We start from the raw sequence: 57,431 nt of genomic DNA, 5'->3' as shown, positions 1-57,431 counted from the left end.
GGTCCTCGGCACGATCGGCCTGTCGATCGCCAAGATCCTCGAGAACATGGAGATCGGGCACAACATCCTGCACGGCCAGTGGGACTGGATGCGCGACCCGAAGATCCACTCCACGACGTGGGAGTGGGACATGGCCAGCCCCGCCGAGCAGTGGAAGCACTCGCACAACCAGCTGCACCACACGTACACGAACGTGATCGGCAAGGACAACGACCTCGGCTACGGCATCATGCGCGTGGACGAGGACCAGAAGTGGGTGCCGGCCTACCTCCTGCAGACGGTGTGGAGCTTCGTCAACGCCTGCTTCTTCGAGTACGGCATCGCCGCCTACGACCTCGAGCTGGGCGCCGTCATCGCCAAGAAGCAGACCGGCGACCCGGACTTCCGCCGGCGCGGCAAGGCCGTGCTGCGCAAGATCGGCCGCCAGGTGCGCAAGGACTACGTCGTCCACCCGCTGCTGTCGGGCCCGAACTTCGTGCCGACCCTGGCGGCCAACTTCGTGGCCAACGTCGTGCGCAACCTGTGGTCGAACTCGGTGATCCTGTGCGGGCACTTCCCCGAGGGCGTCGAGACCTTCGAGAAGCGCTCGATCGACGGCGAGACCAAGGGCGAGTGGTACGTGCGCCAGATGCTCGGCTCGGCCAACATCTCCGGGTCGAAGGCGATGCACCTCATGACCGGGAACCTGTCGCACCAGATCGAGCACCACCTGTTCCCCGACCTGCCGAGCAACCGGTACGCCGAGATCGCGCCGAAGGTGAAGGCCCTGTTCGAGGAGTACGGGCTGAACTACCACTCGGCACCGCTGCCCCAGCAGGTCTACTCGGCCTGGCACAAGATCTTCCGGTTGTCCCTGCCGAACGGGTGGCTGGACAACACCACCGTGACGAACCTGCCCTCGCAGCTGGTCAAGCTGTGGAAGATGTCGACCGGGCCCAAGGCCCGCCGTCGCCGCCTGCTGCAGGCCGAGGCCGCCTGACCCACGTCCCTCGGGGCTGCGGCGCGGCCGGGAGCCCGTCCGCGGGCAGCGCGCCGCCGGATCGCCCACGCGGCGGCCCGTGACGGCACACTGCGCGGGTGCTGAGGGGGTCGCCGCTGCTGCGGAAGCTGGCCGTCGTCCTGGGTGTGGCCGCGGTCGCCGCGCTGGCGCTGTGGTTGCTGCCCATCTCGCCGGCCGCCCTGGTGCCGCGGACGGTGACGTCGTGGCTCATCGTGGCGGCCATCGTCGTCGCGATCCTGCTGTGGAGCCGGCTGCTGGTGCCGCGGGTGACGCGGCGGCCCTGGGTGCGGGGCGTGCTGCGGGCGGTGCCCGTGCTGGCCCTGGTCGCGGTCGTCCTCGTGCCGGCCACCGTGGACCGCGAGGTGAACGAGTCCCTGCTGGAGGGGATCCCCGTCCCGACCGAGACCGCCGGCGGCGCCCCCGGCGAGGGTGCCGCCGGAGGTCAGGTCGGCGGCGGGACGGCTCCGGGGGCGCCGCCCGCCGGGGAGCCTGCTCCGGGGGCGCCGCCCGCCGGGGAGCCGGCCCCGTCGAGCACGCCACCGCCGGCGCCGGCCGAGCCGGAGCGGATCAGCTCGGGGGAGATCGAGGGCGTCGGGCACACCGCCACCGGTGAGGCGGTGGTCTACCGCAGCGGGGACACCTACTTCGTCCGCCTCGAGGACATCGACATCCAGGGGGCGGTCGACGTGTTCGTCTGGCTGGTCCCGGGGGCCGGCCAGGAGGAGCCCGACGACGGCGTCAACCTGGGCGGCCTCAAGGGCACGAGCGGGAGCGCCAACTACGTCGTCCCCGCCGACGTCGACGTCGGTCAGTACCGCACGGTGCTGCTGTGGTGCCGGGCCTTCAGCACGCCGATCGCCGTCGCCGTCCAGGCCTGACGCGCGGCCGCCGGGCCCGACGCGCGGCCGGCCGCGCGGTCAGACCAGCTGCAGGCTGCGCCGGGAGCGGCGCACCGTGACCCGCTGACCCCAGCCCAGGGTGAGGCGGTCGGCCTCCAGGCCGTCACCGAAGACGACCAGCCCGTCGGACTCCGCGTCGAGCTGCAGGGTGTCGCCGTCGGCCAGCAGGCCCTGCGTCCGGGTGGTGCCGGTCGCCGGCGAGGGCCAGGCCTCGCGGACGAACCAGGCGAGCTGCGGATCGGTCGGGGCCGGCAGCTGCGGTGGGCCGGAGCGCTCCCGGGACACCGAGCGGCACCAGCCCGTGGCCCCCGTGCCGGTCGACACGAGGACGCCGGAGGACGCCTGCCGCTCTGGTTGCGCCCCGGGTGCGGTGAGCCGGTAGCGGGCCGTCTGGTGGGTCGGCTGGCCGACGTAGACCTCGTTGAGGGCCCGCAGCAGCTGCCCGTCGTCGGTCTCGGCCTCCACCATCGTCAGCGGCGTGGGCCGCGGCCGGTCCCGCAGGATCCCGGCGACGTCGCCCGGCCGGTGCCGCACCAGCACGCCGGGGTTGCGGCCGGGCTCGGGGTCGACCCCGACCACGGGCTGGCCGTCGAGGTACTTGGCGACGTTGGCGACCAGCCCGTCCTGCCCGACGACGAGGACGACGTCCTCGGGGGCGAAGAGGAAGCGGGGGAGGTCGGCGCGCTCGACGGCGCCGCGCCGCCAGTCCACCGGGACGCCGGCCGTCGCGGCGGCCAGTGCCCGGGTCTGCGCGGCGTCCCGCTCGGTCACCTCGGCGATGTCGCGGCCCCGCGTGCGGAGGAAGAAGGCCGCCTGCGCCGCCGTGCCGTGCCGGGCGACGAGCTCCCGCAGCTCGGTGGTGCGGGAGACGACGACCACCCGGGGAGCCGGCGTCACCGGGCACCGCCCAGCCTGGCCAGCACCGGGGCCAGCAGGTCGGGGGTGAGCACCAGGCTGTCGACCTGGGGCAGGCTCTTCGCCAGCTCGCGGGCGGCGACGGCCAGCAGCACGTCGGCCGGGACGTCGGCGTGCGCGGCGAGGTAGGCCGCCGTCGCCTCGCCGCGGGCGGCGCCGGCCAGGCGCTCACCGTCGGCGCGGACCTGCGCCGCGCGCTGGTCACGGCGGGCCTGCGCCTCGCTGGCGACCTCGGCGGCGGCCGCGGCCTGCTCGGCCTCGCGCCGGGCGTTGACGCCGCGCTGGCCGACGAGCTCCTCCTCGCGGCGGGCCAGCTCGATCTGGTTGGCCAGCTCGTTCTCGCTGATGGCCCGCTCGCGCTCGACCGCGAGCGCGCGCCGCTCGTAGGTGGCGCGGTCGGCCTCCTGCTGCACGCGCTCCCGGGTCGGCGTCTGCAGCGCGCGCTCGACGTCGGCCTCCGGGCGGACGGCCACCACGCGCACCCCGATGACGGCGATGCCGGTCTCGGCCAGGCGCGGGTCGGCGGCCAGGCCGCGCTCGACGGCGTCGCGCACGGGTGCCACGCCGCGGGTGAGCGCGGCCGCCAGGTCGATGGTGGCCAGCAGGTCGAGGGCGTGCTGCTGCGCCGACTCGGTGAGCAGGCCGGCCACCTGCTCGAGCGGGGTGCCCCGCCAGCGGCCGCTCGCCGGGTCGATGGAGAAGTCCACTCGCGCCGCGGCCAGCGCCGGGTCGACGACGCGGAAGGTGAGCGTCATCTGCACGGTGACGTCCTGGAAGTCCGCGGTCCGGGCGTGGAAGAGCAGGGGCAGCTCGCGGTCGTCGACGGGGATCTCCGACAGGACCGACGACAGCGGGCGGAACCAGAAGCTCGCGCCCGTGGCGGCCCGGACCACCCGGCCGTTGCGGACGCGGAGCACGTGCGCGGTCGCCGAGCTGCGCAGGTGGCGGACGAGGGGATAGCGGGTGATGTCGGCCATGAGAAGTCCCTTCTCGGTGTTGTCGTCGTCCTGACGATAAGCAGGTTCTCGCATTGTCGTCAATCTGACGATTACTCCGCTAGGCTGGAGTCGTGGACGGTGGTTACGACCCGCAGGCGTTCCCCGCCGTGGCGGTGACGGTGGACCTGGTGGTGCTGACCGTGCGGGCCGACCGGCTGGAGGTCCTGGTCGTGCGCCGCGGGGAGGAGCCGTTCGCCGGCCGGGAGGCGCTGCCGGGCGGCTTCGTGCGGCCGGACGAGGACCTCCTGGCTGCGGCCGCGCGCGAGCTGGCCGAGGAGACCGGGCTGACCCCGGGGGCGGCCCATCTGGAGCAGCTGGCGTCGTACGGGGCGCCGGACCGGGATCCGCGGATGCGGGTGGTCACCGTGGCGCACCTGGCGCTCGTCGCCGCCCCGCCGGACCCGCGGGCCGGCAGCGATGCGGCCGCGGCCCGCTGGGCGCCGGTCGAGGAGGTCTCCCCCGGGCTGGCGTTCGACCACGACACCGTGCTGGCCGACGGGGTGGCGCGGGCCCGGGGCAAGCTGGAGTACACGTCGCTGGCCGCGTCGTTCTGCGGGCCGTCGTTCACGGTCGCCGAGCTGCGGCGGGTCTACGAGGCGGTGTGGGGCCGGCCGCTGGACCCGCGGAACTTCCACCGCAAGGTCACCAGCTCAGCCGGCTTCCTGGAGCCGACAGGGGAGACGACGACCCGGGACGGCGGCCGGCCGGCCCAGCTCTACCGGCGTGGCCCGGCCACCGCCCTGCACCCGCCCCTGCTCCGCGCGGACACCTGACGCCACCGCTCCACGTGGAACACCGACGCGGCGCAACGGCCCCACGGTGGCACGCCGGGGTGCTGCCCGGCGCACTGGTCCCGATCACCCGTGTCCCGGTGCCACCGGCTCCCCGGGACGGACGACGGCCTTGCCGACCGCACCGCCCTCGACGGCGAGGTGGGCGTCGACGATCCGGTCCAGCGGGAACGGTGTGATCGGCAGCGGGGAGAGCGCACCTGCCCCGGTGGCCGCGGAGGTCCACGAGACGGCGCGGTCCAGGTCCCGGCGCGAGAGCCCGTAGAGCAGGACGAACCGGAGGGAGACGTTGGCCGACAGGAGGCGGTAGGTCGGCAGCTGCGGGTCCTCGTCCTCCTGCGCATAGACGACGACGAGGCCACCACCCGCCAGCACGGCGAGGTCGATCTCCAGGTTGGACCCCAGGGCCACCTCGACGACACGGTGGACCTCGCCGACGGCCTCGCGCGTGCGGGCCACCACGTCGTCCCGCCGGTAGTCGAGGACTAGGTCTGCCCCGGCGGCCCGCGCGAGCTCGGCCTTGGCAGGGCTGCTCACCGTGGTGACGACCCGGGCGCCCGCCTGCTTGGCGAGTTCGATCGCGAAGTGGCCGACCGCCCCGGCGCCGCCGGCGACGAGCACGGTCCGCCCCTCGACCGCGGCCGGGTCGCCGCCGAGGCAGTGCGCCGCCGTCAGCGCCGGGACCCCGAGGCAGGCGCCGAGCTCGTCGGAGGCACCGTCCGGCAGGGGGACCACCCGTTCGGCGGGCAGCACGGCGAACTCGGCCGCGGTCCCGTACCGGTTGCCGAACGCGGCGAGGAAGACCCACACCCGCTGGCCCACGGCCAGCCCGGTCACCCCTGGACCGACGGCGTCGACCCGACCGGCGCCATCGTGGTGAGGGACCTGGAAGGTCTCGGGGCCGGGTCGCCCGTTGAACCCGGCTCGCCCCTTCCAGTCGGTCGGGTTGACGCCCGAGAGCGTGACGGCCACCCGGACCTCACCGGGGCCGGGCTCGGGCACCGGCAGGTCCTCGACGTGCAGGACCTCGCGGGCGGGACCGGTGGCGCGGTAGACCGCAGCCTTCATGGGGACTCCTGACGAGTCGGTGGGGACGGCCGGGGCCGGCCGGGGAGGGAGACGGCGGCGCTGCTGGGAGGCAGCGCTGCGCCCGGCCGGTCAGCGAGGAGGGGTCTCGCCGAACGCCGCCGGGTCGGGGTCGTCGTCCAGGTAGATGGCTCGCATCCAGACCGTCGTCGCGCTGTCGACCAGCTCGTCGACGCTCATGTTGCCGGGAGCGCCGGTCAGCATCAGGAAGAGCATGCGCTCGCCGTGCCAGATGAGGTTGAGGGCCAGGTGCTCGGCGTCGGGACCCGGGGGCGCCAGGCCGCGCCGGCGTTCGCGGTCGATCGCCGCCACCATGTGCCCGACGGGCATGGCGATGACGTCGTGCCAGAGGGTGCGAGTCTCGGCCACCGAGTTCCACAGGTCGGCCCCCTCCCGCATGACCGCACCGTGTGCCAGCCAGAACTCCACGACGGCGCGCACGGTGGCCAGCATCGACTCCCGTGGCCGCACACCCGCGCCGCGCTGGAACCACGAATCCTGGGTCGCGTAGAACTCGGTGAGCCGGTGGCGCACCCGCGCCAGCAGCGCGGCGTACGCCTCGTGCTTGGACTTGTAGTAGAAGTAGAACCGCGTGCGCGTGATGCCTGCGCGCTCGGCCACCTGCTCCACGCCGAGGTCGCGGAGCGGTGTGTCGACCAGGAGCTCCTCGAGGGCGTCGAGGATGAGCTCCCTCCGCGGCGGTCGGCCGGCGCGCGACCCGCGCGTGCTGGGCGTGGCCGCCGGCTTGCCTGACATCGTCGCGACTCTAGCGACCCGGCCCGCGCAGGGCCGACCTCAGCCCGGCAGGCGGAACTGCACCCGCTCGATCCGGGAGCACAGCCGGCCGAACACCTCCCGCCGGATCCGGTTGTGCTCGGGGTCCTCGTCGTAGCGGCGGTACGCGGCCTCGTCCTCGATGTCGGCCGTGACGACGAAGTCGGCGTTGCCGTCGCGGAGCCCGAGGTCCAGCCCGGCCAGGACCACTCCCACGCCCTCGACGCGCAGCTCGCGCAGGGCCTGGAGCCCCCGCTCCACCTCGCCGGGATCGACGTCGTCGAGCAGTCGGCCCACCACGACGTTGCGGATCACGGCGACCCACCCCCCCTCGCCCGCCCGGGCCCCGGCCGCCTCCCACTGGCGGGGGCGGACCGGCACGCTGAGCAGCGAGGTCCGACGTCGCTCCGCCAGCCGCTGCCGGCCGCCGTCGCTCATGAGCTCCGGTGACCAGATCGTGTGGGTGTCCAGCTCGACGTGGACGCTGTCGACCCCCTCGACGGCGCCGACCCGTTCCTCGATCGCCTGGGCGATGGAGCCCATGAGGACGCACGAGGGCGCCGTCGGGCTGACGGTGACGGTGACCACGCCGCCGTCCACCCGCCAGTCCCGCACCAGGCCGAGGTCGCCGATGCTCATCGGCGCCTGAGCGGCGATGCTGCACGGGTCGTCGACGGAGGCGAGCGCCGCGGCGATCGCCGCCTCGCGGTCCTCGGGGGCGGCACCCGGACGGGCGCTGCCAGGTGCCCGGGTCATCGCCGCAGCCCCACCTGGTCCGCGGCGAACTCGCGCTTCCAGGCGGCGTAGGGCGCCGGCCGGTCGGCGGAGGCGCGCGCGACCGCGAACTCGTCGCCCTCGATGCGGGCCCTCGCCGCGTCGATGTCCAGGCCGACCAGCCGCGCGTAGTTGCCGCCGAGGATCTTCGCCTTGTCCTCGCGGGTGAGCGGCTCGACGCCCATCCCGTTGCAGGTGCGCTCGGAGAACTGGAAGTCGACGAACGCCTCGAGGAACGGCTGGGTGTGGGCGAACATCGTCCCGTCAGAGAAGATGATCTTGTCGGGCCCGCCCCAGAGCATGAACTCGGCCATGACCTCCTCGAACATCTGCGGGGCCTTGAGCAGCAGGAGGCTGGTGACCTCGAGGTTGGCGTACACGTTGGCGAAGCGGGCGAGGGCGAGCGAGGTCTCCCGGGTGAACGCGAGACCGGCGTGGATGATCTCGAAGTTCATCTCCGGGAACCGACCGGCGGCGCCGTCGACGTCGTCCACCCGGTAGGGGTTCATCGGCACCGGGCCCAGCGGTGCGGCCTTGTGGATGGCGACGGTCTTGAGCCCGTGCTCGATGGCGCGCTCGATGATCGGGAACGCCAGGTCGGGGTCGTCCATGCGCCAGGACCGGTCCGGCTCCACCTGCGCCGGGTACATCTTCAGGCCCACCGCCTGCGGGAGATCGGCCATCTGCTCGTCCAGATCGCGCAGGCAGGTCTCGAGCCCCGCGGTCGGGTCCACCCCCACGTAGGCGAGGAACCGGTCGGGATAGCGCGTCGCGGCCTCGACGGTCTTCTCCCGCGCCGCCAGCCCGTCGTGGAAGTAGGAGTCGAGGCGGAGGGTGTGCGTCGATGCGATGTCGACGTCGGCCTCGACGAACAGAGCCTGCGCGAGAGCGTCCACGGTCCAGTCGGACGTGAACTCCTCGTGGGTCATCTGCGCGTGCGGCGGGGACCAGGTCTGGTGCAGGCCCCAGAGCATGTCGCAGAGCAGCTGCCCGGGCTTGTTCCTGATGTTGGCCGGTTCCAGGTTGTAGGCGTGCGCCACCGGGTTGATCACGAAGTAGTCGTCGATCACGGGGTCTCCTCGGGGATGGGTACGGCAACCGACTGCCCGGCCGACGTGCGCAGGGCAGGGGAACAGGGCGCTCCTCGGGCGGTCCCGGGGAGCGGTGGGGGCGGCGGTCAGATGCGGCGCGAGGCCGTCGCCCAGTACTCGTCGCGCAGGGAGCGCTTGAGCACCTTGCCGACGCCGGAGCGCGGCAGGTCACGGAAGATGACGGTCTTGGGGGCCTTCACGGGGCCCAGATGGGCCCGGCACGCGGCGACGAGGGCATCGGCGTCGACGACGGCACCGGGTCTCGGCTCGACCACGGCGGTCACGGACTCGCCCCAGCGCGGGTCGGGCAGGCCGATGACGGCGCAGTCCCCGACTCCGGGCAGCGTGTGCAGGAACGCCTCCACCTCGGAGGGGAACACGTTGAAGCCGCCGGAGATGATCAGGTCGCGCTTGCGGTCGACGATGTAGACGAACCCGTCGTCGTCGCGCATGCCGATGTCACCGGTGCCGTACCAACCTCCGGGGCGGGCCGTCTGGGCGCTCGCCTCCGGGTCCTCCCAGTAGCCGGCCGTGACGAGGCCGGACCGGACGACGATCTCCCCGTGCTCGCCAGGACCGAGCAGGGCGCCGTCCTCGCCCATGATCGCGACCCGGGCGACCACGGACGACCGTCCGCAAGAGGCCAGCCGGTGGCGCAGGGCGGGGTCGGCGGCCGCTGCGGCGACCTCGGCGGCGCCGTGGACGGTGCACATCATGGGTGCCTCCGCCTGGCCGAAGCTCTGGGCCATGACCGGACCGAAGACCTCGACGGCCTGGGCGAGACGGTCCGGCGCCAGGGGGGCGCCCGCGATGAGGACGTGCCGCAACGAGGAGAGGTCCCGCTCCCGGACGCGCGGCTCGCCGAGCAGCTTGTAGAGCGCCGTGGGCGGGAGGAAGAGACTGCTCGCGCGGTTGCGCTCGATCGAGCCGAGGACGGCCTCGGGATCCACGCCGTCGTGGACGACCACCGTGCCGCCCTGCCCGAGCACGGCGAGGCACATCATCCCGGCGGCGTGCGTCATCGGCGTGGCGCAGATGTAGCGGGGCGGAGCCGGCTCCTCAAGGTGCACGGCGAACGCCAGGCACATGAGGTGCAACTGCCGGTGCGTGACGGGGACGGCCTTCGGCAAGCCGGTGGTGCCGCCCGTCGGCAGCAACGCGGCGACCCGGTCCGGCTCGAACGGGAGGTCGGGGCCGGGCTCTCCCTCTCTCCGTCCAGCCAGTCGTCCCAGTCGTCGTCCGGATCGGCCGCGCCCAGCCGGACGGTGGACTCGAGGGTGGGGACCTGCTCCTCGAGCTGCGCCGCCCGGTCCCCGAGGTCCGGGTGGTGCACCAGCCGCCGGCATCCGACGAGGGAGAGGAAGGCCGCCTGGTCCGGGGCGCCGGATGCCGTGTTCACGGCGGTCCAGACGCCGCCCGCCCGGATGATGCCCAGCATGCCGGCCAGCGCGGCGGGATCGTTGCTGCTCAGGACGCCGACCCGGTCACCGGGCCGGAGACCGTCCCGCAGGAGCGCCCGGGCGATGCGGTGGCTCAGTTCCTGCAGTCCCCGATGGGTCAGCGAGACGGTGCCGTCGGGGCGGATGAGGCTCGGCTCGTCCCCCACGGCCTCCGCTGCCCGGTCCAGGTACTCGGTGAGCATCATCGCTGCACCACGCGTCCCTTCCGCTCTCGATGGCTCGTCGGGCCGCGTCAGGCGGCGAAGGTCCGCAGGAACGCCGCGGCGGTGTCGACGACGGCCGCGCCGGCCGGGATCCTGCGCGGCACGAGCGGGGCGTGGTGGATGGTCCCGGGGATGCACGTGTACTCGGCCCGCGCGCCGGCGGCCCGGATCCGCCCGGCGAAGGCCTCCCCCTCGTCGCGCAGCGGGTCGAACTCGGCGGTGACGACGGCCGTGGGCGGCAGGCCGCCCAGGTCACGGGCGCGGAACGGGTGGACCAGGGGGTCGTCGTCCGCCGCGCCCGGCGCGTACTGGTCGAACATCCACCGCAGTTGCTCGTCGGAGAGCCCGTAGTCCTGCGCGAGCTCGCGACGGGAGGTCGTGCCGGAGTCGCGGTCGAGGACGGGGACGAGCAGGACGAGCCCGGCGAGCGCGGGACCGCCGGCGTCCCGGAGCCGGAGGGCCGTGGCAGCGGCGAGATTCCCGCCGCTGGACTCCCCGGCCACCATGACCCTGCCGGGGGCTCCCACCCCGCCGGTGGCTCCGCCGCGGACGAGCGCCTCGACGACCGACCCGATCTCGTCCAGTTGACGGGGGTAGGTCGCCTCCGGCGCCAGCGAGAAGTCGACGGCGACGACGGCGCAGCCCGAGCGGTTCGCCAGGCGGCGGCACAGCGTGTCGTGCGTGTGGAGCCCGCAACGGACGAACGAGCCCCCGTGCAGGTAGACGACCGTGGCGGGAACGGCGGGCTCCGGGACGTATCGCCGCGCGGGCACACCGGCGATCTGCTGCTCCTCGACCGCCCACACGTCCTCGCGCTCGAAGCCGACGGGGATCAGGGCGTCGATGGCGGCACGCAGGTCGGCGACCGACGTCTCCGCGAGCGGCGTGGAGGGCCCACGCGACGCGGCGTCGAGGAACTCCTGCGCGTGCTGGTCGAGTGCCATGTGAGAAGCGTTACACGACGTCGTGTATTGCACTAGGGTCATGACCGATCGCAGCCTCGCCTCCTGGCAGAGGCGGGGTCGGCCTCGTGGTTCATCGGCCGGTTCGGCAACGCGCCGACCAGCTCGACCAGCTCAGCAGCGATCGGCACGTCGGGGCCGAAGCCACCGGAGGTGACATGACCTCGGCGCGCCGCTCGACGTCCTCGTACGAGGGGGTGACCCCGCGAAGGACCGCCGAGCGGCTACCCGCCTGGTGCTGCTGCTGCTGGTGGTGGTGGTGGTGGCCGGCCGGCGGTCACCCCCGTCGGAATCCGCGCGGTGGCCGCTGCCCGCCTCGCCGAGGCGTCCGAGCGTCGCCTCGGGGGCGGAGCAAAGATTCCCGGGTCACCTCACCGCGGCCTCGACGGGGCGATCAGTTGGCCATGTCGACGAATCGGCTGTAATGGCCCTGGAAAGCGACCGTGACATTGGCCGTCGGACCATTCCGGTGCTTGACCAGCATGATGTCGGCCTCGCCCGCTCGAGGCGATTCCTTCTCGTACATGTCCTCGCGGTGGATCATCATCACCATGTCGGCATCCTGTTCGATGCTGTTCGAGACAGCGAATCCGTCGGCGATGAAGTTGTGGGTCCCCAGCACTGTCACGTCGTAGACCTCTTCTTCCGGCCCGAGTTCGATGTGCACGATCTCATCCCAATAGAGGTCGTTGAGCGCCTGTATATCGAGCTCTGCGTCTCCGAGGATCGCCGCGATCCGACCAAGCCGTTCGCGGCTCAGAGCATGCTTCGACCAGCGAGAGGGGTGCGGGTCAGCGCCCAACGCTGCAGCCAGGACCCGGTGACTCATCCCTCGCTCCTCCATCACGGAACGAACCCTGTTCCACACCGCGGCTGGCACGGTGTCCGACTTCGCGCCTACTGACGTCTCTCTGACGACGGCAAGCAGTCGCTCCACGGACTCGGCGCGCGCCCCGTGGACGCCGATCTCGCCGAGGAATCGGCGCTGGTCGTCGCAGCCGGAGATGTCGAGCGTCCAGCCGTCGCGGTAGCCACTCTTTCGCGTCCGGCGGATCCGGCAGGAGATACCGAAGCGGAGCAGCAGCCGCGAGAGGTCGTCGACCAGCCGGCGGCTCGTCGAGGCGTAGTAGACGCGTCCGCCGCGCCCGGTCTTGTTCACCGTGACGGATCCATCGGTGGCCCAGAGATGACGCAGGAACATCGCGATCTGCTTCTTCGGCAGCGAGAACACCGGCTGTGGCACGAACTTCTCGTGGCTGCGCAGGCCGAAGAGCCCGAGTTCGTCGAGCCACGCCGCGATCGGGTTCCGCTTGCCGCGCGCGAGCCGGAAGGGCGCCGGTAACCGCAGGGTGGTGCACCGCGCCGCCTCGTACTCGTCGCGGACGGCGACGACGCCGAAGTGCAGCGCCGCCGTCGTGACGGCGCGCAGGTTGGCCTCGTCGATCGACGCGTACCGCAGCGGCTGGCGCTTGACGAAGCTGCCATCCCCGATCATGTGGGCCAGCAGGACGACCTTGTCGTCCTCCCAGACCGTCATGCGGTCCGGCGCCGGCACGTGCCGCGGCACCGCGATGCGGTCACCGGCGGCTAGCTCCCCGAGTGGCCGGAACCCGTCGTAGGTGAGAAAGGGGTGGTTGGCCGTCGCCCGCACCGTCTTCCCGGATGCCGTCGTCAGGGTCAGCACCGGCTTACGCCCCGTCGAGAAGGCATGCGTGAGATGGCGCCGCACGTATCGCAGGCTGTCGTCGAGCCCCCAGACCGGTACATCTGTGGCACCGCTCTCGAACAGTTCACCAATGGTGACTTCCGCCCCCGTGTCTGCACGCAGGATCCTGGTGTCAGCCGGCAGGCAACCGGATTCGCGAAGATCGGAGAGCATCGGCTTCTTGTCCTGCCGCTGCTCAGAGCCACGGTTCAGCTGCGACATCGCGATCACCGGGCACTCGATTTCCTTGGCCAGGAGCTTGAGTGCCCGGGAGAACTCCGAGACCTCCTGCTGGCGGCTCTCGACGCGCTTGCCCGACGTCATGAGCTGCAGGTAGTCGATGACCACGAGTTTCAGGTCGTTGCGCTGCTTGAGCCGCCGAGCCTTGGCCCGGATCTCCATCATCGTCATGTTCGGCGAGTCGTCGATGTAGAGCGGGGCGTCGGCCACCTCGCCCATCCGGCGGGCCAGCTTCGACCAGTCCTCGTCGGACAGCGTGCCGGCGCGCATGTGGTGCAGCGGCACCTTGGCCTCGGCCGACAGCAGGCGCATGGTGATCTCGTGCTTGCTCATCTCGAGCGAGAAGATGACCGTGGACATGTGGTGCTTGATCGCCGCTGACCGCGCGATGTCCAGACCCAGCGTCGAGTTGTGCGTCGGGATGAAGCTGCGCCCGGCCAGGAAGAGCGAGTCGGCGGCGTCGACCTGGATGCAGCGCACCGGCACGCCGGCGATCGGCCGCACCTCGGTGATGAACCGGGCGCCCCGCGCGGTGCGGGTGCGTGCCCCGCGCTCCTTGTGCAGCAGCTTCATGCGCTCCAGGCGGAAGACCTCGTCGTCGGTGCTGAACGTCAGGGTGTAGCAGGTCGAGGAGCTGTCGCTGCGGCCCGTCACGCGCTGGGTGCTCATCCGCACCCGGTGGCCGAGGCTCGCGATCAGCTCGCGGGCGTCCTCGGCCAGCCGGCGGCTGGTGACGGCGAACTGGACGACCCCGCTGGGGGCCACGGTGCCGTCCGTGTCGAGCAGCCCGGCGAGCAGAGCCCGCCGCTGGGTCGCCGAGGCCCGCAGGTAGGCGGCCGGGATGTGCTTGTCGCCGAGCACGCCGAGGCCGCGGAGCAGCGCCTCCACGGTGCCGTGGTCGCCACGGCAGGTCTGCACCTGCGACGTCCGCGGCGCGAACAGCTCCCCGCACATCGGGCACGTGCGGGCGGCGACCTCGGCCTGCGGCAGCCGGAGCGAGTACCGCCGGTCGACGCCGGTCGGCTGGACCACGAGCCCCTCGGCCTCGATGTGAACCGCGATCTCGGGGTCCACGCTGGTGAACTGCGCCTCGACCGAGGTGCCGTCACCGAGCCAGACGCCCAGCGTGTACGGCGGCAGCGGCAGGTCGGCCTCGGGCAGGTCGAGCGGGGCGGCGTTGGTGACGGAGTGGTTGAGGCGTGCGTCCGCGGTCGCGCACCGGACGGTGCGGGCGATCTCCTCGGTGGTCCGCACCCCGGCGGAGGTCTGCTGGCTGCGGTAGCGGTTGCAGCCGGTGCGCGCCTGCTGTGCGGAGCGGCGGCCGACCCGGGTCTCGGTCAGCCACTGGTGCTGGGCATCGGCGACGATCACCGAGCCGTCGGAGAAGTGCACCTCGTAGCAGGGCCGGTCGGTCAGCACGTCCGTCGCGGCGACCACGGTGGTCGGCCGGCCGTCGGACCCGAGCACGCGGTCGCCGACTGCGATCCCGCCCATGGTCGTCCACCCGGTCGGAGTCGCGATCGGGGTGTCGAGCGCGAGGGCCTTGCCCACACCGGGACGGGCCGCGATGACGACCATCTGGCCGGCCTGCAGGCCGTTGGTGAGCTCGTCGAGGTCGCGGATGCCGGTCGGGACGCCGCGGCTGACCCCGCCGCGGCTGGCGATGGCGTCGAGCTCGTCCATCGTCGGCTGGAGGATGTCCTCGAGCCGCGAGTAGTCCTCGCTCATCCGCTTCTCGGTGACGTCGTAGATCTCCTGCTGGGCGCGGTCGACGATGTCGTCGACGTCGCCCCGGCCGCCGGCCGCGCCGTAGCCCAGCTGCACCACCCGGGTGCCGGCCTCCACCAGCCGCCGCAGCACGGCCTGCTCGGCGACGATCGCGGCGTAGTAGCCGGCGTTGGCCGCGGTCGGAGTCGAGGCGATCAGCGTGTGCAGGTAGACCGCGCCGCCCATCTTCGACAGCTGGTCGGTGCGGTTGAGCTCCGCGGCGACGGTGATCGCGTCCGCCGGCTCACCGCGGCCGTAGAGGTCGAGGATGCAGTCGAAGACGATCGCGTGCGCCGGCCGGTAGAAGTCGGCGCTGTGCAGCTGCTCGACGACGTCGGCGATCGCGTCCTTGCTCAGCAGCATCCCGCCGAGCACCGACTGCTCCGCCTGGACGTCCTGCGGCGGCTGGCGGTCGTACTCCGGCGCCGTCGCCTGGGGCCGGCTGAAGTCGTCGGCCACCGCCACGTCAGTTCCTCCATCCACTCTCCGGCGCACCCCGCCACAGACCCCGGCCGCCGGCCGGGGCCCGGTGGGGGAGCACCAGGACGTTCGTCACCCGTCTCGAACGTGCGTTCGAGGAGTTCCTACCGCGAGCCACCGACAGGTCCCGGTCGGGCGGGTAGGCAGGGAGGACGTTAGGAACGGCGGACCGGTCCGTCCAACACCGCTGTGGGCGCCGTTCTGCACAACTTGTGGACAAGTCGGTGGACACAGGCGTGTCGACATGTGGAGACAGCGGGGGACGGGAACGAGGTCGACCGCGTATCCCGCACCTGACCAGCACCGGGACGACGCACCGGGTGTGGACGGGAGAAATCCGGGAGAACTCGCCGTGTCGCCGCCCGGCGTGTCGCCCGCCCGACCCAGGTGTCCCAGCCGTCACTCGCCGGGTCGTCGTCCACACGCGGCCGGGGCGCCGCCACGGCGCTGCCGGCGACCGTTCGGGCCACCGGACGGTCCCTGGGCGCACGGCGCACGGCGCACGGCGCCCGCGGGACGGGCCGAGGGCCGCCCCACGGGCGCCCCGGCGTCCGGACGACGTCCTGAGCGGCCCGGGAACGCCACGAGGGGCGCCGGACCGGAGTCCGACGCCCCTCGTGGGGTGGTGCGTGGGTCAGGAGGCGACGACGTCGATCGTCAGCTCCGAGGCGACCTCGGGGTGGATGCGCACCGTGACCTTGTGCTGGCCGGTCGTCTTGATGCTGCTGGGCAGCTCGATGCGACGACGGTCGAGCTCCGGCCCGCCGGCGGCGATGACCGCGGCGGCGACGTCGGCGGTGGTGACGCGCCCGAACAGGCGGCCGCCCTCGCCGGCGCGGGCCGGCACGCGGACGGTCAGCCCGCCGAGGCGGCCGGCCACGGCCTGCGCCTCCTCGAGGCTGCGCACGTCGCGGGTGGCCCGCGCCCGGCGCAGCGACTCCACCTGCTTCTCGGCACCGCGGGTGGCCACGATGGCCAGCCCGCGGGGCAGGAGGTAGTTGCGGCCGTAGCCGCCCTTGACCTCGACGGTGTCGCCGGAGGACCCGAGACCGGTGACCTCCTGCGTCAGGATCAGCTTCATCGAGCTCATGGTCAGCGCGCCGTGGAGGTGTAGGGCAGCAGCGCCATCTCGCGGCTGTTCTTCACGGCCGTCGCGACGTCACGCTGGTGCTGGCTGCAGTTGCCGCTCACGCGGCGGGCACGGATCTTGCCGCGGTCGGAGATGAACTTCCGCAGCAGGGTCGTGTCCTTGTAGTCGACGTAGGTCGCCTTGTCCTTGCAGAACTGGCAGACCTTCTTCTTGGGCTTGCGCACGGGGGGCTTGGGCACTGGGTTCTCCAGGTACGACGTGGATCAGGAAGTGAGGGTGTGGAACGGCCCCCTCGCAGGGCCCCGCGCCGAGCGGAGCGAGGCGTGGGGGCGAGGGGGTCCTTGCTCAGAAGGGCGGCTCGTCGGACGGGCCGGCCGGCGTCGACCACGGGTCGCTGGCGCCACCGCCACCGCCGCCTCCGCCACCACCGAAGCCGCCGCCGCCACCGCCGAAGCCGCCGCCACCCTCACCGCGCTGGGCCTTGGTGACCTTGGCGGTGGCGTAGCGCAGCGAGGGGCCCACCTCGTCGACCTCGAGCTCGACGACGGTGCGCTTCTCGCCCTCCTTCGTCTCGAAGGAGCGCTGCTTGAGCCGGCCGGAGACGATGACCCGCGAGCCCCGGGTGAGGGACTCGGCGACGTTCTCCGCCGCCTGCCGCCACACGTTGCAGCGCAGGAAGAGCGCCTCGCCGTCCTTCCACTCCTGCGACTGGCGGTCGAACGTCCGCGGGGTCGAGGCGACCGTGAAGTTGGCGACCGCGGCACCCGACGGCGTGAACCGCAGCTCCGGGTCGGAGGTCAGGTTGCCGATGACGGTGATGACGGTCTCGCCGGCCATGGTCAGTGGACCTCGGGCCGCATCAGCTTGGTGCGCAGGACCGACTCGTTGAGGTTCAGCTGCCGGTCGAGCTCGGCCACCGCGGCGGGCTCGGCGTTGATGTCGATGACGGCGTAGATGCCCTCGATCTGCTTCTTGATCTCGAAGGCGAGCCGGCGACGGCCCCAGATGTCGACCTTGCCCACCGTGCCACCGGAGTTGGTGACGACGGTCAGGAACCGGTCGAGGGAGGGAGCGATCGTGCGCTCCTCCAGCTCGGGGTCGAGGATGACCATCAGTTCGTAGTTGCGCATGGAGAAACCCCACCTCCTCTGGTCTCGGCGGCTGCAGTGCATCTGCAGCAGGAGGGTCGTACATGCGTCGCGCGCCCCACCCCCGCGGGAGCGGGAGGAGAACGCGCCACCGCACAGGCTACCAGCGCCGGGGACGACCCTCCGCCGCCGTCCACAGGACCACCCCGGACGTGCGCGGCCGGGCAGCGAGGGACGGCGCCCGGCGGGGTGCTCAGCGCGAGCGGGGCGACCCGCCGGTCGACCGGGTGGCCAGGTGCGTGCGGACCAGGGCGGCCGTGGCCGCCGCCAGCGCCACCATGGCGAGCAGCGCGGGGAGCGGGAGCGGGCCGGCGGCCGGGTCGGCCGGGTCGGCGCTGCTCGCGCTCTCCTCGTCCAGCGCCTCCCCGAGCCCGGACAGCCGGCCGAACACCGGCACCGGGGCGCCGTCGTAGCTCCCTGCGCGCCCACCGGATCCGCCCGCGGCGGCCCCGGCGCCGGCCGACGCCCCCGAGGCCGGCGTGAACCGGCTCAGGTCGAGCACCGCCACCCCGCCCCCGGTCGGCGACATGTCCGCCGCGCCCAGCCCGGTGTCGTAGGCGTAGGGGAGCCCGTCGACGCCGGACGCCGCCGGCGCCGACGGGACGACGGGCTGCTGCGCCGGCGCGGGCGCCTCCCCCTGCGGGACGAGCTGCGGCAGGACCTCGCCGACACCGGGCAGCAGGGTCGGGACGTCGATCACCGGGAGCTGCGGCAGGTCGACCCCCGGCAGGTTGGGCAGCGGCAGCGTGGTGACGACGAACGGCGTGGGCACCGGCAGCGGAGGGAGCAGGCGGAACACCGCGTCGGTGAGCGCCGCGGTCAGCGAGGCGTTGCTCTGCAGCCGGTAGGTGTAGCCGATCAGGCAGACGTCGACGACGCCGGGCAGCGAGCAGTCGCGGTCGAAGGTCTCGTCCCAGGAGGCACCGGGCGGCAGCACCCGGGTCCCCGTGGGCATGGTCAGCGTGACCTCGGTCCGCACCGTCACGCTCACCAGTGACGGCAGCAGACCCCCGCCGCCGACCTGGACGGTCTTGTCCGGGATCTGGTTGGTGAAGCGCACGGTGTCGCCGTCGTCGATCGACACGTAGTGCGGCGTGAGGTCCCGGATGACCACCTCCACCACCGGGTCCACCCGGCCGTTGGGGTCGGCGTGGGCACGGGGCGCCACGAGCACCGACGTCCCCAGGATGGCCAGCCAGAGCAGGAGCGCCCCGGCGAGGCCCCGCCGGGCGCTGCGTCGGATCCGACCGGTCGCCATGTCCGTGCACACCCTCCGTCGAGCTACCGGGGAGTAACCCCCGTCACGGTGCAGGAACGATGATGTGTGTCCCGGGTTACGCGCAAACCTGTCGCCGGCCGGAACTACCGTCGGTCCCATGGCGACGCACCCGATCGGCGTACACGTCGGCCCCGGCCTGACCGAGGCCGGCGAGCTGCTCGACGGCGGCCCGATCGCCCGCGCGGCGGAGATGGACGCCGACGGCGTGCAGGTCTTCCTGGGCGACCCGCAGGGGTGGAAGGCGCCCCGGCCCCGGCCGGACGCCGACGCGCTGCGCGAGGGGGAGGTCACCGTCGTCGTCCACGCCCCCTACGTGCTCAACGTGGCCACGACGAACAACCGCATCCGCATCCCGAGCCGCAAGCTGCTGGGCCAGCATGCCGACGCCGCGGCGGCCGTCGGCGCGCTGGGGCTGGTCGTGCACGGCGGTCACGTGCTTGCCGCGGACGACCCGGCCGCCGGCGTCGACAACTGGCGCAAGACCTTCGCCCGCCAGGCCGAGGCCGGCGGCTTCGCCGTCCCGCTGCTCATCGAGAACACCGCGGGCGGCGGCAACGCCATGGCCCGCGACCTCGACGCGCTGGCGCGGCTGTGGGAGGCCGTCGGCGGGTTCGGCACCGGCTTCGTGCTGGACACCTGCCACGCCTGGGCCGCCGGGTGGGACCTCGAGACGGCGGTGGACGACGTCCGCGCGCTCACCGGCCGGATCGACGTCGTGCACCTCAACAACAGCCGCGACGCGGCCGGGTCCAGCCGCGACCGGCACGCGCCGCTGGCCGGCGGCGAGATCCCACCCGAGGTGCTGCTGGACGTGGCCCGGGCCGCCGACGCGCCGATCGTCCTGGAGACCCCGGGCGACGCCGCGGCCCACGCCGAGGAGGTCGCCCTCGTCAGGTCCGCGATCGGCTGAGCCGCGGCGCCGTCCTCCGGCCGGTGAGCGCGAGCCGGTCGGGCGCACGGTCCAGCACGCCGCCGGCGGGGTCGTCGACGCCGGGCCAGCTGGTGCGGACGACGTCGGAGTCGGGCCGCCAGATCTCGCGCACCACCAGCACGACGAGTCCGACGACCGCGACGTCCCGGGTGACGACGACCATCCAGAACCACTCCTGGTCGATGCCGCGGTTGGCGGTGCCGAGGTACCAGAGCATCGTCACCCCCCACACCAGCGCCTCGACGGCCTGCCACAGCAGCAGCGAGCGCCAGCGCGGCCGGGCGAGCACGGCCAGGGGCAGCAGCCACAGCGAGAACTGCGGGCTCCACACCTTGTTGAGCAGCAGGAAGCCCGCGACCAGGAGGAAGGCCACCTGCGCTACCCGCGGCCGCACGGGAGCGGCCAGCGTCAGCCAGGCCACGCCCAGCCCGTAGGCGAGCAGCACGACCGTGACGACGGCGTTGAGCACCGAGGGCGGCTGCCCCTCGGCGAGCGGCCCGTCGAACGCGCGGCCGTCGGACAGCGTGATGGCCAGGTTCCACAGCGTCTCGGGGTTGGCCCGGCGCTCCCGGCTGAAGGTGAAGAACGTGGCCCAGTTGTCGAACGCCAGCAGCGCGACCGGCACGTTGACCGCCAGCCAGGCGACGACGGCGGCACCGGCGGCCCGCAGCCAGGTGCGCCAGAGCCCGGCCCGCAGGCACAGCAGCAGCAACGCGCCGAGCACGAGCAACGGGTAGAACTTCGCCGCGATCGCCAGCCCGAGCAGCGCACCGGCCAGGACCTCCCGCTGCCGCGCCCACGCCCACATGCCCAGCCCGGTCAGGGCGACGGCCAGCAGGTCCCAGTTGGTGAAGGCGTGCACCAGCAGCAGCGGCGAGAGGGCGACCATCGCGGTGTCCCACGGCCGGCGCCCGGCCAGCGCCATGACCGTGCGCGTCACCAGGAGGGCCAGCAGCGCCAGCAGCAGGCAGGTGACCACGTAGTAGGCCTGCACCGCCGGAACTCCGGGAAAGGGTCCCTGGTCGCCGGAGATCCCGCCGTAGGCACGAGCCAGCCCCGCCGCGACCGCCATCAACCCACCGGTCAGCACCGGGTACTCGACCGCGGAGTCCAGGTAGGGGACGGCCCCCTGGTCCAGGCCGTGCAGTCCCCACAGCGGGATGGCGTCGTTGTAGCAGAAGTGGGTGTACTGCAGGCTGCCCGCCCAGTTGCCCGACGAGCAGGGGGCCTGCTTCACCCACGCGAGCGCCAGCACCGTCGTGGTGAACAGCAGGCAGACCCGCAGCGGGGTCCAGAACAGCGCCCGGCCGGTGACCGCGTGCCGTCCCCACGGGCCGCCGACGGCCTCGGCGGCCTGCGCGACCACCCGGTCGGTCCAGGTCGGCACGACCCGGTCCGGACCCGCCGGCTCGACCCGGTCCGGACCCGCCGGCTCGACCCGGTCCGGACCCGCCGGCGGGGACGGCGTCCCCCGGAACGGCACGGACCCCCCGGCAGCGGAGCTGTCCGAGGGGTCCGGAGGGTGCTGCGCGGAGGTCACCGCGCCAGTCTGCCGGGCGCTCAGCCGGCGGGGACGGGCTGCTGCACCTGCCCGCCGGCCTGACCGCCCTGACCGCCGCCGCCAGGCCCGCCCGGCCCGCCCGGCCCGCCGCCGCCGTTGCCCGGCGCCTGGGTCCCCGGCAGGGGAGGCGTCGGGGGAGCGGTCGGGGGAGGCGTCGGGGTGGGCGTGGGCGTGGGGGTCGGCGTCGGCGTCGGCTCGGGTGCCGGCGGCGGGGTGTCCTCGGGCTCCTCGACGGTGGTGGTCGGCGCCGGCTGCGTCGTCTGCGGCGCCTCCGACGTCGGCGGGGCGGCGGTCTCGCTCGGCGGCGGCCCCCTGCGGTCGGCGTCGATCACCGGCTCGTCGGGCAGCGGCTCCTCCGGCGTCCCGGCCAGGACGGCGTTCATGAACTGCTGCCAGATGGCACCGGGCAGGCCCGAGCCGTAGATGATCGAGCCGCCGGCGTTGACGATCGGCTCCCGGCCGTCGGTGCCCATCCACACCGCCGTCGACAGCGACGGGGTGTACCCGACCATCCAGGCGTCGGAGTTGTCGGTCGCGTTGAGCCCCTGGGTGCCGGTCTTGCTGGCCACCGGGCGGTTGCCGTCCAGGGAGCGGCGGGAGTAGGACGCGACGTCGCGCAGCGCGTAGGTCGTGTCCCCGGCGACGTCGGCCGGGATGACCTGCTCACCGGGGTCACCGCCGTACTCGAGCAGGACCGCGCCGGTGCTGTCGGTCACCCGCGCGACGAAGTACGGGCTGCGCTCCACGCCGCCGGCGGCGAGGGTGGCGAAGCCGTGCGCCTGGTCGATGGGGCGCATCTCGTACTCGCCGATGCCGATGGCCGAGCCGGTGCCGCCGTCGGCGTTGGCCAGGATCGTCTGCCCCTCGAGGAACCCGCCCTGCCACGTCTCCGGCAGCCCGGCGGCGGCCAGCGCCGTCGCGCGGACGTTCTCCGGCCCGACCTCGTAGGCCAGCCCGTAGAAGGTGGTGTTCAGCGAGCGGGTCATCGCCTCGACCAGGGTGCAGCTGCCGCAGGAGGCGCCGCCGGAGTTGCGCACCGGGGCCTCGCGGTCGGGGAAGGTCTGCGGTGAGGAGCCGTCACGGCGCGACTGGACGCCGATGCCCTGCTCCAGGGCGGTGGCCAGCACGTAGGGCTTCATGGAGGAGCCGGGCTGGCGCTGCGCCTGCGCGTAGTCGGTCCCGGTCCCGTTCGGCCCGCCGTAGTAGGCGACGACGGCACCGGTCCGCGGGTCGACGGCCACCAGCGCCTGCCGCAGGTTCTCCGGCTCGCCCTCCATGACGTCGGCCACGGCGGCGATCGCCGCGTCCTGCGCCGGCTTCTGGATGGTGGTCGTGATCCGCAGCCCGCCGGCCAGGATCTGCTGCTCGGTGTAGCCCTTGGCCCGCAGCTCGGCCAGCGCCTGCTGGACCACCAGGCCCTCGGGACCGCTGGGGATGCCGAGGTTGGAGCCGGTGCGCGGCATGACCGGGGGGTAGACCGCGGCGGCGCGCTGGTCGGCGGTGAGCCAGCCCTCCCCCTCCATGGCGTCGAGCACCCGCTCCCACCGGCTGAGCGCGCCCTCCGGGTTGACCTCGGGGTCGTTGTTCGACGGGTTGCGGATGAGGACGGCGAGGACGGCGCCCTGCTCGGCGGTCAGCGCGCTGGCCGGGACGCCGAAGAAGGTGTTGGCCGCCGCCTCGATGCCGTAGGCGCCGCGGCCGAAGTAGATGGTGTTGAGGTAGTTCTCGAAGATCTCGTCCTTCGAGTACTCGTTGTCCAGCTTGATGGCCAGGAACAGCTCCTGGAACTTCCGGCTGAACGTCTGCTCCTGGGTCAGGAAGGCGTTCTTGACGTACTGCTGGGTGATCGTCGACCCGCCCTGCGTCGAGCCGCCGGTCACGTTGTTCCAGGCCGCGCGGACGATGCCGGTGAACGAGATGCCCGGGTCGGCGTAGAAGTTCCGGTTCTCCGCCGCGAGGATCGCGTTGCGGGCGGGCTCCGACACCTGGTCCAGCGAGACGTTGGTGCGGTTCTCGTCGCCCAGGCGCCCCATCTCGGTGGTGCCGTCGGCGTAGTACACGACGGTCGTCTGGGCGTTCTGGACGCTGCTGGGGTCGGGCACCTCGGTCGTCGCGTAGACGACGCCCACGAACACCGCGAGCAGCACGAACATCCCGGCGAGGAGGCCGGCGGCGATCTTCAGCCGGCGGCGGCGGCGCTGCTTCTTCGTGCGGGCCGGCCTGCCTTTGCGGCCGCCGCTCCCGCCCCTTCCGTTGCCACCGCGTCCACCGGACGCCGGCGGCCGGCCACCGCCGTTGCCCGGCGGCCGGTTCCCGCCCGAGCCCGAACCGGAGCGGGACGCCGTCGTCCGGCCGCGGCCGGCCCCGCCGGGACGGGCGGGCGGAGGCCGGCGGACCGAGCCGGCGCCCGGTCCGACCGGTGACGTCTCGTCGTGGGAGGGCACGCGCGAGCCCCTTCCTGGCAGTGGTGTGGGACGGGACGAGTTCGTCCCGCTACCCAGCGTGGCGTGTGCAGCTGTGAGAACGGGGGAGATCCGCGGCGTTGCGACACGATTCACCCCGGCCGGCTCGTGTATGGCCGCCCCGCGGTACAACGACCGGGACGGCGGCGCGGTGTTCCCGATCCGGAGTGCTCTCGGTTACTCGGTGGCGGCCCGCCGCGGGCTCCGGCCCGGCCGTCGACCGGGCTCCGGTTCCCGACCGAGGACGTAGGAGCGGCCGAGGTGGTTCCAGCCGCACCCGCGGCAGACCTCCACCTCGTAGACCGAGAACTCCTCCTGCTTGCCGTCCATCCGCGCCAGTTCGACGTGCGTCTTGGCCTGCCCGGACACGTGACCGAGGCGGTCACCGTAGACGTAGCTGACGAGGGTCAGCCGGTGTCCGCGGCAGATCGGGCACGGCTCGTCGGTCGGGTCGCCGTGGTAGCGCGCCGCACGGGTCAGGTAGGGGCTGGCGTCGCAGACCTCGTACAGGCTCGTGCGCCCCGCCTGCACGCCCGCGAGGACGGCTCGCCGCTGCAGCGAGTAGTCCACGACGGAGCGTCGTCCGGGCACCGGGCCAGGGTACGCACCGGGGGGCGGCCGGCGGGGGTCCGCGAACGGCTCTCGGCGGCCGGAGCAGCCTGCGCGCCACGACCGGGTGACCACGTGTTGCCCCCTCGTTCACCGATCGATGTATCGTCTCGATACATCGACCGGCAGGGAGCTGGGGAGGGCGGAGTGCTCGAGTTCGCCATCCTCGGCCTGCTGCAGCAGTCGCCGATGCACGGGTACGAGCTGCGCAAGCAGCTCAGCCAGGTGCTCGGCGGCCTGCGCAGCATCTCCTACGGCTCGCTGTACCCCGCGTTGAAGCGACTCCACGCGGCCGGGTTCGTCACCACCGCCGAGCCCGGCCGGGGGGAGCTGCTTCCGGCCGACGCACCGCCGCTCACCGGCCGCCGGGGAAAGGTGGTCTACACGATCACCGCGGAGGGCAAGGAGCGCTTCCAGGAACTGGTCAGCCAGGCCGGCCCGGAGGCGTACGACGACGGAGGCCACTTCGGCGTCCACCTGGCCTTCTTCCGGCACACCGCCGCGGACGTGCGGCTGCGGATCCTCGAGGGCCGCAGGCGCACCGTCGAGCGGCAGCGGGAAGGACTGCGGGCCTCACTGGCGCGGACCCGGCAGCGACTGGACCGCTACACGCTCGAGCTGCAGCGGCACGGGCTGGAGTCCGTGGACCGGGAGGTCCGCTGGCTGTCCGAGCTCATCGACCGGGAGCTCACGGACACGACACCGACCACCACGACACCGGTCACCACGGCGCCGACAGACACGGGGCACCGGGAGGGCGCGGCCGGAGACGACGGTCGCACGCCCTGACCGGGGCCCGGGGGCGGTCCACCGCCCCGGACAGACGAGGGACCTGCGGGTCCAACGGAGAGAGGAAACCCATGGGAGCCGTCAAGGTCGCCATCGTCGGCGTCGGCAACTGCGCCGCGTCGCTGGTGCAGGGCGTGCACTACTACCGGGACGCCGACGAGACCGGCTCCGTCCCGGGCCTGATGCACGTGCGGTTCGGCGAGTACCACGTCTCGGACGTGCAGTTCGTCGCCGCGTTCGACGTCGACGCCAAGAAGGTCGGTCGCGACCTCTCGGAGGCGATCGTCGCCAGCGAGAACAACACCATCTCGATCTGCGACGTGCCGCCGCTGGGCGTCCCCGTCCAGCGCGGCACCACGCTCGACGGTCTCGGCCGGTACTACCGGGAGACCATCGAGGAGTCCGACGAGCAGCCGGTGGACGTCGTCGCCGCCCTGCGCGAGTCCGGCGCCGACGTGCTCGTCTGCTACCTGCCGGTCGGCTCGCAGCAGGCCGCCGAGTTCTACGCCCAGGCCGCCCTGGACGCCGGCGTCGCGTTCGTGAACGCCCTCCCGGTGTTCATCGCCGGCACGAAGGAGTGGGCGGACAAGTTCACCGCCGCCGGGGTGCCGATCGTCGGTGACGACATCAAGAGCCAGGTCGGCGCGACCATCACCCACCGGGTGCTGGCGAAGCTGTTCGAGGACCGCGGCGTGCAGCTGGACCGCACGATGCAGCTCAACGTCGGCGGCAACATGGACTTCAAGAACATGCTCGAGCGCGAGCGCCTGGAGTCCAAGAAGATCTCCAAGACCCAGGCCGTCACCAGCCAGGTCGACCGGGACATGGGCAAGGACAACGTGCACATCGGCCCGTCGGACCACGTGCCGTGGCTGACCGACCGCAAGTGGGCCTACGTCCGGCTCGAGGGCCGCGCGTTCGGCGACGTCCCACTGAACCTGGAGTACAAGCTCGAGGTCTGGGACTCCCCGAACTCGGCCGGCATCATCATCGACGCCGTCCGCGCCGCGAAGATCGCCAAGGACCGCGGCATCGGCGGCCCGATCCTGTCCGCGTCGTCGTACTTCATGAAGTCGCCGCCGGTGCAGTACAGCGACAGCGAGGCCCGCGACGCCGTCGAGGCCTTCATCCGCGGCGACATCGAGCGCTGACCGCCCGAGCCCGAGCGCCACAGGGCCCGCCCCCGGCCGGGGACGGGCCCTGTCGCGTTCCCCGGACCCGGTGGCCCGCGCCGCGTGTGCGCCGGTCGGCGGCCCGCGTGCTGCCTACGCTGACCGCATGCCGCCGCGCCGTCGTCCCGCCCTGCTGGCCGCGGGCCTCGCCGGCGCCCTGCTGTGCGGGGCCGCCTGCTCGGCAGGGGCGGCCGACCGGGAGCCCGGCGACCCGGTGACCGATGCCGAGGCCGGCGTCCTGGCCGGGGTGCTGGCGGCCAACGAGGAGGCCGGTGGCGCCGACTTCGTCGTCGCGGCCCCGTTCGCCGAGGGCTCCGTGCTCACGCTGACCGGCGAGATCGACTACAGCGACGACGTCGGCCGGGCGCAGGCGGTCACCAGCCACGGGGACGGCCGCCCGGACGACGTCCGCACCGTCTTCTTCACCGCCGACGCCCTCTGGTTCGGCGACGTGCCCGGCCTCGCGGAGGCGCTGACCGCCGCGGAGCTGCCGCCCGCGACCTACGTGCGCAGGCCCGCCGCCCCGGTCGGCGCCGACGCCAGCGCGCCGCTGGCCGACGTGCTGGTGCGGCTCGTCCTCAACCTCGCCACCGCCGAGGACGACGACCCGGCCGCCTTCCGCACCGGTGACTACACGTGGGAGGGCCAGCGGTCCATCGACGGCCGGCTCAGCAGCGTCTTCGCCTCACCGGCGGGGTGGACGGTCGCCGTCGACGGTTCCTCGGACCTGCTGGTGCAGTACGTCACCGAGCTGCCCGGCCAGGAGCTCCCGGTCACGGTGTCGCTCGCCGACCACGGGCCCCGTGACATCCCCCCTCCGCCGGAGGGGGAGACGGTGGACGGCGCGGCTCACCCGGAACTGCTCGCGGCCGTCGGGCTCTAGAGCTCCCGGCAGGCGCCAGGATCGGCGCGATCCGGGCGGGGGCGATCCGGGCCCGGACGTGCGGAGAGGGGCGGCCTCTTCCCCAGACCGCCCCTCTCCGACGTCTTTCCTACCAGATCCCAGCCGGCCGCGCTGCACGGCGACGGGTCCGGTGGGGCTCAGTTGGCGGACGGGTCGGCCGGGGCGGTCGAGAGGACGCCGAGCCGGCCGGTCTGCCGGCCCAGGACCCGCCGCCACAGCTGCGGGCCGGCCAGGTCGGTCAGGACGTCGTCCGGCGAGCCGTCGACGCACGCCCAGGCGCCCTCGGCGACCTCGTCGGCGAGCTGACCGGGGGACCAGCCGGCGTAGCCGGCGAACACCCGCAGCCCGGTCACCAGGCCCTCCAGCTCCACCGGGTCGACGTCGAGGTCGACCAGGCACACCTCGCCTGCGACCCGCCGCAGGCCGCTGTCCCCGGTGAGGGGGCCGCGCGGGCTGGCGGCCAGGCACAGCGCCGTGTCGGTCTCGCAGGGCCCGCCCACGTGGAACACGCCGGGCTCGACGGCGAGGTCGCACCACCCGGGCAGGACGTCGCGGATCGCCACCTGGCTCGGCCGGCCGAGCACGACACCCAACGTGCCGGTCTCGTTGTGGTCGAGCACGTAGACCACGCTGCCGGCGAAGGTCGGGTCGGTGAGCGACGGCATCGCGACCAGCAGCGACCCCGGCCGGACGTCCTCGACCGAGCCGGTCGACAACGACGGCACCGCGTCCGGACGGCGGCGCCCCGTGGCGGGCCGCGCGGGCGGTCCGTACTCGGGATCGGGCAGGGTGCTCATCGCCCTCAGTGTGCCCCACCCGACAGGGTCGTGACCGGTCGAGGCGCGCGACCGGGGGACAGCGGGGCGGCGGTCACGGCCTGGCACGGGCGCCGACCTAGGGTGACCGCGTGCAGCAGGCGCGGAGCCGGGTCCGGCAGCTGTTCGGCCGGAGCGACTTCCGCCGCCTGCTCACCACGCGGCTGCTGTCCCAGTTCGGCGACGGCGTCTTCCAGGCCGCCCTCGCCGGCACGGTGCTGTTCAACCCCCAGCGCGCCGCCGACCCGGCCGCCGTCGCGGCGGGATTCGCCGTCCTGCTGCTCCCCTACTCGCTGGTGGGGCCCTTCGCGGGGGTGTGGCTGGACCGGTGGAGCCGCCGCCAGGTCCTGCTCGCCGCCAACCTGGTGCGCGCCGTGCTGGTGCTCGCGGTGGCCGCGCTGATCGCCGGCGGGGTGGCCGGCGTCCCCTTCTACGTGACCGGGCTGCTCGTCTTCGCCGTCAACCGGTTCCTGCTGGCCGCGCTCTCGGCCGGGCTGCCGCACACGGTCGAACGGCAGTGGCTGGTCTCGGCCAACGCCTTCTCGACCACGGCCGGGACCGCGGCGTCGGTGGTCGGGGGAGGCGTGGCCGTGGGCGTCGCCGCGGTCGCGGGCTCCGGGGACGCCGCCTACACCGCGGTGGCCGCGGCAGCGGCCCTGCCCTACACCGCCGCGGCGCTGACCGCCGCAGGGTTCTCCCGGCGGCACCTCGGCCCGGACCACTCGCTGGGCGCTGCCCGGCTGTCCGCCGGTGACGTGCTGCGCGGCATGGTGGCCGGCGCCCGGCACGTGGCCGCGATCCCGCCGGCGGCCGCCGCACTCGCCGCGATCGCCGTCCACCGGGTCTGCTTCGGCTTCTTCACGCTGATGACGCTGCTCCTGTACCGCAACACCTTCCCCGCGTGGGGACCGCTGCTGCCCACCGGGCTGGCCGGGGCGGGCCAGGTGCTGGCCCTCGGCGCGGCCGGGGCGCTCCTCGCGGCCGCCGTCACTCCGCGAGCGGTCCGGCGGATCGGGAAGCCGCGCTGGGTGACCGCGCTGCTGGCGACCGGCGGCGTGGGCCAGCTCGCGCTCGGGCTGCCGTTCGTCCCGCCCACCGCGGTCGCCCTCGGCTTCCTGCTCGGGTTCGTCGGGCAGGGCGTGAAGATCTGCGTGGACACCACCCTGCAGGAGGCGGTCGACGACGACCACCGCGGCCGGGTCTTCTCCGTGTACGACACGCTGGTCAACATCACGTTCGTCGCGGCGGTGGTGGCGGGGGCGCTGCTGCTGCCCGAGTCCGGCGTCTCCTCGGGCGTCGTCCTCGGGGTGGCCGCCACCTACCTCCTCGCCGCCGCCACCTACGCGGAGTGCGCCAGGCGAGGTTTCCTGCACTCCGGCACTCCGGTCACGTGACCAGTGCGGCGATCTCGGCTCCGCACACGTCCGGGGTCTCGCGCAGGCGGCGCACCGGGTAGCGGAGGAGCACGAGCCCCTCACCCAGGACGGCGTTCTGCCGGACGAGGTCGTGTGCCCAGTCCTCCGCGGACAGGTGGAACGCCGCGCCGTCCGCCTCGACCGCGACGCCACGGTCCCGCCACAGGGCGTCCACGAAGTACGTCCCGCTCCGCGTGACGACCGCTGCTCCCCACTCGGGCTCGGGCAGCCCTGCGGCCAGGACGACCCGGCGGAGATCCGCTTCACCGACGGACCGCATCCCGCGACGCGCATCGGCGAGCGCGACCTGGAGCCACGGTGTCAGGCGTCTGCCCAGCCGGGCGGCCTCCGCCTCGAGCGCAGGCACGGTGCAGAGGTCGCGCTGGAGCACGTCGGCCACCACGTGGTCGACGTCACCCCGCCGCCTCGCGGTGACCGCCGCGTCGACCGCGGCCCGTGCCGGAGCAGCGACAGGCAGCCCGCCCACCTCGTGGACCGTGTCGAGAGGCCGACGGCTCTGGTGGACGACGACGAAGCTCCGGGAGCGGACGTGGTGGCCGTGGCGGGTGGTCACCTCGACGAGACCGCCCTCTGGGGGGACCCGGTACTCACCGCGCACCCCCGCCGCGCGAGTCGTGCTCGCCAGCTCGTGGATCCGGCACCCCCGGGCGAGCAGCGCGCTGCGGTGGGACAGCACGGATCCGGGTCCCGCGTAGTACAGCGCCGCACACCACCGCTCGCGGCGGGTGAGGGGACCGGAGTGGCTGACGAAGACCCCTGGCAGGGGCTCCTGCCAGCGCCCGGATGCCACGGCGGTCCGCAGCCGGTAGTTGCTCAGACCCGCGGTGGTGAGCAGGTGGCGCGGGGCGACCTGCTCGCCGCCGAGGGCGATGGGCGGCATGTGCACCGGCGGAGAGTGGCGGGAAGCGGTCCGGTCGCGCTCCCGTCATCCACAGTGGAGTGCGACGAGCGAGGTTTCCTGCACTGTGGCACTCCGCTCAGCCTCCGCGCTCGGACCACCAGCGGCGGAGCTCGGCCTCGGCCTCGTCGGGGTCCAGCGGCCCGTGCTCGAGCCGCAGCTCCTTGAGGTGCCGCCACGCCTCGCCGACCTCGCGGCCCGGACCGATCCCGAGGATCTCCATGATCGCGTTGCCGTCGAGGTCCGGCCGCACCCGCGCGAGGTCCTCGGCCGCCGACAGCTCCGCGATGCGCCGCTCCAGCGAGTCGTAGGTCGCCGCCAGCGTGGTCGCGCGCCGCTTGTTGCGGGTCGTGCAGTCCGAGCGGACCAGCGTGTGCAGGCGCGGGAGCAGGTCACCGGCGTCGGTCACGTAGCGGCGCACCGCCGAGTCGGTCCACTCGCCGCGTCCGTAGCCGTGGAAGCGCAGGTGCAGGAAGGTCAGCCGGGCGACCGCCTCGACGACGTCCTTCGGGTAGCGCAGCGCCGTCAGCCGCTTGCGCACGAGCTTGGCCCCGACCACCTCGTGGTGGTGGAAGGACACCCGGCCGCGGGCCTCGTGCCGGCGGGTCGCCGGCTTGCCGATGTCGTGCAGGAGCGCCGCCAGCCGCAGCACCAGGTCCGGGCTCTCCACGCCCGGAGCACCCTCGGCGGCCAGCGCCCGCTCCCGGGCGATCGCCTGGTCGAGCACCGTCAGCGAGTGCGTGTAGACGTCCTTGTGCTGGTGGTGCTCGTCGATCTCCATCCGCAGCGCCGCGACCTCGGGGAGGACGACGTCGGCCAGCCCCGTGTCGACGAAGAGCTCCAGCGCGGCGCGCGGCGAGTCCTGCAGCAGCGTCTTCGACAGCTCCGCCTGCACCCGCTCCGGCGTGATCCGCGCGAGCTCGCCGGCCATGCCGGTCATCGCCGACACCACCTCGTCGTCCGGCACGAGGCCGAGCTGGGCCACGAAGCGCACCGCCCGCAGCATGCGCAGCGGGTCGTCGGCGAAGGAGTCCGCGGCCGCGCCCGGGGTCCGCAGCCGGCGGGCCAGCAGGTCGCCGAGACCGCCGAAGGGGTCGGTCACCGTCCGGTCGGAGCCCAGGGACACCGCCATGGCGTTCACGGTGAAGTCGCGGCGGACCAGGTCGTCGAGCAGCGAGGTGCCCCAGGCGACCTCCGGGTTGCGCGACTCCCGGTCGTACCGGTCGGCCCGGAAGGTGGTGATCTCCAGCCGGACGCCGCGCACCTCGGCACCGACCGTCCCGAAGGCGATCCCCTGGTTCCACGTGGAACCCGCCCACCCCCGCAGCAGCTCGAGGGTCTGCTCGGGCCGGGCGTCGGTGGTGACGTCGAGGTCGCCGGGCACCCCCGCCGGCCCGGCGCCGGCGGCCAGCAGCGCGTCGCGCACCGAGCCGCCGACCAGGTGCGCCTGGAACCCGGCCGCGGCGAAGCGGTCGCCGAGCTCGGCCAGCACGGGTGAGACGTCGACGAGGGCCCGCACGGTCTCCTGGACGGCGGCGGGCACCGGCTCGACGACGGGAGGACCCGGGGGCTGCTCGGACACGACGAGCCAGGGTAGTGCCGCGCCCGCCGGCCCCGTCCGGGCTCCGCGGACGGGAGCCACCGGCGCCGCGATGCTCCCGGAGCCACCGCCCGACGCGCGCTACCCTCCTGGCATGGCTGGGACGGGCGGACGCGGACGCCCCGGCCGCCGGCTGCGCCGGGTCGACGAGACCTCCGCCGGGGGCCTGGTGGTCGCCGACGACGGGGTGACCGGGCCCCGCGCTGCCCTGATCGGCCGCACCGACCGCCGTGGCCGGCTCCTCTGGTCGCTGCCCAAGGGGCACATCGAGGAGGGCGAGACGCCGGAGGACACCGCGGTCCGGGAGGTCGCCGAGGAGACCGGCATCATCGGCGAGGTCCTCGCTCCGCTGGGCATCATCGACTTCTGGTTCGTGGCCGACGGCCGGCGCGTGCACAAGACGGTCCACCACTTCCTGCTCCGCGCGATCGGCGGCGCGCTCTCCGACGCCGACGTCGAGGTCACCGAGGTCGCCTGGGTGCCGCTGGACGAGCTGAGCCAGCGCCTGGCCTACGCCGACGAGCGGGCGCTCGTCGAGCGTGCCCCGGCGCTGCTCGCCGACAGCGCGTGAGCCGCGGCCCCGACACTCCGCAGGGGCACGGCACCGCACGCCGGGGCGGCCGCTCCCGCCCCCGCCGGGCGCTGCTGCGGTCCGTGGTCGCCCTGCTGCTGGCACTGCCACTGCTCGCCGGCGCCGCCGGCCCCCTGGCGCCGGTCGCGGCCGCCGCGCCGGGGGACGACGCCGCACCCGACCCCGACCGCCCCGTCCGCATCACCGTCGAGCGCGTCGAGCCCGCGACCGTCCTGCCCGGCGGGACGATCGCCCTGAGCGTGACCCTGACCAACACCGGCAGCCAGGACCTGACCGGGCTGGCCCTGCGGCTGCAGCGCGGGGACCCGCTGCGCAGCCGCGCCGAGCTCGCCGCCGCCGAGGCCGACCCGCCGGCGACGCGCGCCTTCGCCGAGTTCCTCCCCATCGCCGGCACCCTCGCCGCCGGCGCGTCCCTCGACTACCGCTACACGACCACCACCGACGACCTCCAGCTGACCGAGGACGGCGTCTACCCGGTCCTGCTCAACCTCAACGGCACCACCCCGGACGGCGCGCAGAGCCGCGTCGGGGAGGTCGGCACGTACGTCGTCCAGGTCGGCGCGCCGGCGGTGGGGACGACGGCCGTGGCCTGGCTGTGGCCGCTCGTGGAGCCCACCCACCGGGACGCCGCCGGCCGGTTCACCGACGACGACCTCGCCGACGTCGTCGCGTCCGGGGGCCGCCTGGACCGGCTGCTCGCCGCGGTGGAGCAGATCCCCGAGACCGCTCCCGTGCCCGGCCAGGCGCCCCAGCCGGTCGCGCGGGTGACGCTCGCGGTCGACCCCGCCCTGGTCGAGGCCCTGGACGTGATGGCCGCCGGTCCCTACGACGTCGCGGGGGAGGACGCGGCCGGGGAGGGCACGGCGGCCGCCGCGGCCTTCCTCGACCGGCTGCGCACGGTGGCCGACGTCCACCCGGTGGTGGCGCTGCCCTACGGCGACGTGGACGTCGACGCCGTCACGACCGCCGGGCTCCCCGAGGTCGCCGCGCGCAGCCTGCCGGCCACCGGGACGGCCGCCGCCGTGCCCGCCCTGCCGGAGGAGGGCGGTCCGCCGGCCGACCAGGCGGGAGCCGGCGCCCGGATCCTGCGCGACGTCCTCGACGTGGAGCCCCGCACCGACCTCGCGTGGGCGGCCGGGGGCAGCGTGCACGGCCAGACGCTGGGCGTGCTGCGTTCCGGCGGTGTCTCGTCCGTCGTCGTCAGCTCCGACGGCCTGGCCGACGGCGCGGCCGCGGTCGGCCTGGACGCCGGCGCGGCGGCGGCGCGCACGCCGCTCGCCGAGGGCACCGAGGGCCTGGTGGCCGACGCCACGCTCGGCGCACTGGTCGGCGCGATCGGCCACCCGGCCGGCGGTCCCGGCCTCGCCGGTCAGCGCTACGTCGCCGAGGTGGCCCTGCTGTCCCGCCAGCCCGGCGGGGACCCGCTCGCCCTGCGCACCGTGCTGGTCGCGCCGCCGCGCGGGCTCGACGCCGAGCCCGGCGACCTGACCGCGCTGGTCAGCTCGACCGCCCAGGTCCCCGGCGTCCGCACCGCAGGCCTCGACGAGCTGCTCGCCGGCCCGGTCGCCGACACGGGCGGACCGGTCCCCCCCGGGGATCGGGCGGGCCTGGCGCCCGCCGCGCTCGCCGACGTCCGGGCCGCCGTGGCGGCGCGCGAGGACCTGGCCGGGGCGGTCGTCGGCGACGCCGCCGCGGCGCTGGCCCCGTTCGACGCGGCCACCGCGCGTGCCACGTCGGTGGCCACCGCCGACGACCCCCTGCGCGCGGCACGGGCCGCGGCGGACCTGCGCAGCACCATGGAGTCCCTGCTCGACGAGGTCACGCTGCTCTCCCCGGCCGACGGCACGTACAGCCTGGCCTCCAGCGAAGCGCCGCTGGTGCTGACCGTGCGCAACGACCTGCCCTTCGCCGTCGCGGTGCGGCTGCAGATCCGCACCCGCAGCGGGGTCGGGCTGTCGGTGTCGGACATCGGGGTGCAGCAACTGGCACCGCTGGAGCGGACCACGCTGCAGGTGCCCGCCCAGGTGCGCCAGTCCGGTCGCTTCGCCGTCACCGCCACGCTGACCACCCCGAGCGGTGACCCGCTCGGCGACCCGGTGGAGCTGCAGGTCACCAGCACCGCCTACGGCACCATCTCGCTCGCCATCACGATCGGCGCGGCCGCGCTGCTGGGCCTGCTGTTCCTGCGGCGCGGGATCCTCTTCCTGCTGCGCCGCCGGTCCGGCGCCGGCCGTGACGGGGACGAGCCCGGCGGCGCCCCGGAGGGTGCGGCCGTGCCGCTGCCGCCGACCCGGAGCCCCGTGTGAGCAACGAGCGCCCGGTCGGCGAGCGCGACCGGCTGCCCCTGCCGCCCGTTCCGCCCGCCGCCCCGCGGCGGGCCGAGCGCGACGCCGAGCCGCCGCGGTCGCGCCCGCCGGCCACGCCGCTGCCCCCGCCGCCCTACCCGGTGGTGCCCGACCCGGCCGACGGCACCGGCATGCGGCCGCCGGTCGCGCCGCTGCGGCCGGTGCCGCCGCCCGCCGTGCGCCGTGACCGCGCGGTCCGGTCCGACCGTCCGCTGCCCCCGGTGCCCCCGCCGCGCCCCCGCTTCGTCCCCGGACCCGACGACACCCAGCTCATCCCGGTCCTGCCGGCGGTGCCGCAGCGGGTCGACGAGACCGACGAGGAGGCCTCGGCCCGCGAGGGCGCCCCCGGCGCCAGCCGCGGGATCCTGCGGGCCGCCGGCACGATGGCCGTGGCCACCCTGGTGTCGCGCGTGACGGGCCTGCTGCGCACGATGGTGCTGGCCGCGGCGCTCGGCGTCGGCCTGGTCAACGACGCGTACAACACCGCGAACACGCTGCCCAACATCGTCTACGAGCTGCTGCTCGGCGGCGTCCTGACCTCGGTGATCGTGCCGCTGTTCGTGCACGCCCAGGAACGCGACCGGGACGGCGGCGTCGGCTACGTGCAGCGGCTGTCCACCGTCGCCATCGCCGGGCTGGTGGTGGTGACCGCCCTCGCCGTCCTCGCCGCACCCCTGCTCACCCGGCTCTACGGCATCTCCGGCGACCCCGACCAGGTCCGGCTGGCCAACTGGCTGGCCCGCCTCCTGCTGCTGGAGGTCGTCTTCTACGGCGTCGGGGCCCTGGCTCAGGCGGTGCTGAACTCCCGCGGCGTCTTCGGCCCGCCGGCGTGGGCGCCGGTGCTCAACAACGTGGTGGTCATCGCGACGGGTGTGGTCTTCATGGCCGTCGCCGACGGCGAGCTGACCCCGGGGAGCATCAGCCCGGGCCTCGTGTGGCTGCTGGGTGTCGGCACCACCCTGGGCATCGCCGTGCAGGCCCTGATCCTGCTGCCGCTGCTGCCCCGGGTCGGGGTGCCGCTGCGACCGCGCTGGGGTGTGCGGCAGACCGGGCTGCGGGAGGCCGGTTCCCTCGGCCTGTGGGTGGTCGCCTACTCCGCGGTCAGCGCGATCGGCGTCGCCGTCGCCACCCGGATCGCCAACCAGGCCGGCCGCGAGGGCGGCCTGGGGTCCAGCGCCTTCGCGATCGCCAGCCTGCTGTTCCAGATGCCCTACGGGATCATCGGCGTCGCCCTGCTCACGGCGCTGGTGCCGCGGATGAGCCGCGCCGCCGCCCGTTCGGACGTCGCCGGCGTCGTCTCCGACCTCTCCCTGGGCACGCGTCTGTCCGCACTCGGCCTGCTCCCGGTGACCGCGGCACTGGTCGTGCTCGGCCCGCCGCTGGCGACGGTCGCCTTCGCCCGCGGCAACACCAGCGTCGAGGAGGCCCACGCGATCGGGGTCGCCCTGGCCCTCGGGGCCTTCGGGCTCCTGCCCATGGCGGTGACCCTGCTGCAGCTGCGGGTCTTCTACGCGATGAAGGACGCCCGGACACCGACGCTGATCCAGGTGGGCATGGTCGCCGTCCGCGTGCCGCTGCTCCTCGCCGTCCCGGCCGTCGTCGGCCCCGAGCACGTCGTCGCCGGGCTGATGCTCGTCACGAGCATCACCTACGTGGCCGGCTGGGTCCTCGGGCACGTCGCGCTCACCCGCCGCCTGGGGACGCTGGACACCCGGTCGACCCTCGGCCCGGTGCTGCGCGTGACGGCCGCCTCGCTGGCGGCCGCGCTCCTCGGGTCGCTCGTCACGATCGGGTCTCGGAGTGTGCTCGGGACCTCGGTGGCGGGTTCGCTCGGCACCCTGCTCGTGGGTACCGTGGTCATCGGAGTCGCAGCCGTCGGCGGCATGCTGCTCGCCCGGGTACCCGAGGTGACGGGGCCGCTCTCGGCGGTCCTGGCCCGCCGCGGGCGCAGGTGACCGGCGAGCCGCCGGACGCGACTCCCGCTGCGGGGCGGGCGCACCGCGGACGACGAGTGGACGAGGGGGCTGCGGCGTTGACGTCCACCATCACCGGCCTGCCCGACCGTTACCGGCCGCTCGACGAGATCGGCCCGGAGGAGTCCACGCCGACCGGTGTCATCCGGTGCTGGCGCGCCCGCGACCGGGTGCTCAACCGCGACGTCGCCATCCGCGTGCACACCCCCGGCGGCCCGCCGGCGCGCGCCTGGATCGGTCGGGCCCTGACCGCCGGCGGGCTGGCCACACCCGCGCTGGCCATGGTGTACGACGCCGCGGAGGGCAGCGGAGCCGGCGAGGGGTCCGGCAGCGCCGCCTACGTCGTCAACGAGTGGATCGAGGGCAGGACGCTCGCCGAGCGGCTCGCCGACGGTCCCGTGCCCGAGCGGGAGGCGCGGACGGTCCTGCGCCGGCTGGCCGAGGGCGTGGCCGAGGCGCACCGGGTGGGCCTGGCCGTCGGCGGCATCACCCCCGACACGGTCGTGCTGCGCCCCAACGGCCTCGTCGGGCTGCGCGCCGTCCCCGCGGCCTCCGGGAGCATGGAGGGCGACATCGCGGCGCTCGGGGCGCTGCTCGAGTTCTGCCTCACCGGGCGGCAGGCCGGTCGGCCCGGCCCCGACGGCCGGCCCTCGCCGCCCCCCGTCATCCCGCAGCCCGACCTCGCGGCGCTGGTCCGCCGCACCCGCTCCACCGAGCCCGGCGCCGGCCTGTCCAGCGCCGCGGCCATGGCCGCCCTGCTCGCGCAGCCGCCGCGGCCCAGCCAGACGGCCCACCTGGTCCGCGAGCCCGAGGAGAGCGACAGCGGCTGGCTGCGCCGGCTCCGGGAGCGCCGCGACGACGACGGGTACGACGGGTACGACGGCACCCGGTACGACGACGACCGGGACGACGGCACCCGGGACGACGACACCCGGTACGGCGGCACCCGCGGTGCGCTGCCGCCGGTCCCCCCGTACGGGGACGAGCACCTGCGCCTCGACGCCGCCTTCGACGAGGACGAGGACGACCTGCGCGACGACGTCGGGGACGACGACGCCGCCGGGGAGGACCGGCCTTCCCGGCGCCGGCTCGTCGTGGTCGGTCTGCCGCTGCTCGCGCTGGCGATCGTCGTCCTGCTGGCCTGGTGGTTCGGGACCAACGTGCTCTCGGTCGCCGACTCCGTCGACCGGCCGGGCAGTTCCGCCCCGCCGGCGACCTCCGCCCCCGCGGAGCCCGCGGAGGAGGAGCCCCCGCCGCCCGGCGACGTCCCGGCGCCGACCATCGTCTCCGGCACGCTGTTCGACCCGCAGGGCGACGGGCAGCCGGAGAACCCCGACGACGTCCCGCTGTCCTTCGACGGCGACCCCGCCACCGCGTGGTCGACCGTCACCTACCGCGGCTCGGCCGCCTTCGGTGGGCTCAAGGACGGCATGGGCATCGTCTACGACCTCGGTGAGGACCAGGCGCTCGCCGCCGTCACGGTCACCACGACCACCCCGGGGATGACCGCGGAGGTGCGGGTCGGTGGCGGTCCCGACACCGGCCTCGCCGAGTGGCAGGTCGCGGCCTCCGGCACGATCGACGGCACGACGGACCTGGCCTTCGACGAGGCGGTCACCACGCGGTACCTCCTGGTGTGGGTGACCTCGCTGACCCCGGCCGACGGCGGGTTCTCCGCCGACATCGCCGAGGTCGCCCTCCGCCCCGCGGGCTGAGGGGACGACCGCGGGGGAATGCCCCCCTACCATCTGCCGTTGTGCCGCCCGTGACGAACGACCACCAGCCCACCCCCGGCCCCGCCGTCACCGGAGCGGAGGTCGAGAACCCGGCCATCCCGCCCGCGGAGCACGACGGTGTCCGCGACCTGATCATCATCGGATCGGGACCGGCCGGGTACACCGCGGCGATCTACGCGGCCCGGGCCAACCTGCACCCGCTGGTCTTCGAGGGGTCGCAGTTCGGCGGTGCCCTGATGACCACCACCGAGGTGGAGAACTTCCCCGGCTTCGCCGAGGGCGTGCAGGGCCCGCAGCTGATGGACGACATGCGCACCCAGGCCGAGCGCTTCGGCGCCGAGCTCGTCGCCCGCGACGTGACCCGCGTCGACCTCACCGCCTCCCCGAAGCTGGTCCAGGTCGGCGACCAGGAGTACCGGGCGCACGCGGTCATCGTCGCCACCGGATCCAAGTACCGGTACCTGGGCCTGGACAACGAGGCCCGCCTGCTGGGCCGCGGGGTGTCGGCCTGCGCCACCTGCGACGGCTTCTTCTTCCGCGACCAGGACATCGTCGTCGTGGGCGGCGGGGACTCGGCGATGGAGGAGGCCACCTTCCTCACCCGCTTCGCCAAGAGCGTGACCGTCGTCCACCGGCGGGAGGAGCTGCGCGCGTCGAAGATCATGCAGAAGCGGGCGCAGGACAACGAGAAGATCCGCTGGGCGCTGGGCAAGCAGGTCACCGACGTGCTCGGCGGGGACACCGTCGCCGCCGTGCAGCTGACCGACGTCCGCAGCGGGGACACCGAGGAGCTCCCCGTCGCCGGGATGTTCGTGGCCATCGGCCACGACCCGCGCAGCGAGTTGTTCGCCGGCCAGCTGAAGCTGGACGACGAGGGCTACGTGCAGGTCGAGCACCCGACCACCCGCACCAACATCGACGGCGTGTTCGCCTGCGGCGACGTCGTCGACCACATCTACCGCCAGGCCATCACCTCGGCCGGCACCGGCGCCGCCGCCGCGATCGACGCCGAGCGCTGGCTCGCCGAGACCTTCGACGAGCGGTAAGGACCCCTCCGCCCCCCCACCGCTCGCGAGCTCGCGGCGGGCCCCTGCGAGGGGCCGGGAACGGGCATACACGCACCACTGCGCTGGTTGGACCGACCAGCGACTCCGAGCGATCGAACAGGGAGAACGACCATGGCAGGCAACACCGTGACGGTGACCGACGCGAGCTTCGCCGACGACGTCCTGGGCAGCGACAAGCCCGTCCTCGTCGACTTCTGGGCGGAGTGGTGCGGGCCGTGCAAGATGGTCGCCCCGGTGCTCGAGGAGATCGCCGCCGAGCACGGCGACAAGCTCACGATCGCCAAGCTGAACATCGACGAGAACCCGCAGATCGCCCGCGACTACCAGGTCATGTCCATCCCGACGATGACCGTGTTCCAGGGCGGCAAGCCGGTCAAGAGCATCATCGGCGCCAAGCCCAAGGGCGCCATCCTGTCGGACCTGTCCGACTACATCTGACGAAGGACCCCGCTGCCCCCCACCGCTCGCGCACTCGCGGGGGGCGCTGCAGCGGGGCCGGGCGCAGGGCGTGACCTCGGGGCCCACCCGGCCACCCGGCCGGGTGGGCCCCGGCGCGTCCGGGTGCGCCCGGCGCACCCCCGACGGGCCGCCACCGGCGGCGAGGACGACAATCGGCGGACGATGGCGAGCAACGACGGCACCTTCCCCCTGCGCCCCGGGGACCGTGGCCCCGCCGTGGCCGACGTCCGGGCCGCGCTGCGCAGCCTCGAGCTGCTGCAGCCGCTCACCCCGGACGACGGCGGCGACGCGGTGTACGACGAGGCGACCGAGCTGGCGGTCCGCCACTTCCAGCAGGTCCGCGGGCTGAGCGTCGACGGACACGTCGGCGAGGAGACCTACCGGGCGCTGTCGGAGGCGCGCTGGTCGCTCGGCGACCGGCTGCTGCACCACGATCCCGAGCGCCCCATCCGCGGCGACGACGTCACCAACCTGCAGGAGCGCCTCCTCGAGCTGGGGTACGACGCCGGCCGCGCCGACGGCATCCTGGGACCGGAGACCGAGGCGGGACTGCGCGCGTTCCAGCGCGACTACGGGCTCACCGCCGACGGGACCTGCGGGCCGGCCACCCTGCGCGCGCTGCGGCAGCTCGGCCGCAAGGTCACCGGCGGCCGCCCGCAGCTGCTCCGGCAGAGCGCCTCCATGGTCGAGAGCGGCCCGCACCTCATCGGCCGCGTCATCGTCGTCGACCCCGGGCACGGCGGCGGGGAGACCGGGTTCACCGCGGGGGAGACCACCGAGGCCGACCTGGTCCTCGACCTCGCCTCCCGGATCGAGGGCCGGCTGGCCGCCGCCGGCGCCCGCGTGTACCTCACCCGCGGCCGCGGCCAGAACCCCACCGCGGCCGAGCGGACCGCGTTCGCCAATGACGCCCGCGCCGACCTCTTCCTCTCGCTGCACATGGACGCCCACGGCTCGGAGCACGCCCGGGGGGTGGCCAGCTACTACTACGGCACGGGCTCCGGCGCCTCCTCCACGGTCGGCGAGCAGTTCGCCCATTTGGTCCGGCGGGAGGTCGTGGCCCGCACGGGGCTGCTCGACCTCGGCGGCTACCCGAAGACGTGGGACCTGCTGCGGATGACCCGGATGCCGGCCGTCCGGCTGGACTGCGGCTACCTCTCCCACCCGGTCGACCGGCTGCTGCTGCTCGACGCCCGCCTGCGCGGCACGGTGGCCTCCGCCGTCCTCGCCGCCGTCCAGCGGCTCTTCCTCCCGGCCGAGGCCGATCCGCCCACCGGCACCTTCGTGCTGCCCCAGAAGGTGTAGGAGGACCGGAGGGGTCGGTCCCGATCGTGGACGGCACTCCGCTGGGGTGCACCGGTCGCAGGGGCTGGTCGCGGTGCGGTCCGGAGGACCGCGAGGTCGCAGGACCCGTCCGTCACATCTGCCGTGTCCGGTCAACGCGCCCGGGCGACGTCCCTACACTCGACGGGTGGCCACTCTCCCGCCCGGTGTGCCCCCGGGCCCCGGCGCGAACGCGCACTCGCACATCACCCCGCGCCACCCGCGGCTGGACCCCCTGGCCGACCGGTACGCAGCACGCACCCACGGCATGAAGACCTCGGAGATCCGCGCGCTGTTCTCCGTGGTCAGCCGGCCCGAGGTGGTCTCGCTGGCCGGCGGCATGCCCGCCGTGACCGCGCTGCCGCTCGACGCCGTCGGCTCCATGATCGGCGACCTGGTCAGCGGCATGGGTGCGCAGACGCTGCAGTACGGCTCCGGCCAGGGCGACCCGCGGCTGCGCGAGCGGATCTGCGACGTGATGGCGCTCGAGGGCATCACCGACGCCTCGCCCAGCGAGGTCGTGGTGACCGTCGGCTCGCAGCAGGGGCTGGACCTGGTGACCCGGGTCTTCTGCGACCCCGGCGACGTCGTCCTCGCCGAGGGCCCGTCGTACGTGGGCGCGCTCGGCGTCTTCCAGGCGGCCCAGGCCCGCGTGCGGCACGTCCCGATGGACGACGACGGCCTGATCCCCGAGGCGCTGGAGCAGGCGCTGCTGGCGTGCCGCGCGAACGGCGACCGGGTGAAGTTCCTCTACACGGTGCCGAACTACCACAACCCGGCCGGCGTGACGCTCTCCGAGCCGCGCCGCGAGGCGATCATGGACATCGCCGACCGCTACGACCTGCTGATCATCGAGGACAACCCCTACGGGCTGCTCGGCTTCGACCGGGAGCCGATGCGGGCGCTGCGGGCGCGCGACGCCCGCCGCGTCGTCTACCTCGGCTCGTTCAGCAAGACGTTCTCGCCCGGCCTGCGGGTCGGCTGGGTGCTGGCGCCGCTCGCCGTCCGCGAGAAGCTCGTGCTGGCCACCGAGGCGCAGGTGCTCTGCCCGCCCTCGCTCACCCAGTACGCGGTGGCCCGGTACCTCGACACCCAGCCCTGGCGCGAGCAGATCAAGCTGTTCACCGAGCTCTACCGCGAGCGGCGCGACGCCACGCTGGAGTCCCTCGCCGCGCTCATGCCGCGGGGGACCACCTGGACCCGCCCGGACGGCGGCTTCTACGTGTGGCTCAAGCTGCCGAACGGGCTGGACAGCAAGCTCATGCAGCCGCGCGCGGTCAACGCGCACGTCGCCTACGTGCCCGGCATCGGCTTCTACGCCGACGGGAGCGGGCGCGAGTACATGCGGCTGTCCTACTGCTACCCCGAGCCCGACCAGATTCGCGAGGGCGTGCGCCGGCTGGCCCGCGTCGTCGAGGCCGAGCTCGACCTGCACTCCACCTTCGACTCGGTCGACACCGGCTCCTTCCGCGCCGTTCCGAAGCCCGTGCCGGGGCACGAGGCGGAGAACATCGTCGGCCCGGCGAACAGCGACCACTACGAGGACGGCCGAGCATGACCGAGCCCGCGGCGGCGGCGACCGCCGACACCACCACGAGCCCTGACCCGCTGCGGGTCGTCGTCCTCGCCGGTGGGCTGACCTTCGAGCGGGAGGTCAGCCTCTCCTCGGGCACCCAGGTCGCCGAGGAGCTGACCCGGGCCGGGGTGGACGCCGAGGTGCGCGACGCCGACGCGGGGCTGCTGCCCGGGCTGGCCGCCTCGCCCGCCGACGCGGTCTTCATCGCCCTGCACGGCGCCACCGGGGAGGACGGATCGCTGCGCGCCGTCCTCGACCTGGCCGGCATCCCCTACGTCGGCTCGCCCGCCGCCGCCTGCCGGCTGGCCTGGGACAAGCCGGCCGCCAAGTCCGTGGTGCGGTCGGCCGGGGGGACGACGCCGGACTGGGTGGCGCTGCCGCACAGCACGTTCCGCGAGCTGGGGGCCGGTGCGGTCCTCGACCTCATCGTCGCCCGGTTGGGCCTGCCGCTCGTGGTCAAGCCGGCCTCGGGCGGCTCGTCGCTCGGCGTGCAGAAGGTCACCCGGGTCGAGGACCTGCCCGCCGCCATGGTCAGCTGCTTCGCCTACGGCGACACGGTGATGGTCGAGCGGTTCGTGGAGGGCACCGAGCTGGCGATCTCCGTGGTCGACCTGGGCGACGGGCCGCGGGCGCTGCCGGCGGTCGAGCTGGCCCCGGCGTCGGGCGTCTTCGACTACACCGCGCGGTACACCCCGGGCCTCACCGAGTACCACACGCCGGCGCGGATCCCGGACGACGTCGCGGCCCGCGCCGCCGATCTGGCCGTCACCGTGCACCGCGAGCTGGGCCTGGCCGACCTGTCGCGCACCGACGCCATCGTCGACGCCGAGGGCGCGATCCACTTCCTCGAGGTGAACGTGTCCCCCGGGCTGACGGAGACATCGATGTTCCCCATGGCGGTCGAGGCCGCCGGGCACGACCTGGGGGAGCTGCTCGCCGCACTGCTCGCCCGCCGGGCGCACACCGCCCGCTGAGGAAGGACCCCCCTGCCCCCCGCCACTCGCGAGCTCGCGGCGGGGCCCTGCAGGGGGGCCTTTCCAAGGTGACGAAAGGCGCGAGGCCTACGTATCGGTGCGGCGGCCCGTGATGTCCGGGGCCATGTGACCGATGATGCGCTGGAGGTCGTCGACCGACCCGAACTCGACGACGATCCGCCCCTTGGCCCGGCCGATCTGGATCTTCACCTTGGTCTCGAACGCGTCGGAGAGCCGGCCGGCGAGGTCCTCGACGCCGGGAGCCACGATCCGGCGGGCGCGCCGGGTCGCCGTCGGCTGCTCGGCCGCGGCGAGCGCGACCGCCTCCTCGGTGGCCCGGACCGACATGCCCTCGGCGACGATCCGGGCGGCCAGCGCCTCCTGCGCCTCCGGTTCGGCGAGGCCGAGCAGCGCCCGGGCGTGCCCGGCGGAGATCACCCCGGCGGCCACGCGGGTCTGCACCTTCACCGGGAGCTTGAGCAGCCGGATCGTGTTGGTGACCTGCGATCGGCTGCGGCCGATGCGCTGCGCCAGCTCCTCGTGGGTGGCCCCGAACTCCTCGAGCAGCTGCTGGTAGGCGGCGGCCTCCTCCAGCGGGTTCAGCTGGACGCGGTGGATGTTCTCCAGCAGGGCGTCGCGCAGCAGCGCGTCGTCCTCGGTGTCCCGGATGATCGCCGGGACGGTCTCCAGGTCGGCGGCGCGCGCGGCGCGCAGCCGCCGCTCGCCCATGATCAGCTCGTAGCCGACCCGGCCGTCCTCGAGGCTCCGCTCGCGGACGACGATCGGCTGGAGCAGCCCGAACTCGCGCACCGAGTGGGTGAGCTCCTCCAGCGCCTCGTCGTCGAACACCTGGCGCGGCTGCTTCGGGTTGGGGACGACGTCCCCGACGGCCACCTCGCGCAACTGCGCCCCGGGGACGCCGACGGTCTCCTCCACCTGCCGGGCCACGGTCTCGGCCACGCTGTCGGCGGCCTGCGCCGCCTTCGGCAGCAGCTGGACCGGCGGAGGGTCGGCCACGGGGGCCCCGACGGCCGGCTGGTCCACGGCCGCCGGCGCCGGCTGCTCCACGGGCGGTGCGCTCGTCGGGATGAGCGCCGCGAGGCCCCGGCCCAGACCGCCACGCTTGTTCATCGGGACTCCTCGGAGGACGGGGCCGGCGCGCTGCCGACGTCGACGGTGGCCGCATCGGTGCCGGGGAACGCGCGCGGCGGCAGCGGCGGGGGATAGGCGCCGCGTGCGCCGGAGGGTCGCCCGTCGACCTCGGGGGTCATGGCGACGCCGCGCTGGGCCAGCTCGCGGGCGGCGTCCACGTAGCTGGTGGACCCCCGGGAGCCGGGGTCGTAGGTCAGCACGGACTGGCCGTAGCCGGGAGCCTCGCTGACACGCACGTTGCGGGGGATGACCGTGGGGAGGACGAGGTCGCCGAAGTGGTTGCGGACCTCGTCGGCGACCTGGTCGGCGAGCTTGGTGCGGGCGTCGTACATCGTGAGCAGGATCGTGCGGACGGAGATCCCCGGGTTCAGGTGGGCCCGCACCAGCTCGATGTTGTTGAGCAGCTGGCCGAGGCCCTCCAGCGCGTAGTACTCGCACTGGATGGGGATGAGCACCTCGTCCCCGGCCACGAGCGCGTTGAGCGTGAGCAGCCCCAGCGAGGGCGGGCAGTCCACCAGGACGTAGTCCGGCCGCTCGTCCTCCGGAAGACCCTGCAGGTAGCCCTCGATCGCCCGGCGCAGCCGGTACTCGCGGGCGACGACCGAGACCAGCTCGATCTCCGCGCCGGCCAGGTCGATCGTCGCCGGCACGCAGCGCAGCTGCGGGCTGGCCGACGTCGGGTGGACCACCTCGGCCAGCTCCCGGTCACCGACCAGCGCGTCGTAGATCGACGGGGTGCCCACGCTGTGCTCGACACCGAGGGCGGTGCTCGCGTTGCCCTGCGGGTCGAGGTCGATGACGAGCACCCGCAACCCGTACAGGGCGAGGGCGACGCCGAGGTTGACCGTCGACGTGGTCTTCCCGACCCCGCCCTTCTGGTTGGCGATCGTGATGACCCGGATCCGGCCCGGCCGCGGGAAGGGATCCTGGTTGGCCGCGTGCAGCACACGGGTGGCGCGCAGCGCCTCCATGGCGATCGGGCTGTCGAACTCCTCGCCGGAGGGGGAGAACTGGGCCATGGCCGCCTGATCGGCGGCGAGACTGCTCCGCAGCCGCTGGCCCGGGTCGTTCATCGAGGTCCTTCCTGGGTCCGTTCCACGTGGAACACGCGCGTCCTCACGCTCCGCGTTCCACGTGGAACGGTCGGTCTGAGCGGACGGCCTCAGCGACGTCCGCGCGTCATCACCACCACGGTAGTGGCAGCCTCCCCCCACTCCACGCCGACGGCCCGCGGGTGGACGTCGCGCATTCCCGCGGCCTCGAGCTGGGGCAGCATCCGGGGGAGGTCCTCCAGTGCACGGGCGCCGACCAGGGCGACCAGCGCCGCCCCCGGGCGCAGCAACCCGCGGCACCAGGCGACCAGTCGCGGGAGAGGAGCGACGGCCCGAGCGGTCACGACGTCGACGGGTCCGACGGCAGCGACGACCGAGCGCTCCTCCGCCCGGCCCCGCACCACCCGCCAGGGCGCGCCGAGCTCGGCGACGGCCTCGGAGAGGAACTCCACCCGCCGGGCCATCGGCTCCACCAGCGTCAGGGTCACGTCCGGCCGGGCCAGGCCCAGCGGGATGCCAGGCAGGCCCGCTCCGCTGCCGACGTCGACCACCCTCGCCCCGTGCGGCACCGCCTCGGCGACCGCGGCGCTGTTGAGGACGTGGCGCTCCCACAGACGGGGAACCTCCCGCGGCCCGATCAGCCCCCGGGTGACCCCGTCACCGGCCAGCCGTGCCACGTAGGCCTGCGCGGAGGACAGCGCCCCGCCGAACACCGCGGCAGCGAGTTCCGGTGCCGGCGGGGGGGTGACCTCCGTGGCCGGTGGGGCGGCCGGGACCCGTGGGGCCGCCGCCCGCTGCTCTCCGCTGGTCACCTGTCGGGCAGGACCACGACCCGCCGGCCGGGCTCCTCACCCTCCGACTCGCTGCGCACCCCGGCGACCCCGGCGACGACGTCGTGCACGACCTTGCGCTCGAAGGGGTTCATCGGGGCCATCCGCTCGGGCTGCCGGCTCTGCGCCACGCGGCCCGCCGTCTCGGCGGCCAGCCTCGCCAGCTCCGCCCGCCGCTTCGCCCGGTACCCGCCGACGTCGAGCATGAGGCGGCTGCGGACACCGGTGGACTGGGCGACGGCCAGCCGCGTCAGCTCCTGCAGCGCCTCCAGGACGGCGCCGTCCCCGCCGATGAGGTCGTCGAGCTGACCTCCGACGATGGCCACCGAGGCCCGGTCGCCCTCCACGTCCAGGTCGATGTCCCCGTCGACGTCGAGGATGTCGAGCAGCCGCTCCAGGTAGTCACCGGCGACGTCGCCCTCGCGGACCAGGAGGTCGTCGGCCGGGTCGTCGGCGGGGTCGTCGGCGGGTTCCGCCGGCTCGACCAGGGCGTCGGCGTCGGCCGCGCCGGGGTCGGGCAGCTCGGTCTCGGCGGCGGTGTCCGTCGTCGAGGAGTTCGGGGCGCTCATGGGGTTCCTCCCTGTGGGTGCAGGCGGCCGGGGCATCCCCGGTGGTCTGTGCGCGGCGCCGGGTGCCGGCCCGCGGGCTCGGCGACCCCGTCGCTCAGCGGCGCTTGCGCTTGCCGCGGTTGGCCGGCGCGGCGCGCTCCCCGCCGCCGGCCGGGGCGCTCCCGGCACCGTCGACGCCCGCCCCCCCGGCGGCACTGCTGCCGGACGGCGCCGCACCGTTCCCGGTACCGGCCGCGGGCGTCCCCGCGTCACCCGCCGGAGGCGCCGCCGGCGACGCCACGGGCCGGCCCCCCTTGCCGCGGACCGGCTTGGCCCCCGGCTTCGGCGCCAGGGTCTTGGGGTCGACGGCGGGCTTCTCGGCTTCCTTCTTGGCCAGCGCGGCGGGCGAGCCCGGCGGGGGCATCTTGCGCAGGACGTAGAACTGCTGGCCCAGCGTCCACAGGTTGTTGGTGAACCAGTAGACGAGCACGCCGATCGGGAAGAAGAACCCGCTGACGAGCAGACCGAGCGGCATGCCGTACAGCAGCAGCTTCTGGATCATCGCGGCCTGGCCCTCGACCGGGCCCGAGCGCCGCATGATCTGCTTCTGCGTGAAGAACGTCGTCACGCACATGATCACGATCAGGATGAACGCGACGACCCGGATGTTGGTGTAGCTGACCCCCGCGATGGCGAGGATCGCCTCCTCCTTCTCCCCGGTCATGTTGAACTGGGAGGAGATCGGCGCGCCGAACAGCTGAGCCCGGGCGGCCTGGTCGGTGAGGTCGTCGGTCCAGGAGTAGAGGCCCTCCGCCTCGGGCGCCAGCCGGCGGAGCACGTGGAACAGCGCGAAGAAGACGGGGATCTGCGGCAGGATCGGCAGGCAGCCGGCCAGCGGGTTGACCCCGCGCTCCTTGAAGAGCTGCTGCTGCGCCTGCGCCATGCCCTGACGGTCGCTGCCGTACTGCTTGCGGAGCCTCTGCATCTCCGGCTGGAGCTCCTGCATCGCCCGCTGCGACTTGATCTGCTTGACGAACAGCGGGAACAGCACGATCCGGATCGTGACGACGAGGAACACGATCGCGAGCACCCACGTCAGGCCGCCCAGCGCGCTCTCGGCCGCGGGGTCCCCGAAGGCCCAGTTCCACAGCGAGTGCCACCGCGCCATGACCCACGAGATGGCGGTATAGAACCAGTCAAGCAACGCGGGCCTCCTGCTGCGCTGACCGGCCGTGGGCCGGCGGGGACGTCGGGTCGCGGCGCGACCGCTCGGGTTCGGCGACGGGCGCCGGCGCGGGCACCGCCCTGCCCGACGCAGCGTCGGGCGCGGGGGTTCCGCCGCCGCGCCGCGGCGGCACCGGGTCGTAGCCGCCGGGGTGCCAGGGAGCGCACTTCAGCAGGCGGCGCAGCGCCAGCCACGACCCCCGGCCCGCACCGTGCACGGCGACGGCCTCGGCGGCGTAGGCACTGCAGGTGGGTGCGAAGCGGCAGCGCGGGGGGAGGGCCGGGCTGACCGCTCGCGCGTAGAAGCCGATGACGGCGAGCAGGAGCCGGGCGACCGGACCCCGGCGCGGCGGGCTCATCGGGCGCGGGCCCGCGGACCCAGCACGCGGTCGAGGCCGGACACGAGATCGGCCCGCAGCCGCGCGGAGGGCGCGTCGGCCGCCTCCGGCCGGGCGCGCACCACGAGGTCGGCGGTGCCGGGGAGCCGGTGCAGCTCCTCGCGCACCACCGCGCGCAGCCGCCGCGTCACCCGGTGCCGGACGACGGAGTTCCCCACCGCCCTGCCCACGACGAAGCCCGCCCGGGGGCCGGCCGTTCCCGGCTCGGGCCCCGGGCGTTCGGGGAGGAGGTGGAGCACCATGGTCGGCCGCCCGGCACGCCGACCCGACCGGACGACCGCGGTGAACTCCGGACGCCGGCGCAGGCGGGCCTGCGCGGGCAACACGTCAGGCGGAGAGCTTCTCGCGACCCTTGCGCCGACGGCCGGCGATGATCGCCCGGCCCGCGCGGGTGCGCATACGCAGCCGGAAGCCGTGGGTCTTGGACCGACGACGGTTGTTCGGCTGGAACGTGCGCTTGCTCACGGAGTACTCCCACTACACGACAGAGGCGGTGCCCACCCGCCGGTGGGCGGGGAGGCGCGGGGCGACACTGGGACGGCGGCAGCCGCACCCGGGTGCCCCCCGGAAGCTGGTCGACCACGGCGACCCCCGGTGCACACCGGCGCGCGGGCGCGCCGAGGTGCCGCGGACCGGCCACGGACTCCGACCAGCATAGCCGAGGACGGCGACCGGCCGGGCGCCCGGGCGAGCCCGACTCGCCAGGTTCCCCCACCGGTGTGCCCGGAGCGCGACGACGCGCCGCAGCCGGCGGCACGACACGCCCGGCGACGCGCCGACGGAGGGGCCGGCCGTCGTTGCCCGCCTGTGGACGGGGCTGTTAGCGTCGCCGCTGCTCCGGCCCGGTCCCCGGTCCGGCTGCACGGGGCCGGACCATCGGCCCGCCGCCCGCCACCCCCCGCTCCGTCCGAGCCTCTTCTCCGTCCTGACCTGCGAGACGGCGTGCCGGCGGCTCCGTTCCCGCGGAACCGCCGACCGTCCCCTCCCTGTCGTGCACAGCCTGTGGACACCGGTGTGGAACGGTGGTGTCCGGATGTCCACAGCTCGGGTCCCCGGGGGAGGACCGGCCGCCGGCGGAGGACGCGGCGCACCGGAGCCCACGGCGCACCGGGTCGCGGGGGCGGCAGCCGGACGACACAGCTGGAGGAGGACGCGGCCATGGCCGACGCCACGGTGGACCTGGCCACCGTCTGGGACCAGATCCGCGGGCGGCTGGCCGCCAGCCTGTCCCCCCAGCAGAACGCGATGCTCAACCTCACGCGGCCGCTGGGACTGTTCGAGGACACGATGGTGCTCGCCGCGCCGAACGGGTTCACCCAGGCGGTGCTGGAGTCCCGGATGCGCCGGGTGCTCGCCGAGGCGCTGTCCCAGCAGCTCGGCCGCGACATCCGCGTCGCCGTCCAGCTGGAGGACGCGCCCGCCGACACCGGCCGCGAGGCGGAGGCGGAGGAGCTGCCGACCCGCCGGCCGTGGTCTGCCGCCGAGACGTCCCGGCTCGAGGAGGACCAGCAGACCCGGGACCGCGCCGACGACGGGCGCAGCGCCTTCGGGGTGCGCAGCGACGCGCCACCCGCGTGGGAACGCGACGGCGCCCCCGCCCCGTGGGCCGGCGAGCCGGCGGCCCCCGCCTGGGAGCGCGAGGTCCCGCCGCCGCCCGCCGAGGTGGCACCGGGTCCCCCGCCGGTCCGGCGCCGCCGTGCCGCCGAGCGGGACTGGGGCGGCGGTGACGAGGCCGCCGTCCTCCCGTTCGACGTCGACGAGCCGGCCGGCCTCCCGGGGGAGGGCCCCGCCGAGGAGGCCGCCGGCCGCGGTCGCCGGCAGGCGCGGGGCGGCGGCGAGGCCGTGGCCCTGTTCGGCAACGACCGGCGGGCCACCGGCTCGGACCCGGGGCTGAACCCGAAGTACGTCTTCGACAGCTTCGTCATCGGCAACAGCAACCGGTTCGCCCACGCCGCGGCGGTCGCCGTCGCCGAGGCACCGGCGCGCGCCTACAACCCGCTGTTCATCTACGGCGACTCCGGGCTGGGCAAGACACACCTGCTGCACGCGATCGGGCACTACGCGGCGCGGATGTTCCCCAACGTGCGGGTGCGCTACGTGAGCACCGAGGAGTTCACCAACGAGTTCATCAACCTGGTGCACTCCGGGCGGGCCGAGGAGTTCCGCCGGCGCTTCCGCGACATCGACTTCCTGCTGATCGACGACATCCAGTTCCTCGAGCGGGCCGAGCGCACGCAGGAGGAGTTCTTCCACACCTTCAACACGCTGCACAACGCCAGCAAGCAGATCGTCATCACCTCCGACCGCGCGCCGAAGAAGCTGACGACGCTGGAGGACCGGCTGCGGACCCGCTTCGAGTGGGGGCTGATCACCGACGTCCAGGCACCGGACCTGGAGACCCGCATCGCGATCCTGCGCAAGAAGGCCTACGGCGAGCGGCTGCAGGTGCCCGACCCGGTGCTGGAGTTCATCGCCAGCAAGGTGCAGACCAACATCCGCGAGCTCGAGGGCGCGCTGATCCGCGTCACCGCATTCGCCAGCCTCAACAAGCAGCAGGTCGACCTGCCCCTGGCCGAGCTCGTGCTCAAGGACCTGATCAGCGACGAGCAGGGACCGCAGATCACCGCGGCCATCATCATGGCCGCGACCGCCGAGTACTTCTCCGTGACGATGGAGGAGCTGCAGGGCTCCAACCGCAGCCGCACGCTGGTCAACGCGCGGCAGATCGCGATGTACCTGTGCCGCGAGCTCACCGAGCTGTCGCTGCCGCGGATCGGCGCCTCCTTCGGCGGCAAGGACCACACCACGGTCATGCACGCCGTCAAGAAGATCACCAACCTGATGAGCGAGCGGCGCGCCACGTACACGCAGGTCACGGAGCTGACCGCCCGCATCAAGAGCCGCGCCCGGTCCTGAGCGGGGACCCGGTCCTGAGTGATCTGCGGTCCTCCGGACCGCACCGTCGTGACATCGCGGTCCTCCGGACCGCACCGTCGTGACATCGCGGTCCTCCGGACCGCACCGCGGCCAGGTGCCGTCCCCGGGTGCCGCTGAGCCGTTGCCCGTGTCCCGGTCGGGAGGTCCTCCGGACCCCCGCGACCGGTTCACTCCTGCTGCCTTCCGTCCCCTGTGACCAAGGTCCGTCCCCGTGCTCCTGCGAACCGCCGTCACCCTTGACCTCTCTCCTTCCACAGGGAGAGGGACGCGGGTGCGAGGTCATCGGCCGCCTGGCGGGCGGTCATCGGCGGTCGCGGGGCGGTGAGCTCGGTCGACAGGTCGATCAGTTGTCCCCAGGGATGTGCACAGGTTGGGGAATCCCGGCCGGGACGGTGTGCGCTCACCCGTCCGGGGGACACCGGACCCGCCGTCGCGGCCCGCCTGTCCACCGGGGTGGATAAGCCTGTTGACCAGCGGCTTCGTCATCCGCTCGTCACCTGGCGAACGCCTCCGGTCCACCTCCCGCCGGCCGGTGCGGGGACGACCTGGGGACAGGACGTGGGCAGCGAGGGGACAGGTCGTGGACGACGGCGGGGAGACGTTGACGACGGCTGCGTTGTCCACGTGTCGACACGGGGAGCGCGCCGGCCACGCACACCGCACCCACATGTCGACTCGGGGGCTGACCTGCGCGGACGACCTCGATCCCCAGGTTCCACACCAGTGATGACGAGGATGAGGGAGTTCTCTCGAGGAGTTCTCGAACCACACTCTGGGTGGGGACGGCCCGCTGGCAGGGCCTCGCGGGCCGTACCGCAGCAGGAGATCAGGGGCCACTGACGGTTCCCGCCGACCCCCGATCGCGCGACGGCGGTTTCCCCCCGACCCGGTGCGCACGGCACGATGGGGGACCGCACCCCGGTCCGGCGTCCCCGCCGGGTACCGCGGTGGCACCGCAGCGGACGACGAGCAGGGGTGGATCAGGTCATGGAGTTCCGGGTGGCGCGAGAGGTGCTCTCCGATGCCGTCGCGTGGACGGCGCGCAGCCTGCCGCCCCGGCCGTCGGTGCCGGTGCTCGCCGGGATCCTGCTCGAGGTCGACGGCAGCCAGCTGTCCGTCTCCGGCTTCGACTACGAGGTCTCGGCCCGCGCGGAGGTCGACGTCCAGGCCGGTGAGAGCGGGCGCACGCTGGTGCCGGGCCGGCTGCTGGCCGAGATCACGCGGGCCCTGCCGCCGCACCCGGTCGACGTGCGCGCCGAGGGTCCCCGGCTGGCCATCACCTGCGGCAACGCGCGATTCAGCCTGCCGACGCTGCCGGTGGAGGACTACCCCTCCCTGCCGGCCATGCCCTCGTCCGCGGGCGTCGTGGACAGCGACGTCTTCGCCGAGGCGGTCGGCCAGGTCGCCGTCGCCGCCGGCCGCGACGACACGCTGCCGATGCTCACCGGCGTCCGGCTGGAGATCGACGACGACCGGGTGACGCTGGCCGCCACCGACCGCTACCGGCTGGCCGTGCGCGAGTTCGCCTGGCGCCCGGAGGCCCCCGGGCTCTCGGCCGCCGTCCTCGTGCCGGCCCGCACGCTCGCCGATGCGGCCAAGACGCTGACCAGCGGTCCGGAGATCGTCGTCTCGCTGTCCTCCAGCGGAGCCGGCGAGGGGATCCTGGGGCTGTCGGGCAAGGACCGGCAGACCACGACCCGGCTGCTCGACGCGGAGTTCGTGAAGTACCGGGCGATCATGCCGACCGAGTCGCACGCCCACGCGACGCTGCCCGTGGGCCTGTTCACCGACGCCGCCAAGCGCGTGGCCCTGGTCGCCGAGCGGGGGACGCCGTTGCGCTGCGAGTTCACCCCCGGGCAGGTCACCCTCCGCGCCGGCGGCACCGACGACGAGGGGCAGGCCGAGGAGCGCTGCGACGTCGAGTTCGAGGGCGAGTCCCTGACCATCGGCTTCAACCCGTCGTTCCTGCTCGACGGCCTCGCCGCCGTGCACACCCCGCGCGCCCGGATGGACTTCACCAGTCCGCTGAAGCCGGCCGTGCTCTCCGGGGTGGCCGAGCCGTCCGCCGGCGAGGAGGAGGCCGCCGCCCGCCCGGCCGAGCAGGGCGCCGACTACCGCTACCTGATCATGCCGGTGCGCCTGCCCGGCTGAGCCGCCGCGCGCCCGGCCGCCGGTCCGGGCAGCCTGGCAGGTGTCCCGGGCGGCCGGCCCGGGCACCGGGCACCCCGGGGCACCTGCGCACCGTCGCGCGGGCCCGGCCTGACAACGGTCGACCGCGACAGGAAGGACTGCAGCCGTGCAGCTGGGGTTGGTGGGACTGGGCAAGATGGGCGGCAACATGGCGGAGCGGATCCGCCGGGCCGGGCACGAGGTCGTCGGCTACGACCGGCACTCGGAGAAGCGGGACGTGACCAGCCTCGAGGATCTGGTCGGTGCCCTGCAGGCGCCGCGCGTCGTGTGGGTGATGGTGCCGGCGGGCGAGGCGACGCGGTCGACGGTCAAGGCCCTGTCCGAGCTGCTGGAGGACGGCGACGTGATCGTCGACGGCGGCAACTCGAAGTACACCGACGACCAGGTGCACGACGTCATGTGCCGCGAGAAGGGCATCGGCTACATCGACGCCGGCGTCTCCGGCGGCGTGTGGGGCCTGGACAACGGCTACGCCCTGATGGTCGGCGGCACCAAGGAGGACGTCGCCAAGGTCCAGCCGGTCTTCGACGCCCTCAAGCCGCCGTCCCCGCAGGACGAGTCCGGCCAGCCCATGCCCGGGGACGCGGGCTTCGTGCACGCCGGGCCGGTGGGCGCCGGGCACTTCAGCAAGATGGTCCACAACGGCATCGAGTACGCGCTCATGCAGGCCTACGGCGAGGGGTACGAGCTGCTCGAGGCCGTCGACCTCGTCGAGGACGTGCCGGGGGTCATCAAGTCCTGGACCCAGGGCACGGTCATCCGCTCCTGGCTGCTCGACCTGCTGGTCCGCGCGCTGGAGGAGGACCCGGCGCTCGAGCGGATCCGCGGGTACGCCGAGGACTCCGGCGAGGGCCGGTGGACCGTGGAGCAGGCCATCGAGAACGCCGTCCCCATGCCGACGATCGCCGCGTCGCTGTTCGCGCGCTTCTCCTCGCGCCAGGAGGACTCGCCGACCATGAAGGCCGTCGCCGCGCTGCGCAACCAGTTCGGCGGGCACGCGGTGCAGGCGGTGCAGGCCCAGGAGGTCGAGCGCCCCGCGTGAGCACCGTCCCCCCGTCTCCCGCGCCACCTCCCGCCAAAATGGCCATTTTGGCGGGAGGTCGGGCGGCCTGAGGTGTACGTGCGGCACCTGCAGCTGGGGTCGTTCCGCAACTGGGACCGGGTCGACCTCGCGCTGGGTCCGGGACCCACGGTGTTCGTCGGCCGCAACGGCGAGGGCAAGACCAACCTCGTCGAGGCGGTCGGCTACCTGGCCACGATGAGCAGCCACCGGGTCGCCTCCGATGCCCCGCTGGTCCGGCACGGCGCGCAGCAGGCGGTCGTGCGGGCCGCGCTGCGCCGGGAGGACCGGGAGCTGCTGGTCGAGATCGAGATCAACCCGGGCCGGGCCAACCGGGTCCGGGTCAACCGGGCGCCGCTGCCGCGGCCGCGGGAGCTGCTCGGGCTGGTCAAGACGGTCCTCTTCGCGCCGGAGGACCTGGTGCTCGTGCGCGGCGACCCCTCCGACCGCCGCCGCTTCCTCGACGACCTGCTGGTCAGCCGCACCCCGCGGCTGGCCGGCGTCCGCAGCGACTACGAGCGGGTGCTCAAGCAGCGCAACGCCCTGCTCAAGACCGCCCGGCTCGCGCGCGGTGGAGCGCTGGCGACCCTCGACGTCTGGGACGGGCACCTGGTCGACCTGGGCAGCCAGCTGCTGAGCGCGCGGCTGCGGCTGGTGGCCGACCTCGTCCCGCACGTCACCGCGGCGCACGCGCAGGTGGCCGGGCCGGAGGCGCCCGTCGCCGGGCTCGGCTACACGAGCACGGTCCCGCTGGCCGGTGACGGCACGCCGATGTCCGCCGGGACGCCGCTGCCCGACGTCGCCGAGCTGGCCGGCGCCCTGCGCGCGCGGGTGGCCGAGCGCCGGCAGGAGGAGGTCGACCGCGGCATGACCCTGGTCGGCCCGCACCGCGACGACCTGGTCATCGCGCTGGGACCGGTCCCGGCCAAGGGGTACGCCAGCCACGGGGAGTCCTGGTCGCTGGCGCTGGCGCTCAAGCTGGCCTGCCTGGCGCTCTTCCGGGCCGACGGCGAGGAGCCGATCCTGGTGCTCGACGACGTCTTCGCGACCCTCGACACCGACCGGCGGGCCGCGCTGGCCGCCGTCGCCCGCACGGCGGAGCAGACGCTGATCACCGCGGCCGTGCTCGACGACGTCCCGGCCGAGCTGCGCGGCACGCGGGTGCAGGTCGCCGGCGGCGCCGCGTTCGTGGTCGAGGAGGAGGGGGTCCCGTGACCGAGGAGCGGCCCGGCCGGCCCAGCGACGTGGCCCGGGCGGCGCTGGAGGCCGCGCGCGCCGCGGCAGCCGCCCGCCCGCAGCCGACCCGCCGGCGGATCGCCGGCCCGCGGCGGCGGTGGACCCCGGCGGGGCCCAGCGCCGACGACCCCCAGCCGCTGGGCCGGCTGGTCGACTCGCTGGTCAGCGACCAGGACTGGACGGCGCACACCCGGGTGGGGACGGTCTTCGGCCGGTGGGACGCGCTGGTCGGGCCCGACATCGCCGCGCACTGCCGGCCGCAGTCGCTGAGCGAGGGCGAGCTGCTCGTCGTCGCGGAGTCGACCGCGTGGGCGACCCAGCTGCGGCTGCTGGCGCCGACGATCCTGGGGAAGCTGCGGGCGGGGGTCGGCGGGGACGTCGTCACCCGGTTGCGCGTTGTCGGACCGACGGCCCCCAGCTGGAAGAAGGGCCCGCGGTCGGTCCGCGGGCGGGGCCCGCGGGACACGTACGGATAGGAGCCGCGACGCGAGCGGCTCCGGGAGGACGGCGAGATGACGGGCGAGACCACCGGCCGGACGGCGGGGGGCCGGCGATGACCGGCCCCCGCGACCGGGACGGCGACGGCTTCGACGACCGCGACGGCAGCGGCTGGCGCGAGCCGGCACACCTGGGCGAGGGCACACCCCGGGACGACGCCTCCCGGGACACCCCCGAGGAGACCCGCCCGGCCGACCGGCCGCAGGAGCCGGAACGTGCGGCCGGTGACCCCGGCTGGCAGCCGCCGGGCTGGGACCTGCCGGCGGCCGAACCGGCACGTCCCGGTCAGGGCCGCGTCGAACCGCAGCGCGGGAGCGGTCACGAGCCCCCCCGGGACGGCGGCTACGAGCCGTGGCAGCAGGACCAGCCCGGTCCGCAGGCGCCGCCGCAGGAGGCGCCCGGCCGCGGAGGAGGCCTGTTCG

At 74.4% G+C, this 57,431-nt stretch carries 51 protein-coding genes and 1 pseudogene (2 of these 52 running past the window's edge); 23 read left to right on the top strand and 29 right to left on the bottom strand.

Features of this window, described 5'->3' with window-relative positions:
* Both ACK586_RS05440 and ACK586_RS05435 read left to right on the top strand, forming a co-directional pair.
* A protein-coding gene (locus ACK586_RS05440) for a fatty acid desaturase family protein (protein ID WP_409329431.1) crosses the window boundary here: on the top strand, positions 1-979 show its 3' portion. It extends 218 nt beyond the left edge of the window; the window shows 979 of its 1,197 coding nt (coding positions 219-1,197); the start codon falls outside the window, past its left edge; it ends in the stop codon at positions 977-979.
* Positions 980-1,077: 98 nt separating this feature from the next.
* Entirely contained in the window at positions 1,078-1,878 is an 801-nt protein-coding gene (locus tag ACK586_RS05435) for a DM13 domain-containing protein (protein ID WP_409329430.1), read from the top strand.
* A gap of 39 nt (positions 1,879-1,917) precedes the next feature.
* Here ACK586_RS05435 and ACK586_RS05430 read toward each other — a convergent pair whose 3' ends face one another.
* Together ACK586_RS05430 and ACK586_RS05425 are read right to left on the bottom strand one after the other, a co-directional pair.
* Positions 1,918-2,796 carry a diacylglycerol kinase catalytic domain-containing protein gene (locus ACK586_RS05430; protein WP_409329429.1) on the bottom strand — a complete coding sequence of 293 codons (879 nt, stop codon included), beginning with the start codon at positions 2,794-2,796 and terminating at the stop codon, positions 1,918-1,920.
* Positions 2,793-3,791 carry an SPFH domain-containing protein gene (locus tag ACK586_RS05425; RefSeq protein WP_409329428.1) on the bottom strand — a complete coding sequence of 333 codons (999 nt, stop codon included), beginning with the start codon at positions 3,789-3,791 and terminating at the stop codon, positions 2,793-2,795. The genes ACK586_RS05430 and ACK586_RS05425 overlap by 4 nt, the downstream gene beginning before the upstream one ends.
* A 92-nt stretch (positions 3,792-3,883) precedes the next feature.
* Between ACK586_RS05425 and ACK586_RS05420 the strand changes: the two genes are divergently transcribed.
* A complete protein-coding gene (locus tag ACK586_RS05420) occupies positions 3,884-4,585 on the top strand; it encodes an NUDIX hydrolase (RefSeq protein ID WP_409329427.1) in 702 nt (233 codons plus the stop codon).
* A gap of 84 nt (positions 4,586-4,669) precedes the next feature.
* On the opposite strand, the gene ACK586_RS05415 is transcribed toward ACK586_RS05420, so the two are convergent.
* The 13 genes and pseudogenes from ACK586_RS05415 to ACK586_RS05355 all read right to left on the bottom strand — a co-directional run bounded on the left by ACK586_RS05415 (position 4,670) and on the right by ACK586_RS05355 (position 18,641).
* On the bottom strand, positions 4,670-5,671 hold the full coding sequence (locus tag ACK586_RS05415) for an NADPH:quinone reductase (protein WP_409329426.1): 1,002 nt from the start codon (positions 5,669-5,671) through the stop codon (positions 4,670-4,672).
* Between the two features lie 90 nt (positions 5,672-5,761).
* Positions 5,762-6,445 (bottom strand): TetR/AcrR family transcriptional regulator, encoded by a 684-nt coding sequence (locus ACK586_RS05410; RefSeq protein WP_409329425.1) that lies wholly within the window; start codon positions 6,443-6,445, stop codon positions 5,762-5,764.
* Positions 6,446-6,484: 39 nt separating this feature from the next.
* A complete protein-coding gene (locus tag ACK586_RS05405; protein WP_409329424.1) occupies positions 6,485-7,219 on the bottom strand; it encodes an iron-sulfur cluster assembly protein in 735 nt (244 codons plus the stop codon).
* Positions 7,216-8,307 (bottom strand): amidohydrolase family protein, encoded by a 1,092-nt coding sequence (locus ACK586_RS05400; RefSeq protein WP_409329423.1) that lies wholly within the window; start codon positions 8,305-8,307, stop codon positions 7,216-7,218. The genes ACK586_RS05405 and ACK586_RS05400 overlap by 4 nt, the downstream gene beginning before the upstream one ends.
* 107 nt (positions 8,308-8,414) lie before the next feature.
* On the bottom strand, positions 8,415-9,674 hold the full coding sequence (locus ACK586_RS05395; protein WP_409329422.1) for an AMP-binding protein: 1,260 nt from the start codon (positions 9,672-9,674) through the stop codon (positions 8,415-8,417).
* A pseudogene (locus ACK586_RS05390) lies at positions 9,572-9,970 on the bottom strand (AMP-binding protein); the annotation flags it as partial. The gene ACK586_RS05395 and the pseudogene ACK586_RS05390, both read right to left, overlap by 103 nt.
* A gap of 50 nt (positions 9,971-10,020) precedes the next feature.
* Positions 10,021-10,935 carry an alpha/beta hydrolase gene (locus ACK586_RS05385; protein ID WP_409329421.1) on the bottom strand — a complete coding sequence of 305 codons (915 nt, stop codon included), beginning with the start codon at positions 10,933-10,935 and terminating at the stop codon, positions 10,021-10,023.
* A gap of 412 nt (positions 10,936-11,347) precedes the next feature.
* Positions 11,348-15,130: a replicative DNA helicase gene (locus ACK586_RS05380; RefSeq protein ID WP_409329420.1), complete on the bottom strand. Its 3,783-nt coding sequence runs from the start codon at positions 15,128-15,130 to the stop codon at positions 11,348-11,350.
* 649 nt (positions 15,131-15,779) lie between these two features.
* Complete coding sequence (gene rplI, locus ACK586_RS05375; RefSeq protein ID WP_409329419.1) at positions 15,780-16,226, bottom strand: 50S ribosomal protein L9; 447 nt, start codon at positions 16,224-16,226, stop codon at positions 15,780-15,782.
* An 11-nt stretch (positions 16,227-16,237) separates the two neighbouring features.
* Positions 16,238-16,474 (bottom strand): 30S ribosomal protein S18, encoded by a 237-nt coding sequence (rpsR, locus tag ACK586_RS05370; protein ID WP_014378671.1) that lies wholly within the window; start codon positions 16,472-16,474, stop codon positions 16,238-16,240.
* A 106-nt stretch (positions 16,475-16,580) separates the two neighbouring features.
* Positions 16,581-17,072, bottom strand: a complete 492-nt coding sequence (locus tag ACK586_RS05365; RefSeq protein ID WP_409329418.1) for a single-stranded DNA-binding protein — start codon at positions 17,070-17,072, stop codon at positions 16,581-16,583.
* A 2-nt stretch (positions 17,073-17,074) separates the two neighbouring features.
* Positions 17,075-17,365 carry a 30S ribosomal protein S6 gene (rpsF, locus tag ACK586_RS05360; protein ID WP_409329417.1) on the bottom strand — a complete coding sequence of 97 codons (291 nt, stop codon included), beginning with the start codon at positions 17,363-17,365 and terminating at the stop codon, positions 17,075-17,077.
* A 211-nt stretch (positions 17,366-17,576) separates the two neighbouring features.
* Positions 17,577-18,641, bottom strand: a complete 1,065-nt coding sequence (locus ACK586_RS05355) for a hypothetical protein (protein ID WP_409329416.1) — start codon at positions 18,639-18,641, stop codon at positions 17,577-17,579.
* Positions 18,642-18,759: 118 nt separating this feature from the next.
* On the opposite strand from ACK586_RS05355, the gene ACK586_RS05350 reads away from it, so the two are divergent.
* On the top strand, positions 18,760-19,572 hold the full coding sequence (locus ACK586_RS05350) for a deoxyribonuclease IV (RefSeq protein WP_409329415.1): 813 nt from the start codon (positions 18,760-18,762) through the stop codon (positions 19,570-19,572).
* Here the strand turns inward: ACK586_RS05350 and ACK586_RS05345 are convergent.
* The 3 genes from ACK586_RS05345 to ACK586_RS05335 form a co-directional block, all read right to left on the bottom strand.
* Positions 19,553-20,980 carry a glycosyltransferase family 87 protein gene (locus ACK586_RS05345; protein WP_409329414.1) on the bottom strand — a complete coding sequence of 476 codons (1,428 nt, stop codon included), beginning with the start codon at positions 20,978-20,980 and terminating at the stop codon, positions 19,553-19,555. The two genes, ACK586_RS05350 and ACK586_RS05345, sit on opposite strands and share 20 nt — an antisense overlap.
* 173 nt (positions 20,981-21,153) lie before the next feature.
* On the bottom strand, positions 21,154-23,598 hold the full coding sequence (locus ACK586_RS05340) for a transglycosylase domain-containing protein (RefSeq protein WP_409329413.1): 2,445 nt from the start codon (positions 23,596-23,598) through the stop codon (positions 21,154-21,156).
* A gap of 195 nt (positions 23,599-23,793) precedes the next feature.
* Positions 23,794-24,207 carry a DUF5318 family protein gene (locus ACK586_RS05335; protein WP_409329412.1) on the bottom strand — a complete coding sequence of 138 codons (414 nt, stop codon included), beginning with the start codon at positions 24,205-24,207 and terminating at the stop codon, positions 23,794-23,796.
* A 165-nt stretch (positions 24,208-24,372) separates the two neighbouring features.
* Between ACK586_RS05335 and ACK586_RS05330 the strand changes: the two genes are divergently transcribed.
* From ACK586_RS05330 to ACK586_RS05320, 3 genes are all read left to right on the top strand, one after another.
* Positions 24,373-25,014, top strand: coding sequence for a PadR family transcriptional regulator (locus ACK586_RS05330; RefSeq protein WP_409329411.1), 642 nt, complete (start codon positions 24,373-24,375; stop codon positions 25,012-25,014).
* Positions 25,015-25,085: 71 nt separating this feature from the next.
* Positions 25,086-26,165: an inositol-3-phosphate synthase gene (locus tag ACK586_RS05325; RefSeq protein ID WP_409329410.1), complete on the top strand. Its 1,080-nt coding sequence runs from the start codon at positions 25,086-25,088 to the stop codon at positions 26,163-26,165.
* Between the two features lie 127 nt (positions 26,166-26,292).
* Complete coding sequence (locus ACK586_RS05320) at positions 26,293-27,069, top strand: hypothetical protein (RefSeq protein WP_409329409.1); 777 nt, start codon at positions 26,293-26,295, stop codon at positions 27,067-27,069.
* A 158-nt stretch (positions 27,070-27,227) separates the two neighbouring features.
* Here the strand turns inward: ACK586_RS05320 and ACK586_RS05315 are convergent, their stop codons facing one another.
* Positions 27,228-27,887: a YqgE/AlgH family protein gene (locus tag ACK586_RS05315; protein ID WP_409329408.1), complete on the bottom strand. Its 660-nt coding sequence runs from the start codon at positions 27,885-27,887 to the stop codon at positions 27,228-27,230.
* A 110-nt stretch (positions 27,888-27,997) separates the two neighbouring features.
* Here ACK586_RS05315 and ACK586_RS05310 point away from each other — a divergent pair, with 110 nt between their 5' ends.
* Positions 27,998-29,299 (top strand): MFS transporter, encoded by a 1,302-nt coding sequence (locus ACK586_RS05310; protein WP_409329407.1) that lies wholly within the window; start codon positions 27,998-28,000, stop codon positions 29,297-29,299.
* Here ACK586_RS05310 and ACK586_RS05305 read toward each other — a convergent pair.
* Both ACK586_RS05305 and ACK586_RS05300 read right to left on the bottom strand, forming a co-directional pair.
* Positions 29,292-30,227 carry a hypothetical protein gene (locus ACK586_RS05305; RefSeq protein ID WP_409329406.1) on the bottom strand — a complete coding sequence of 312 codons (936 nt, stop codon included), beginning with the start codon at positions 30,225-30,227 and terminating at the stop codon, positions 29,292-29,294. The two genes, ACK586_RS05310 and ACK586_RS05305, sit on opposite strands and share 8 nt — an antisense overlap.
* A gap of 91 nt (positions 30,228-30,318) precedes the next feature.
* Positions 30,319-31,821: a CCA tRNA nucleotidyltransferase gene (locus ACK586_RS05300; RefSeq protein WP_409329405.1), complete on the bottom strand. Its 1,503-nt coding sequence runs from the start codon at positions 31,819-31,821 to the stop codon at positions 30,319-30,321.
* Between the two features lie 112 nt (positions 31,822-31,933).
* Here ACK586_RS05300 and ACK586_RS05295 point away from each other — a divergent pair, with 112 nt between their 5' ends.
* The 9 genes from ACK586_RS05295 to ACK586_RS05255 all read left to right on the top strand — a co-directional run bounded on the left by ACK586_RS05295 (position 31,934) and on the right by ACK586_RS05255 (position 43,884).
* The gene (locus ACK586_RS05295; protein ID WP_409329404.1) at positions 31,934-32,410 is read left to right on the top strand and encodes an NUDIX hydrolase; all 477 of its coding nucleotides are present in this window, start codon (positions 31,934-31,936) and stop codon (positions 32,408-32,410) included.
* Positions 32,407-34,737 carry a DUF6049 family protein gene (locus tag ACK586_RS05290; RefSeq protein WP_409329403.1) on the top strand — a complete coding sequence of 777 codons (2,331 nt, stop codon included), beginning with the start codon at positions 32,407-32,409 and terminating at the stop codon, positions 34,735-34,737. Before ACK586_RS05295 ends, ACK586_RS05290 begins: the two co-directional genes overlap by 4 nt.
* Positions 34,734-36,731: a murein biosynthesis integral membrane protein MurJ gene (gene murJ / locus ACK586_RS05285; protein ID WP_409329402.1), complete on the top strand. Its 1,998-nt coding sequence runs from the start codon at positions 34,734-34,736 to the stop codon at positions 36,729-36,731. Before ACK586_RS05290 ends, murJ begins: the two co-directional genes overlap by 4 nt.
* 77 nt (positions 36,732-36,808) lie before the next feature.
* Positions 36,809-38,464, top strand: a complete 1,656-nt coding sequence (locus tag ACK586_RS05280) for a protein kinase family protein (protein ID WP_409329401.1) — start codon at positions 36,809-36,811, stop codon at positions 38,462-38,464.
* A 41-nt stretch (positions 38,465-38,505) separates the two neighbouring features.
* A complete protein-coding gene (gene trxB / locus ACK586_RS05275; RefSeq protein WP_425330369.1) occupies positions 38,506-39,531 on the top strand; it encodes a thioredoxin-disulfide reductase in 1,026 nt (341 codons plus the stop codon).
* 132 nt (positions 39,532-39,663) lie between these two features.
* Positions 39,664-39,990: a thioredoxin gene (gene trxA, locus ACK586_RS05270; protein ID WP_097207487.1), complete on the top strand. Its 327-nt coding sequence runs from the start codon at positions 39,664-39,666 to the stop codon at positions 39,988-39,990.
* A gap of 183 nt (positions 39,991-40,173) precedes the next feature.
* On the top strand, positions 40,174-41,316 hold the full coding sequence (locus ACK586_RS05265; protein WP_409329400.1) for an N-acetylmuramoyl-L-alanine amidase: 1,143 nt from the start codon (positions 40,174-40,176) through the stop codon (positions 41,314-41,316).
* A gap of 166 nt (positions 41,317-41,482) precedes the next feature.
* Positions 41,483-42,892, top strand: coding sequence for an aminotransferase-like domain-containing protein (locus ACK586_RS05260; RefSeq protein WP_409329399.1), 1,410 nt, complete (start codon positions 41,483-41,485; stop codon positions 42,890-42,892).
* Entirely contained in the window at positions 42,889-43,884 is a 996-nt protein-coding gene (locus ACK586_RS05255) for a D-alanine--D-alanine ligase family protein (RefSeq protein WP_409329398.1), read from the top strand. The genes ACK586_RS05260 and ACK586_RS05255 overlap by 4 nt, the downstream gene beginning before the upstream one ends.
* 87 nt (positions 43,885-43,971) lie before the next feature.
* Here the strand turns inward: ACK586_RS05255 and ACK586_RS05250 are convergent, their stop codons facing one another.
* From ACK586_RS05250 to rpmH, 8 genes are all read right to left on the bottom strand, one after another.
* Positions 43,972-45,015 (bottom strand): ParB/RepB/Spo0J family partition protein, encoded by a 1,044-nt coding sequence (locus ACK586_RS05250; protein WP_409329397.1) that lies wholly within the window; start codon positions 45,013-45,015, stop codon positions 43,972-43,974.
* On the bottom strand, positions 45,012-46,109 hold the full coding sequence (locus ACK586_RS05245) for a ParA family protein (protein WP_409329396.1): 1,098 nt from the start codon (positions 46,107-46,109) through the stop codon (positions 45,012-45,014). Before ACK586_RS05245 ends, ACK586_RS05250 begins: the two co-directional genes overlap by 4 nt.
* 89 nt (positions 46,110-46,198) lie before the next feature.
* A complete protein-coding gene (gene rsmG, locus ACK586_RS05240) occupies positions 46,199-46,900 on the bottom strand; it encodes a 16S rRNA (guanine(527)-N(7))-methyltransferase RsmG (RefSeq protein ID WP_409329395.1) in 702 nt (233 codons plus the stop codon).
* Complete coding sequence (locus ACK586_RS05235) at positions 46,897-47,487, bottom strand: Jag family protein (RefSeq protein WP_409329394.1); 591 nt, start codon at positions 47,485-47,487, stop codon at positions 46,897-46,899. Before ACK586_RS05235 ends, rsmG begins: the two co-directional genes overlap by 4 nt.
* 94 nt (positions 47,488-47,581) lie before the next feature.
* Positions 47,582-48,670: a membrane protein insertase YidC gene (gene yidC, locus ACK586_RS05230; RefSeq protein ID WP_409329393.1), complete on the bottom strand. Its 1,089-nt coding sequence runs from the start codon at positions 48,668-48,670 to the stop codon at positions 47,582-47,584.
* Positions 48,663-49,049 (bottom strand): membrane protein insertion efficiency factor YidD, encoded by a 387-nt coding sequence (yidD, locus tag ACK586_RS05225; protein ID WP_409329392.1) that lies wholly within the window; start codon positions 49,047-49,049, stop codon positions 48,663-48,665. Before yidD ends, yidC begins: the two co-directional genes overlap by 8 nt.
* A complete protein-coding gene (gene rnpA / locus ACK586_RS05220; protein WP_409329391.1) occupies positions 49,046-49,414 on the bottom strand; it encodes a ribonuclease P protein component in 369 nt (122 codons plus the stop codon). Before rnpA ends, yidD begins: the two co-directional genes overlap by 4 nt.
* 1 nt (position 49,415) lies before the next feature.
* A complete protein-coding gene (gene rpmH, locus ACK586_RS05215; protein WP_089305879.1) occupies positions 49,416-49,553 on the bottom strand; it encodes a 50S ribosomal protein L34 in 138 nt (45 codons plus the stop codon).
* A gap of 693 nt (positions 49,554-50,246) precedes the next feature.
* Here rpmH and dnaA point away from each other — a divergent pair.
* From dnaA to ACK586_RS05185, 6 genes are all read left to right on the top strand, one after another.
* Positions 50,247-52,004 carry a chromosomal replication initiator protein DnaA gene (gene dnaA / locus ACK586_RS05210; protein ID WP_409329390.1) on the top strand — a complete coding sequence of 586 codons (1,758 nt, stop codon included), beginning with the start codon at positions 50,247-50,249 and terminating at the stop codon, positions 52,002-52,004.
* Positions 52,005-53,012: 1,008 nt separating this feature from the next.
* Entirely contained in the window at positions 53,013-54,176 is a 1,164-nt protein-coding gene (dnaN, locus tag ACK586_RS05205) for a DNA polymerase III subunit beta (RefSeq protein ID WP_409329389.1), read from the top strand.
* Positions 54,177-54,321: 145 nt separating this feature from the next.
* Positions 54,322-55,257, top strand: coding sequence for a phosphogluconate dehydrogenase (NAD(+)-dependent, decarboxylating) (gene gnd, locus ACK586_RS05200; RefSeq protein ID WP_409329388.1), 936 nt, complete (start codon positions 54,322-54,324; stop codon positions 55,255-55,257).
* 78 nt (positions 55,258-55,335) lie between these two features.
* Positions 55,336-56,490: a DNA replication/repair protein RecF gene (gene recF, locus ACK586_RS05195; RefSeq protein WP_409329387.1), complete on the top strand. Its 1,155-nt coding sequence runs from the start codon at positions 55,336-55,338 to the stop codon at positions 56,488-56,490.
* The gene (locus ACK586_RS05190) at positions 56,487-56,987 is read left to right on the top strand and encodes a DciA family protein (RefSeq protein WP_409329386.1); all 501 of its coding nucleotides are present in this window, start codon (positions 56,487-56,489) and stop codon (positions 56,985-56,987) included. Before recF ends, ACK586_RS05190 begins: the two co-directional genes overlap by 4 nt.
* 77 nt (positions 56,988-57,064) lie before the next feature.
* Positions 57,065-57,431: the start of a hypothetical protein gene (locus ACK586_RS05185; RefSeq protein WP_409329385.1), read on the top strand. The gene runs 647 nt beyond the window's last position; only the first 367 of its 1,014 coding nucleotides appear in the window; the start codon lies at positions 57,065-57,067; its stop codon lies off the right edge, out of view.

It is taken from the genome of Trujillonella humicola (assembly GCF_046233715.1).
In the GTDB taxonomy this organism is placed as follows: domain Bacteria; phylum Actinomycetota; class Actinomycetes; order Mycobacteriales; family Geodermatophilaceae; genus Trujillonella; species Trujillonella humicola.
This window is presented reverse-complemented; position numbering and strand designations above follow the sequence as displayed.

What these genes read in the sequence shown, in the direction of transcription:
- ACK586_RS05315 (WP_409329408.1), bottom strand. Translation starts at nt 27,887, where the DNA reads ATGAGCACCCTGCCCGATCCCGAGTACGGACCGCCCGCGCGGCCCGCC.
- dnaA (WP_409329390.1), top strand. Translation starts at nt 50,247, where the DNA reads ATGGCCGACGCCACGGTGGACCTGGCCACCGTCTGGGACCAGATCCGC.
- ACK586_RS05255 (WP_409329398.1), top strand. Translation starts at nt 42,889, where the DNA reads ATGACCGAGCCCGCGGCGGCGGCGACCGCCGACACCACCACGAGCCCT.
- ACK586_RS05385 (WP_409329421.1), bottom strand. Translation starts at nt 10,935, where the DNA reads ATGGCACTCGACCAGCACGCGCAGGAGTTCCTCGACGCCGCGTCGCGT.
- ACK586_RS05405 (WP_409329424.1), bottom strand. Translation starts at nt 7,219, where the DNA reads ATGACCCGGGCACCTGGCAGCGCCCGTCCGGGTGCCGCCCCCGAGGAC.
- ACK586_RS05425 (WP_409329428.1), bottom strand. Translation starts at nt 3,791, where the DNA reads ATGGCCGACATCACCCGCTATCCCCTCGTCCGCCACCTGCGCAGCTCG.
- ACK586_RS05355 (WP_409329416.1), bottom strand. Translation starts at nt 18,641, where the DNA reads ATGGCGACCGGTCGGATCCGACGCAGCGCCCGGCGGGGCCTCGCCGGG.
- ACK586_RS05325 (WP_409329410.1), top strand. Translation starts at nt 25,086, where the DNA reads ATGGGAGCCGTCAAGGTCGCCATCGTCGGCGTCGGCAACTGCGCCGCG.
- rpsF (WP_409329417.1), bottom strand. Translation starts at nt 17,365, where the DNA reads ATGCGCAACTACGAACTGATGGTCATCCTCGACCCCGAGCTGGAGGAG.
- ACK586_RS05320 (WP_409329409.1), top strand. Translation starts at nt 26,293, where the DNA reads ATGCCGCCGCGCCGTCGTCCCGCCCTGCTGGCCGCGGGCCTCGCCGGC.
- ACK586_RS05235 (WP_409329394.1), bottom strand. Translation starts at nt 47,487, where the DNA reads ATGAGCGCCCCGAACTCCTCGACGACGGACACCGCCGCCGAGACCGAG.
- ACK586_RS05410 (WP_409329425.1), bottom strand. Translation starts at nt 6,445, where the DNA reads ATGTCAGGCAAGCCGGCGGCCACGCCCAGCACGCGCGGGTCGCGCGCC.
- ACK586_RS05250 (WP_409329397.1), bottom strand. Translation starts at nt 45,015, where the DNA reads ATGAACAAGCGTGGCGGTCTGGGCCGGGGCCTCGCGGCGCTCATCCCG.
- ACK586_RS05395 (WP_409329422.1), bottom strand. Translation starts at nt 9,674, where the DNA reads ATGCCGGCGGCTGGTGCACCACCCGGACCTCGGGGACCGGGCGGCGCA.
- rplI (WP_409329419.1), bottom strand. Translation starts at nt 16,226, where the DNA reads ATGAAGCTGATCCTGACGCAGGAGGTCACCGGTCTCGGGTCCTCCGGC.
- ACK586_RS05415 (WP_409329426.1), bottom strand. Translation starts at nt 5,671, where the DNA reads ATGAAGGCTGCGGTCTACCGCGCCACCGGTCCCGCCCGCGAGGTCCTG.
- ACK586_RS05365 (WP_409329418.1), bottom strand. Translation starts at nt 17,072, where the DNA reads ATGGCCGGCGAGACCGTCATCACCGTCATCGGCAACCTGACCTCCGAC.
- trxA (WP_097207487.1), top strand. Translation starts at nt 39,664, where the DNA reads ATGGCAGGCAACACCGTGACGGTGACCGACGCGAGCTTCGCCGACGAC.
- ACK586_RS05265 (WP_409329400.1), top strand. Translation starts at nt 40,174, where the DNA reads ATGGCGAGCAACGACGGCACCTTCCCCCTGCGCCCCGGGGACCGTGGC.
- ACK586_RS05295 (WP_409329404.1), top strand. Translation starts at nt 31,934, where the DNA reads ATGGCTGGGACGGGCGGACGCGGACGCCCCGGCCGCCGGCTGCGCCGG.
- ACK586_RS05245 (WP_409329396.1), bottom strand. Translation starts at nt 46,109, where the DNA reads ATGAACGACCCGGGCCAGCGGCTGCGGAGCAGTCTCGCCGCCGATCAG.
- dnaN (WP_409329389.1), top strand. Translation starts at nt 53,013, where the DNA reads ATGGAGTTCCGGGTGGCGCGAGAGGTGCTCTCCGATGCCGTCGCGTGG.
- yidD (WP_409329392.1), bottom strand. Translation starts at nt 49,049, where the DNA reads ATGAGCCCGCCGCGCCGGGGTCCGGTCGCCCGGCTCCTGCTCGCCGTC.
- ACK586_RS05350 (WP_409329415.1), top strand. Translation starts at nt 18,760, where the DNA reads ATGGCGACGCACCCGATCGGCGTACACGTCGGCCCCGGCCTGACCGAG.